The organism is Zhongshania aliphaticivorans (assembly GCF_001586255.1).
Taxonomy (GTDB): domain Bacteria; phylum Pseudomonadota; class Gammaproteobacteria; order Pseudomonadales; family Spongiibacteraceae; genus Spongiibacter; species Spongiibacter aliphaticivorans.
This window is the reverse complement of sequence record NZ_CP014544.1, coordinates 2625318-2682988: the sequence shown is the minus strand read 5'-3', so window position 1 is coordinate 2682988 and position 57671 is coordinate 2625318. Positions and strand designations below refer to the sequence as shown.

Genomic DNA, 57671 nt, shown 5'->3' with positions numbered 1-57671 from the left:
GTCGAGTAAAGGCACGCCAACTTGGCTGTCGACGGTGTCGGTAACCGGATCAAGACCGGTATCCACCGCATCAATAACTGGTGCAAGGGCTTCGCCAAGGGGCACAGTGACAGCCGCTAAGGGTGAGCCGCTGCTGTCACCGGGGGTGGGCTGCGGTGCTGGCGCACTGCTGCCACCGCCGAGTAAATCATTCACGAGGCCGTCGCCGTCGGTCGTATTGTCATCAGTGTTTGTTAATGCGTCTTCAACGCTGCCACCAGTAATATCGGCCAAGCTTCCATCGACAGGGTCAGTAGCCGGTTCAATTGCGGATAAAATTGGTGTAGTGACTGGCGCTACAGCGTCCAATATTGGGGCAATTAATTGGCCGTCTATCTGATCAGTCAGCGGGTCTAGGCTTTTGTCGAGATCCGTTATAGGTGTATCGAGAGCTTCTCCAAGTGGACGTGTGACGATAGGGAGGGGCGAGCTTTCACCTGCCTCGCGGCCACTATTTTGGGTTCGTCCATTACCCAGTAAATCGTTTATGGGCCCCTGGCCGTCTTCGTCGTTGTAATCTTGCGTCGTTAAGGCGTCCTCAAGGCTACCGCCGCTCAGGTCGGATACAATACCGTCTACCGGATGGGTGATGGGGGTAAGTGCGTCAAGTAGTGGGTCAATAGCGGGAGCGGCCGCGCTTAATATAGGTTCTGCAGCTTGCTTGTCGATCACATTGGTAATGGGATCAAGGCTTTCGTCGACGGTGTCAATCAGTGGCGTTAGGCTGCGCCCGAGTGGGGCGCTGACGGATTCGATAGGCGATTTGTTTTTGGGCTTCTTGCCTTGAGCATTGCCAACGGGCTTGTCGTTGCCATTATTGCCCTCTGCAGGGTTGCCTGTACGTAGTGCTGTTGCAGAACTTTGGGTTTTGTCACGGTTTTTTCCGCCGCCAAGTAAGTCATTGGCGATGCCGTTACCATCGTCTGTATTTTGGTCGGAATTTGTTAGTGCATCAGAAAGACTCCCTCCGCTGATGTCGTGGAGAATCCCATCGACCGGGCTAACTATCGGCTCTAGGCCTTTTAGTACCGGTGTGGTGACGGGGGATGCGACATCAATTAGTGGCACTCCAATTTGTGCGTCGATGGGGTTGGTGAGAGGGTCTAGGGTAATATCTAAAGTGTTTATTGTCGGCATTAAAGACTGGCCAATTGGCGCAGTAACAGGCGATAAAATATTCCCGCTTCCGCCATCGGAAAGGTTGGGGATGGCAATAATAGATTGTGCGTAACTCAGTTGGCTGGTGAGCAATATCGCTGCGGTCAGTTTGTGTTTGCGGTGCTGGATCATGGAGACGATTTCCCAGAAAAAATTGAGTACATATTGCTTATGGCTAAAGCCTAACAAATCTACAAATATGCGATCCAGTAGCAACGTAACTTTCGCTCTTATTTGTGTATTTGTTCTTGGTGTGGGCTTTGTTTGTTGGAATTTATTGGTATATGTGCTAAAGGGGGGCTTTGGCGTTTCTTTGTATTAGGTCGGTGTAAGTGCCGCAGTTACGGTTAGTAAAATGCGGCCTTTTCTTCAAGGTTCGTAAACGATGAGCGAATAAGAAAAATGCCCAGGCTCAATGTAAGTCTGGGCATAATTACGTAGCTGCGGTTAAATTATCCGGACACGATAACGTGCCATCGATACGAATTTATTCGTCAATTACCGCGTCGACAAAGTAATGATCAACGCCGTTCACCTTTTCTTTAACCAAGCCGTGGCAATCGGTTTCGAAGCCGGGGAAACGGGAGTTAAAGTCACGTACAAATTGCAGGTAGCGCACAATAATATTATTGAAACGCTCGCCTGGAATAAGTAGTGGAATACCTGGTGGGTAGGGGGTTACCAACATAGCAGTAATTCGGCCTTCCAGCTCGTCGATGGGGACGCGCTCAACCTTGCGGTGAGACATTCTAGCCCAGGCATCCGCGGGGATCATTGCTGCTTCCATTTCGGAGAGATACATCTCGGTGGTAATGCGCGCCAGATCGTACTCTTTGTAAACGTTGTGAATATCGCTACACAGATCGCGCAGGCCGACTTTCTCGTATTTCGGGAATTTGGCGGCGAACTGGGGCATTACCCGCCATAGCGGCAGGTTCTGATCGTAGTCGTCTTTAAACTGCTGTAATTCTGTCACCATCGAGTTCCAGCGGCCCTTGGTGATACCGATAGTGAACATGATGAAGAAGGAGTACATGCCGGTTTTTTCGATGATAATGCCATGTTCTGCGAGGTATTTGCTCACAATAGACGCGGGGATACCGATCTCATCGAAGTTGCCATCGACATCAAGGCCTGGGGTAATGATAGTTGCCTTAATTGGGTCGAGCATATTAAAGCCAGACTCAATATCGCCAAAGCCATGCCAGCGGTCGTCGGAGTGAATAACCCAGTCGTCGCGGTCGCCGATGCCTTCTTCGGCTAATACCTCTGGTCCCCAAACACGGAACCACCAATCGTCGCCGTAATCGGCATCGACCTTGCGCATAGCGCGACGGAAGTCGAGGGCTTCCATAATCGATTCATCAACTAACGCTGTGCCGCCAGGCGCTTCCATCATGGCTGCAGCCACGTCGCACGAGGCGATAATCGCGTACTGCGGGCTGGTGGATGAGTGCATTAAATAGGATTCATTGAAACGGTGGGTATCGAGTTTCCGTTGGGTGCCGTCTTGCACCAGAATCTGCGAAGCTTGGGACAGGCCCGCCAAGAGCTTATGGGTAGACTGGGTGGCAAAGACTAGGGTGTCATCGGAGCGCGGGCGACCGGCGCCGATGGCGTGCATATTGTGGTAGAAGCTGTGAAAGGCGGCGTGGGGCAGCCAAGCTTCATCAAAATGCAGAGTGTCGATAGTGGAGTCTAGAATGTCTTTGATTTCTTCAACGTTATACACAATACCGTCGTAGGTACTCTGGGTAATGGTTAGAATACGCGGTTTTTTGTCTTCGGCATGGCGGGCAAAGGGATGATCTTCGATCTTTTTGCGGATTGCCGCCGGGTCGAATTCGCTCTTTGGAATTGGGCCAATAATGCCGTAATGGTTGCGGGTTGGCATTAAAAACACGGGAATCGCGCCGGTCATAATAATGCTGTGCAAAATCGACTTATGGCAGTTGCGGTCAACCACCACGATGTCGCCGGGGGCGACGGTGGAGTGCCACACTACTTTGTTGGAGGTCGAGGTGCCGTTGGTCACAAAGAATAGGTGGTCGCAGCCAAAAATGCGTGCGGCATTGTTCTCACTGGCGCTAACTGGGCCAGTGTGATCGAGCAGCTGGCCGAGCTCTTCTACTGCGTTACACACGTCGGCGCGGAGTAGGTTCTCGCCAAAGAACTGGTGGAACATTTGGCCAACGGGGCTTTTTAAGAACGCGACTCCGCCGGAGTGACCTGGGCAGTGCCAAGAATAAGAACTGTCGCTGGCATAGTTCATCAACGCATGGAAAAACGGCGGCGCGAGGGCTGACAGGTATTTGTTGGCTTCACGAATGATATGGCGGGCCACAAAGTCTGGGGTGTCTTCAAACATGTGAATGAAGCCGTGCAGTTCGCGCAGGATTTCATTGGGAATATGGCGCGAAGTGCGGGTTTCACCATAGAGAAACACCGGTATGTCGGTGTTGCGCTGACGCACAGCGGTCATGAATTGGCCAATAGACTCCAAGGCTTGGCTCACCGTCTCGTCGCTGCCGTCGCCAAACTCTTCATCGTCGATTGACAAAATAAAGCAGGAGGCACGGCTCGCCTGTTGTGCAAAGGCGGTGAGATCGCCGTAGCTGGTCAGGCCAATCACTTCCATGCCTTCTTTGCTTATGGCGTCGGCGAGGTCGCGGATGCCAGAGCCAGAGATGTTTTCTGAGCGAAAGTCTTCGTCAATGATGACGACGGGGAAACGAAATTTCATTTATACGGCCATTGTTGGTGTTGGCTTTTCCCAGATAGCTCTGGGTCCTATCGCGCGGCGTTAACGGCATGTGCCTGCCGCGCGGCTTGGTAATATCGCTTTTAACGGTGGCAATGATATTACTTTATTGACTGCCTACCCTAACAATAATCCATGACGGCTGTCAGTCAAATCGAGCATATTTTGACGGATAAGACAGGTGGGCGCACGGAAAGTTTTTGGTAGGGGCTTAGAACGTTAAATTGGATCTTTACCCGCCATTGGCATGGCGGGTAAAGCCTCAGGCTATGCTGTCGAGCAAATACTGGGGCAGCGCAAACGCGCCGACGTGCAATTCTGGATTGTAGTAGCGGGTTTTAATGCCGCTAGCCTTAAACCGAGTTTGCAGAGTACTTAGCTCCTGGGTGCGAGCGCTAAGCTCATTGCTAGCCCACGCAAAGGTCATGATGCCGCCGACATAGGTCGGTACTGCAGCTGTATAAAAAGCCGTGTCGCTAAATAAGGGCGACAAGCGCTTATGGCTGGTACTGACTTCGTCGGGTTGCATAAACGCAACGCCGTTCTGCGCGGCAAAAATTCCGCCAGGCTTCAGGCAGCGCTTGATCCCTTCGTAAAACGGCGAAGTGAATAGAACCTCGCCGGGACCGATAGGATCGGTGCTGTCTGACAAAATTACATCAAACTGGCGATCGCACTGCTTAACGAAATCGATACCGTCGCCAATCACAATTTCGGCGCGGGGATTTTCATAGGCCCCGGCAGAGTGATTGGGCAGGTATTTAACGCACATATCGATGACCGCTTGGTCTATTTCGACCTGCACGGCATTCTCTACTTCTGGGTGTTTAAGCACTTCGCGAAGCAGACCGCCGTCGCCGCCGCCAATAATAAGCACGCTTTTGGCATTGCCGTGGGCAAATAGCGGGGTGTGCGCCAGCATTTCATGATAAATGAATTCATCGCGCTCGGTCGTTTGAATAATACCGTCTAGCGCCATGACCCGGCCAAAGCTGCCGGATTCAAATATGATTAAATGCTGATGGTCGGTCTTGCTTTCAAACAAGACCTCGCGAACGCTAAAACCTTGGTGGTAGTCGCCGTGGAGGGTTTCGTTAAACCACTCAGACATCGTCCATTCTCCCGCGCAGGTTTTCGCCCACCTCAATACGAGTGGGTGAAAAGGCCTTTCGCAGGATCTCTACAGCCAATTCTGGTTTCGCATCGCCGCACATGAATACGTCAAAAGCAGCGTAATCGCGCTCTGGCCAAGTGTGCACACTTATGTGTGACTCAGCTAATACCGCAACGCCAGAAACTCCGCCATTTGGGGTGAAATGATGCATATGAATATGCAGCAGTGTTGCACCACATTCATTGACGCAGTCAATAAAAGCTTTTTCCATGCGGGGGAGTTCATCGAGGTGGGATGCGCCCCACAAGTCGATAATTAAATGGGTTCCAGCGTACGCTACGCCGTCACGAATAATAAGGTGGTCGAGATTTTCGTCGGACTGTGTAATCGGATTACACGTGGCAGCGCCGGCCTCCAAAGAAGGCATATGATCTAGGCTTTTCATTTAGCATAAATCCTCCGCATAGGTGAAAGAGCGGGCGATTTAAACGTGTTTTCCCTTAAATAGCAATAAAAAATCCTGTAAAAATCCCCTGACTGGCCTTATACCAAAGTCATTGACGGGCTTGGGGTTTTATCACTTTGTGACGCTGGCCTGAGGGGGGTAAATCAAGGCATAGTAGCGATCTGTTTGTGGAAACATATTAAAGGAAGCTGTGCCATGAGTATTTTTGATCGCTACCGCAAACCCGCCGCTATCCCTACTGCAGAGCAAGCGCTGCCTGGTCGCAGTGCAAAAATGCAGGTAGCGGCGAAACACACCGTATTAAAGACCTCGCTGCAAGGACCATTTCCCGAGGCTTATCAGCAGATCGTGTTTGGCCTTGGGTGCTTTTGGGGCGCAGAGCGCAAGTTTTGGCAGCAAACTGGGGTGTTTACCACCGCGGTTGGCTACTGCGGTGGGCACACGCCCAACCCGACCTACGAGGAAGTGTGTTCGGGGATGACGGGCCACAATGAGGTGGTGTTAGTGGTGTTTGATCCTGAACGCATTAGTGTGCAAAAGCTGCTGGCGGTGTTTTGGGAGAGTCACAACCCCACCGAAGGCATGCGCCAAGGCAATGATATTGGCACTCAATATCGCTCGGGAATTTACTGCTCAAATGAGGCTCAGCTGGCCTTGGCAAATGCCTCTGCCGAGCAATACCAACAAGCCTTAAGCAATGCGGGCTTGCCAGAAATTAGCACTGAAATAGTCATGGCTGGTGAGTTTTACTATGCCGAAGACTATCACCAGCAGTATTTAGACAAGAACCCAGGCGGCTATTGCGGCTTGGGTGGTACTGGGGTTAGTTGCCCGCTTTAGTAGTGGGAGACGCTGGATGGGAGACGAAAAACGCAAAAACACCGGTGCTTTGGTTTTTAGCGTCTCCCGTCTCCCGTCTCCCGTCTAGTATTCAGCCTTTAATTACCCCGCCATTTCGTCTGATACAGATCATGGCGGCGGTCGCGCAAGTTCTGCACCGTACCGCTATTGCGCGCGACTCTTAATGCCTCTGGGCGTAAATCGGCAATGGCCACGGTTTCCACGTTGGGGGTGGTGTCGGCGGCAATGCCGTCACGGGCAAAGTGGAAGTCGCAGGGTGTGAGAATACAGCTCTGGGCGTATTGAATGTCCATGTTGGCGACATTAGGCAGGTTGCCCACATTGCCGGACATCACCACGTAGACCTGATTCTCGACTGCGCGTGCCTGACAGCAGTAACGCACGCGCAAATAGCTCTGGCGCTCGTCGGTGCAGAAGGGCACGAAGAGGATTTCTGCACCCTGGTCGACCAAGTGGCGAGACAGTTCGGGAAACTCTGAGTCGTAGCAAATTAACACACCGATTGGTCCGCAGTCGGTGTCAATCACTTGTAACTCATTGCCCCCTTCAATATTCCACCAATACACTTCGTTGGGGGTGGGGTGGATTTTGGCTTGTTCGTCTACGCGGCCGTCGCGATGAAATACGTAAGAGATATTTTCGACCCGGCCATTGGCCACCCGCGTGGGGTGAGAGCCGCCAATAATATTAATATTGTAACGAACCGCTAAATCTTGCATCGCTTCAACATAGCGAGGGGTGTATTTGGTCAATGCCTCTATAGATTGAATGGGCGTTAATTCCTGGTCTTCAATCGACAGTAATTGCAGGGTGATTAATTCGGGGAAGACCACGAAATCCCCTTTGTAGTCGGCAACCACGTCGACAAAATATTCAATAAACGACATGAATTCAGTGAAGGACTGCACGCGACGCTGCATATACTGCACGGTGCCGACTCGCACGGTGTCGGGTTGGCGGCCGCCGTGACGCTTGGTGTGGGCGGCTGCAGCGGCGGTTTCGACCTTGGGGTTGTGCCAGACCAAATGTACGCCATAGCCCAGTGAGTCTTTGTCGGCATTGAGGTAATTTGGTACGAGATCGAGTACTTCGAAATCGTTATGCAGCTGAAATGACAGTACTGGGTCTCGGGTTTTTTGGCTGACAACCGCTTCCAGATAGTTTTCTGCGCTGCCGTATTTTTTAATGCGTCGAGATAAGCTGGGCAGGCGGCCGACAAAGACAATGCCTTTTAGGCCCAAAGATTCGCAGAGCTTTTTACGGGCGTTATAGAGGCGTTGGCCAATGCGATAGCCGCGCACGCTGCTGTCTACGCAGACTTCCATGCCGTACATCCATTCGCCTTCGGGATCATGGCGGGTGCCGTAGCCATTTGCGGTGATTGCGGCCCAACTATGGGGTTTTAAACAGACGTCCCCACTAATTCGAAACGTGGCGCAGTAGCCGACGATGTCGTCTTCTAGGGTGACAACAAATTTACCTTCGCCAAAATTATTGAGCTGGCCGCGTAATTCAGCCCGCGTGTAGGGATCGATTCCGGTGCCGTCGTAAACCCGCTTAGACAGTGCGGCAATGGCGGGGATATCCTTAATCATTGCATTTCGGACCCGCAGGACTTTGCCTGTGGAGGCAATTTTTTTACCACCCGTGGTGTTTCTGGCCATTATATAAACTCTTGAATTGGGCTAGGGGAATTAGGCTTTGTTTTTACTGCTGGCGCTGCGTCGAACTGGGCCGGACTTTACGCCTTCCGCTTTGTTTGAGGTAGTGTTTGCGGCAGCGGTTTTTTCGGTATTTTTATCACTGTTTGTTTCACTGCTAGGTTTGTCGGCGGTGGTTTTGTCTGCTGATTTACGATTAGTGGCTAAACCACTCAATGATTTAAGCACCCGTGCCGACAGGTCTAGGGTTTTCATGCCTTCGGTAAAGGCGGTTTTAGCCATTTGCTGAACCATCTCGGTGTCGCCTTCGCCAATGCGTTTGTACACCGCATCCCATAATGGCTGGGCGTCCGGAAGGCCGACCAAGCGGCGCATTTCCTCTGGGCTTATTTCAACTTCGAGATGTATTTTCATATTCTGCTACCCCGCATTGTAAGCATTGAGTATGCCATCCGCAGTTGCCGGGTCAATCATTAGCGGCAAAAGCGGCGGCAATATTTAGTTATTAAGTTGGCTTAGCACATATTGCAGAATACCGCCGTGGCGGAAATAGCCCAGTTCTTCTTGGGTATCAATGCGAAGTCGGCCGAGTACCTCGTGGCGGCTGCCGTCGCTGCGAGACAGCACAATACGCACTGTTTGTTTCGGGCTAAGTTGTTCTTCACAGGGAATGATGTCGACTTGCTCGTCGCCTTTGAGGTCGAGCATTTCTCTGGGAATTTCCTTGTCGAATTCCACCGGCATAACGCCCATGCCAACGAGATTAGAGCGATGAATACGCTCAAAACTCTCGGCAATCACGGCTTTAACGCCAAGTAATAAGGTGCCCTTGGCGGCCCAGTCGCGACTTGAGCCGGTGCCGTATTGCTTGCCAGCGATAATGACGAGGGGCTTTTCGATCTCGAGGTATTTCACGGCAGCATTGAATATTGGCAGCACAGTTTGTCCGTCAGGTGCGAGTGTATAGCCACCTTCGCGGTCGACAAGTTTGTTGTTGAGGCGCGTGTTGGCAAAGGTGCCTCGGCTCATCACTTCGTGGTTGCCGCGCCGAGAGCCGTAGGAGTTAAAATCGCTGGGCGCAATACCAATGCTTTGCAAATAGTGGCCCGCGGGGCTGTCAGTGGCAATTTTGCCTGCCGGTGAAATGTGGTCTGTGGTAATGGAGTCGCCGAAAACACCAAGAATGCGGGCGCTCCGCAAAACGGGGAATTCCTCGCCAGCAAGCTGCGGCTTGTCAAAAAAGCTGGGGCAGCGAATATAGCTTGAATCAACTTGCCAAGGATAAGTATCGCTCTTGTCAACCTCGATGGCTTGCCACTCCGCAGTGCCAAGATAGACGTCTTGATAGGCATCGCGATACATCGCGCCGCTGACAATTTTGCGTATTTCGTGAATTTCAGCGGTGCTTGGCCACAGGTCTTTGAGAAATACCTCTACGCCTTTACTGTCGGTTGCGATGGCCTCTTCCTGCAAGTTGCGCAGGGTCGTGCCCGCGAGGGCATAGGCAACCACGAGTGGCGGCGAGGCTAGCCAGCTCGCTTTGACCTGGGGGTGAATACGGCCGTCAAAGTTGCGGTTGCCAGACAATAGGGCGGAAACCACCATGTTCTTGCTGTCGATGGCTTTGGCGATGGGCTCGCGCAGCGGCCCAGAGTTGCCAATGCAGGTCGTACAGCCGTAGCCAACCAAATCAAAGCCTAGGGAATTGAGGTCGTCTTGTAAGCCGCTGTCGGCTAAATATTTACTGACGACTTTAGAGCCGGGGGCAAGGGAGGTTTTGACCCAGGGTTTTACTCGTAAACCGCGCTCGCGGGCTTTGCGGGCGACTAAGCCTGCCGCAATCATGACGTCGGGGTTTGAGGTGTTGGTGCAGCTGGTAATGGCGGCAATAACTACGTCGCCGTGGTGGAGCTTGAGTTTCATGTCCTCAATGTCGGCGGTTTCATTTAAATCACGCTCGCTGTCGGCTAAATAGTCGCGCATGGCATTGCCAAGATCGCTGACGGCGACTCGATCTTGGGGGCGGCTAGGCCCGGCTAGGCTTGGTTCAACGGTGTCTAAGTTCAGCGTTACGCTGTGGCTGAATACTGGGTAGTCGCCTGGGTTTCGCCACAGTCCTTGGGCTTTGCAATACTGCTCGGTAAGCGCGATGGTCTGCTCGGGCCTGCCCGTTAGCTTTAAGTAGGCAAGGGTGGCCTCGTCCACGGGGAAGTAGCCGCAGGTGGCGCCGTATTCTGGCGCCATATTGGCGATAGTGGCGCGATCAGCCACGCTGAGCTCGGCGAGACCGTCGCCAAAGAACTCAACGAATTTACCGACAACACCCTCGCGGCGCAGAATCTCTACCACGCTGAGCACTAGGTCGGTCGCGGTAACCCCTTCGCGGAGTTTGCCGCTGAGTTCAAAGCCGACAACGTCGGGGAGCATCATGGAATAAGGCTGTCCCAGCAGTGCAGCCTCGGCTTCAATACCGCCCACGCCCCAGCCAAGTACGCCTAAGCCATTGACCATGGGGGTGTGGCTGTCGGTGCCAAGGACGGTGTCGGGATAGGCCATTGTGCCGTCTTCGCTAACCCAGACCACTTGGGCTAAATATTCCAAGTTCACCTGGTGGCAGATGCCTGTGCCCGGCGGTACCACGTTGAAATTACGAAATGCCGATTGGCCCCACTTAAGGAAGCGATAGCGTTCTTCGTTACGCTCCATTTCTTTCGCTACGTTTTCGCCAAAGGCCTGTGGGGAGCCGTATTGGTCTACCGTTACCGAGTGGTCGATCACGAGGTGCACCGGAATTTGCGGATTGATGGCCGAGACATCGCCGCCGCGCTTGGCAACGGCGTCTCGCATAGCCGCCAAATCAACAATGGCAGGTACCCCTGTAAAGTCCTGCATTAATACGCGGGCCGGTGAAAAATTGAGGTCATCGCCACCGCTGGCGTTATCGAGCCAGCGCGAGAAGGCAACGATAATGTCGGCATTAATGGTTTTGCCGTCGAAATGGCGGAGTTGATTTTCAAGTAAAATCTTCAGAGATTTGGGTAGTTGGGCCAAGCGTTCGTCGCCCAATTTTTGCAAATCGTAATATTGGTAGCTCTGCTCGCCGCAAATCAGATCCGAGAGCAGGTGTTTTGTGGACTGCATGGGTGAACTCCTATGAGCTTAGTGGTATGTGCATCGCTTACCCTAGCACAGACAGCTGAAAAAGCAGGTTTCTCCCCTCGACAAAACGCAAAAAATGGGTGGAATGCGGTCTGTGGCGGTAACTGTTCAGGGTAAGGTCAGGTTTTCGGTAGTGCGGGAATATTACTTGATGTGTTATGGCGCCATTTTTCTAGTGAATTATTGATCTTGCTGTGCTGTAATCGGTTTCGATCTCGGGGTGTCGGCCCCGCTTAAGACCGGCACCTCGCTACCCAATAAATATAAATTAAGGGGGCGAATTGAAAGTTACTAATGTTAGCGACGCCGAGTATTTTCACAAGGTTGTCGATTGCCAGTATGCCTGCCCAGCCCACACGCCGGTGCCAGAATATATTCGTTTAATTGCCGCGCAGCGTTATACCGACGCTTATATGATTAACTGGGAATCCAATGTATTTCCTGGTGTCCTGGGTCGCACCTGTGATCGGCCCTGCGAGCCTGCGTGCCGACGGGGGCGGGTTGAAGATGAACCCGTTGCCATTTGCCGTTTGAAGCGAGTGGCAGCAGACAATAAGGGTGACATCAGTGCGTTAATGCCGATCATTCCCAAGAAAAAAAATGGTAAACGCATTGCCTTAATTGGCGCTGGGCCAGCCGCGCTCACTGTGGCTAGGGACCTAATGCCGCTCGGTTATAGTATCGATTTATATGACGATCAGCGCGCTGGCGGCGGCTTTATGCGCAGCCAAATTCCCGCGTTTCGCCTCCCGGAAGAAGTGCTCAACGAAGAGGTCGATCGCATCCTCGATATGGGGGTGCTCACCCATTTCAATCATTATGTCGACAGCTTAAAAGCGCTACTAGATAAAGACTATGACGCGGTGTTTGTCGGCAGCGGTGCCCCCCGTGGCCGCGATCTCGATATCCCCGGTCGGCAAGAAGCCGCGGCCAATATCCACATTGGTATTGATTGGTTGTCGAGTGTTGCCTTTGAACATATTGATACGATCGGCAAGCGCGTAATCGTTTTGGGCGGTGGTAATACTGCGATGGATTGCTGTCGCACAGCCCGACGCGTGGGCGGTGACGAGGTTAAGGTGGTGGTGCGTAGCCCCTTTGCTGAAATGAAGGCCTCGCCTTGGGAGAAAGAAGACGCCCAGCACGAAGGCATACCGATTTTAGATAACCATGTTCCTAAGGAGTTTATTCTCGAAGAGGGCCGCTTAGTGGCCATGGCTTTCGATAAAGTGAAAGCGGTTTACGACGCCAACGGTAAGCGAAGTTTGGTGTCGACCGGTGAAAAGCCGGTGGTTTTGCCCTGTGATGATGTGCTCATTGCTATCGGTCAGGAAAACTCCTTCCCGTGGATAGAGCGCAATATTGATATTGAATTTGGTAAATGGGATATGCCGGTGGTTGATGAAACCACCTTCCAGTCTAGCAATCCCAAAGTTTTTTTTGGTGGCGATGCCGCCTTTGGCCCGCAGAATGTCATTACCGCCGTGGCCCACGGCCACCAAGCCGCCATCTCAATAGACCTGTTTTGTCAGGGCGAATCGGTCGCCAAGCGGCCGCCACCGGGTGTCACCCTAGTCAGTCAGAAAATGGGTATTCACGAGTGGAGTTACGACAGTGAGGTGGCGACGGATGTTCGCTACCACGTGCCGCAAGCCGAGCTAGAAAAATCCCTCAGTAATCGCAAGCTTGAAGTAGAGTTGGGCTTTGACGCCGCCACGGCCTTTCACGAGGCCCAGCGCTGCCTAAACTGTGACGCGCAAACGGTGTTCACCGAAAAACTCTGTATTGAATGTGATGCCTGTGTCGACATTTGCCCCACCGACTGCCTGAGTATTGTGGTCAACGATGTCGACGAGGCCGAGCTGCGTCAAAAACTGAAAATGCCAGCTAAAAATACTGAGCAAGACATTTATGTGTCCGCCGATTTAGCCACTGGCCGCGCCATGATTAAGGACGAAGATATGTGTTTGCACTGCGGGCTGTGTGCCGAACGCTGCCCAACGGCGGCCTGGGATATGCAGAAATTCTATTACACAGTGAGCAAAGCAGGGCAGGGCGTCTGAGATGAAACGAATCGAAGCAGTAAACGACTTTGTCATTAAATTCGCTAATGTAAACGGCACCGGCTCTGCCAGTGCCAATAATATGTTTGCCAAGGCGGTATTCCGCATGGGCTTGCCGGTAAGCCCCAAGAATATCTTTCCCTCAAATATTCAGGGGCTACCCACATGGTATGAGGTGCGGGTTAGCGAAAAGGGCTACCTCGGCCGCCGTGGCGGTATCGACATGATGGTGGGTATGAATGCCCAGAGCATGGCCAAAGATATTCAAGAAGTGGAGAGCGGGGGCTATTTCTTTTATGACTCCAGCAAGCCCCTCGATTTGCGGATGATGCGCAACGACATTCATTTTATTGGTGTACCCCTCAAAGACTTGTGTCAGCGGGAATTTAGCGATGCTCGCCAGCAACAACTCTTTCGCAATGTGATTTATGTCGGCGCTCTAGCTGCGCTGTTAGATATTGAATTTGATGTGCTTACTGATCTAGTGTCAGATCAGTTTCGCGGCAAAGAAAAGCTGATTACCCCTAATGTGCGGGCTTTGGAGCTAGGTTACCACTACGCCAGCGAGCATTATTCTTGTCCACTCGGTATTCGCCTAGAACGCCGTGATGCCGTCGGTGACCAAATTCTCATTGATGGCAATACGGCGGCCGGACTTGGCGCAATATACGGCGGCGCTACGGTGGCGGCGTGGTACCCCATTACGCCATCGACCTCGGTGGTCGATGGCTTTGATAAATACTGTAAACGCCTGCGGATTGACCCCGGCAGCGGCAATAAAAATTACGCTATTGTGCAGGCAGAGGATGAGCTGGCGGCGATTGGCATGGTGATTGGCGCTAGCTGGAATGGCGCACGGGCCTTTACCGCTACCAGCGGCCCCGGTATTTCCCTAATGAGCGAGTTCTTGGGCTTGGCCTATTTTGCCGAGATTCCCACTGTGCTAATCGATGTTCAGCGCGCAGGGCCATCAACAGGCATGCCAACCCGCACCCAGCAATCGGATATTTTGGCCTGCGCCTACGCCTCTCACGGCGATACCAAGCATGTATTATTATTTCCTGCCACACCCCGCGAATGCTTTGAAATGACGGCAGAGGCTTTTGATCTGGCCGAGTCATTGCAGACGCCGGTCATCATGCTCACCGATTTGGATTTGGGCATGAACGACACCATGTCGCCGCCACTGATTTGGGACGATAAGCGTGAGTACCAGCGCGGCAAGGTGTTTACCGAAGCGCAATTAGAAGCGATGAGTGAGCGCTTTGGTCGTTATCTTGATATCGACGACGACGGCATTCCCTATCGAACTTATCCTGGAACACACCCTAGTAAAGGCGCGTTTTTTACCCGGGGAACGTCTCGTGATGAATATGCGGTGTATACCGAAGACGGTGACGCCTACGAGAAAAATATGCAGCGCCTACTCAAAAAATGGGATACCGCCAAGCAGCGTGTGCCCGCGCCAGAATTAATTAAAGCGGGGCAGGGCAGCAGCATTGGGGTTATTCATTTTGGCACTAGCCGTGATGCGACCCTTGAAGCGATTGATAGCCTAAAGGCAGAAGGTGTCGCGATTGACACCCTGCGCCTGCGAGGCTTTCCTTTTAGCAAAACCGTCGATGCCTTTATTGAAGAGCATGCCACGGTGTTCTTAGTTGAGCAAAATCGTGACGCCCAAATGCGCACCTTACTGGTGAACGAATGCCTGATTTCACCGCGACAGCTTATTCCGATTTTAAATTACAACGGTACCCCCATTACCGCGAAGCAAATTCGCGGCGAAATATTGACGGCTGTACGCAGTGACAATGTGCGGCCCTTGCGCAAACAGCGCGCAGCAAAGGAGTCTGTGTAATGACTTATATTCGTCCCGCCTTTCGTCACCCGGATTTACCGCGCAATGCACTGGGCTTTACCCGTAAAGATTACGAAGGTGCTATCTCTACCCTGTGTGCTGGTTGTGGTCACGACTCGATTAGCGCGGCTATTGTGCAAGCTTGCTTTGAATTGGCACTGCCGCCACATAAAGTCGCTAAATTGTCAGGTATTGGCTGCTCCTCGAAGACACCGACTTATTTTTTGGGCAATTCCCACGGCTTTAATTCGGTACATGGCCGTATGCCCTCGGTGGCAACCGGTGCTAATTTAGCAAATAGAGAGTTAATTTATATTGGCGTATCTGGCGACGGCGACACGGCATCTATTGGCATGGGTCAATTTACCCACGTGGTGCGCCGCAATTTAAATATGATGTACGTGGTAGAAAATAACGGTTGTTATGGTCTAACCAAGGGTCAAGATTCTGCCACTGCCGACATTGGCTCCGCCAGTAAAAAGGGCGAGCCAAATCACTTTGAACCCATCGATTTGGCAAGTGTGGCGTTGCAGCTAGGCGCGACTTTTGTCGCACGGAGTTTTTCTGGTGATCGCGCGCAATTGGTACCCCTTGTTAAGGCGGCAATTAGTCATCGGGGCTTTGCTTTTATCGACGTGATTTCTCCCTGTGTCACCTTTAATAACAACCCTAAATCCACGAAGGGCTACGAGCATGTGCGCGAGCACTTAGCCGCGACGGGTACGGTTGATTTTGTGCCCTTTAAAGAAGAGATTTCAGCAGACTACGAGCAAGGCCAATCTAAAGAAGTGACTTTGCACGACGGCTCAGTGGTGCACTTGCATAAAGCTGACCCTGAGTTAGATATTACCAGCCGTCGCTCAGCGTTGCGCTTGATTAAAGATTACAAAGCAAAAGATCAAATCCTCACCGGCTTATTGTATATGGATGAAGACTCTCAAGACTTACACGAGATTCTCGGTACTAGCAAAACTCCGTTGCGGGATTTGGGCGCGGCGGAGCTGTGCCCTGGTCGCAAAGTCTTGGATAAATTGAATGAGAGTTGGCGCTAAAAAAGTGCCATTTTTACTCAGTTTTACTAGCGAGTAAGCAAGCGGCGAATTCGTCCCATTTTTGCAGATTCTTCGTCACGGCGGTCTAGTAAGGGCGGTATCATTTCATTAATCGCACCGGCGACCTGTTCTCTGAGGCTAACCGTGGTTTTTTGTGCGAGCCGCTTGCCCTTGTATTTGCTTAGGTCGAGGGGCGGGGCAAACTGGATATAGCATTTTTGGGGTTTCGGGATCAATGTGCCGAATACGCCTACAGGCACGGGCCCGAATAAGTCGCTCCGCGTATTCTCAGTAATAATCCCCAGTCGCTTTAATGCGCGACCAATCAGCGTGTTGGGAAGATCCTGGCCTTCAATTAAATGACCGTAAAACTCTTCCGGGCCGACAATGGCCGTGGGCACTATGGTGTAGCCGTGCTTGGCGGCGAGCTTGATAAAGCCGTAACGCTCTTTCCAGAGGAGTTTGTATTTATCTTCAGCTGACTTGGTTGCTTCGTGGGCGCCGCCGGGAAACACCAGTAAATCGCTGCCGCTTTCCATTAGCGCCGTACATACATCTGGGTGGCCAATTACAATGCCGTTATTAAGTAGTAAATTCTCGTTGAACGAGTTCCACAAGAATTTATCGCTGAGTGGCCGTAAAAAACGCTTTTGCTCGGTTAGCATCGGCAGGCCAATAATTGGGCCGTCTACCGCGTACATGGCGTGATTGGCAATAAATAGACATGGTTGTTTGGGGATGTTGTCCGTGGCGATAAGTGTGGGCTCGAACATCCGCTTAATGACTTTGTCTACAAGCCTAACCATGCGTGACGCTGGGGGCTTAACTTGTAAAGCCTTTTCAATATAGCGAACAAGATCATCGCCGCTGTAGGGTACGGCGGTTTTATCGGTAAAGGCCATGGGGTGATCCTGCTGCATATTAACGGACGCGCATTTTAGCAGAGCGGGGAAATGAATAGAAATTTAGTGGGGCAAGCTACAACGGCTGGCTTTGAATAGAAGAGGGCTTGTTTAGGCTCCGACATTGTCAACTAAGACAAATTCGCAGTAGCGCTTTAACGAGCTTAGTGACTTTTTGATGTCGACAACGTCGGGGGTGACCAGCCACTGGTAAATAAGGCCGTAAATGCGGCTATCCCGTCGCCAATGTACTGGCTGTGGAAGATGCATTAGAGGTCTTAGATGTTCCGTTCCATATTATGGAATACCTCGCTGGCGAGGTGATAACCGACTCCACACCGGACGCCTTAGCCATACCTGCCCAGCGTCAATTCATGGCGGAAACCTTAGTCGATACGCTTGTTGCGCTGCACAAAGTAGATTGGCGCGCCCGAGGTTTAGAGGGGTTTGGTAAACCCGACGGCTTTAATGCTCGGCATTTTAAGCGAATCAAGTCGTTGATCCCCGATGATGCAAATCTGTCTCCCGCATTCGCTGAGTTGTCCCAGTGGCTTGCGGCTAATATTCCAATGGAGTCCGATGCTTGCATTGTGCACAACGATTTCCGTATTGGTAATGTGATGTGGAAGGCGACGGCGCCGACTCAGCTCCTCGCCGTATTAGACTGGGAGTTGGCAACCCTTGGCGATCCGCTATTCGACCTTGCCTATTTTATTAACTGCTATCCCCGCCATGACGTAGCCCGCACCCCAACCCAAGACTTGGCCGCCGCAGTATTGGAAGACGGTTACTTAGAGCCCGCTGATTTAATCGCGCGCTATGTGGCGGGCAGTGGCCGTGATGTATCGAATTTAAAATGGTATCAAGTATTCGTCGATTGGAAACTGGCAATATTGTACGAATACTCTCGGCGTCTCGGTGGCGATGACTATTATCAGCAAACCGGATTAGTGGAAAGATTTTTGAATGCGGAACTTAGTAGCGTTGCCTCTTAAATCCTTTGTTAGGAATTGTATGGATAAATAAATGATAGTGTCGTTTTTATGAGGCGTTTAAAGCGGTATTGTATTGGTGCCAAATTATTCTAATGCAAACGATACTTGAAATAGAAGGAATGTAGAAATGACAAGCGATGACAAAATTCCAGCTGGCTTTCACTTGGTTGAAGCAGCCCCAGGCTTTGATGTGCACATGGGCAATATTTATATAAAAGAAGCTGGTGAAAAGAAGGTGCTGGGGTTCCGGGTCCAAGATTACCATCTCAATAAGGCCGGCACCTGCCACGGCGGCGTACTTACTTATCTTGCCGATATGCAGCTCGTTGCGGTGCAAGATCAAATAAGCAGCAATAACTTCCATTTTCCGACTAAAAATTTGGATATTGATTTTATTGCGCCAGTGCCTCGCGGCGCTTGGCTAGAAATTGAGGCAGATTTAGTCAGGGAAACCAAGGGTACCTTGTATTCCCACGCCGTAATGAAAGTAGATGATCGCATCGTGGTTCGCACCACGGCCTGCTACCACATTGCGCAATAGTAAAAACCGTAGATAACTATTAATAAAGATAATATGTGGAGTTGTGATGATTCATGAAAGCGCTAATATAAGATCTGACGGCTATATTAATAGTCGCTACCGCTATTACGCCTTAGCGCTGCTAACAACGTCCTATATGTTTAACTTTGTCGATAGGCAAATACTGTCGATTTTGCAAGAGCCGACTTAGGCTGATCAGATACCCAGCTCGGTTTGTTGACGGGCTTTGCCTTTGCGGTTTTTTATATTGTGGTGGGCCTGCCTATTGCGCGCTGTGCAGATAGAAGCAACCGCAGAAACATCGTTACGTATTCCGTTGGCCTGTGGAGCATGATGACCGCCGCCCGCGGGCTGGCGCAAAATTACTGGCAATTGATGCTGGCGAGAATTGGTGTAGGTGTGGGCGAGGCAGGTAGAAGTCCGCCAAGCCATTCAATGATCTCAGATATCTTCCCCATGAAAGAGCTGGCAACCGCCATCGCGACCTACAATAGCGGCATGCTGGTCGGCTTCTTAATGGGCGGTTGGATTCAGGAATATTTCGGCTGGCGCATCGCCTTAATGGCTGTAGTTATTCCCGGCATTTTTTTTGCCTCGGTCATTAAATTTACGCTGAAAGAGCCCCAGCCCCAGCGGCAGCTGGTTAATTTGGCATGACGACTTTGTCTAAAAGTTGTCAGCCTATCGACGAGTCTGCATGTTATAAGAACAGACGCCCTATAAGTGTTGATACCGCGGTCTCTGTTTTCAAAATACGCGGGCCAAGGCTAAAGCTCTGCATACCGGCTGCGATAAGTTTTTCACACTCGTAGGGAATAAAGCCGCCTTCGGGGCCAATGGCGAGTAGGCAGTTCTGTTTAACGGCCTGCGGCGGGCCTTGCTCCGCATAGGGGTGGGCGAGTAAGCCTAATTTATCACTAAGCAGGCTTGGCAGTTCGTCTTCGACAAAGGGCTTGAAGCGGGTTGCTCGGCGCAAACTTGGCAACACCGTATCACCCGCCTGTTCTAACCCTTCCAGCATCGCACTGTGCAGAGTTTCGTCGCTAACGAGGGGGCTCTGCCAATAGCTTTTTTCCACGCGATAGCTGTTTAACAGAATGATTTCGGCTACGCCTAATTCGGTGGCGGCGCGGATGATTCGCCTGGCCATCTTGGGGCGGGGTAAAGCGAGAAGCAGTGTTAGCGGCAGTTTTGCCGGTGGCGGGGTGTGCAGTTCAAATTCAAGGCTAAGCCCATTGTCACTCAACGCAGTGATGGTGGCGTTGCCAGTGAGGCCGTTTAGTAAACCGATTTTGAGGCTGTCGCCAATTGCGGCGCGCAGCACAGTGCGAATATGTGCTGCGCGGGCATCGTTTAGCGTTACGTGATTGGGATCGGCGCCTAAGTCCTCAGGCTGCAGTAGCAGCAGATTCATTAAGCGGGTTCAGCCCACAGATCGTAGTCGTCGGAGTCGATGATGTTTACCACCAAGGCGTCGCCGGGTTTGACGTCGGTGAAGCCGTCTAGGTAAACCTTGCCGTCGATCTCGGGGGCGTCGGCCACGCTGCGGCCAATAGCGCCTTCTTCATCGACGGTGTCGATAAGAATTTCCTGCTGAGTGCCAATTTTGGCGCGTAGGCGCTCGGCGGAAATCTCTTGGGCGACCACCATAAAGCGCTGCCAGCGGTCTTTTTTAACATCGTCGGGAACGTGGTCTTCTAAGTCGTTGGCGGTGGCGCCTTCAACTGGCGAGTATTCAAAGCAGCCCACGCGGTCGAGTTGGGCTTCTTTTAACCAATCCAGCAAAATTTGGAAGTCTTCCTCGGTCTCGCCGGGGAAGCCGACAATAAAGGTTGAGCGAATTACTAGATCAGGACAGATTTCCCGCCATTTTTTAATGCGATCGAGAGTCTTTTCCTGATGCGCGGGGCGTTTCATGGCCTTTAGCACTTTGGGGCTGGCGTGCTGAAAGGGAATGTCCAGATAGGGCAGAATTTTGCCCTCGGCCATTAGCGGAATGACATTATCGACATGGGGGTAGGGGTAAACATAGTGCAAGCGTACCCACACGCCCATTTCGCCCAGTGCCTCGCACAGCTCTAGCATGCGGGTTTTAATCGGCTGACCATTCCAGAAATCGAGTTTGTACTTGGTGTCTAGGCCGTAAGCGCTGGTGTCTTGGGAAACCACCAGAATCTCGCGCACACCGGCATCAACCAGGCGCTTGGCTTCTTCGAGCACGCTGCCAATAGGGCGGCTAACCAGATCGCCGCGCATCGACGGAATAATGCAGAAGCTGCAACGATGGTTACAGCCTTCGGAGATTTTTAAATAGGCGTAGTGGCGAGGTGTGAGTTTAATGCCCTGGGGCGGTACTAAATCGACAAAGGGGTCGTGGTTTTGCACTGGCGGTGCCCATTCGTGTACCGCGCCAACCACTTCTTCGTAAGCGGCAGGGCCGCTAACCGCCAAGACATTGGGGTGTACGGCGCGAATTTTGGCGTCGTCGCCCATGCAACCGGTGACAATTACCTTGCCGTTTGCCTTCAGGGCTTCACCAATGGCGTCGAGTGATTCTTGTTTAGCGCTGTCGATAAAACCACAGGTATTGACCACCACCACGTCGGCATCGTCATAGCTGGGCACAATATCGTAGCCCTCCATGCGCAGTTGGGTGAGAATACGCTCGGAGTCCACTAGCGCTTTGGGGCAGCCTAAACTCACGAAACCGACTTTGGGATTGGTCATAGAAACCTCTGAAATGCTTTAAGCGGCGCATTTTACCGGATTGGGGGGCTGGCGCCTATGCTTAGTTGGGATTCGCATTACTCGGGAGACGCTGGACGGGAGACGGTAAACGCTAAGACAGACAGGTGGCCTAGTTTTGGGTTTTTGCGTACGACAGAGGTCCGACGCCCCACATCAGACACTGGCCCGCCCTATTCCAGCGTCTCCCGTCCAGCGTCTCCCGAGAAAGCAGGGAACTCATAAATAGCACCACAGTCAATCTTACACAGCACGGAGCACCCACATGACACCAGCCATTAACCTCGCCAAAAAGCATAAAATTGCCCACACCGTGCACGAGTATAGTCATGACCCGGCCAGTCATTCCTATGGTCTTGAGGCGGTTGAGAAACTGGGCTTGAATCCGGCGCAGGTGTTTAAAACCTTGGTTGTGACTCAAGAGCCTAAAGGTTTGGCGGTTGCGGTGGTGCCGGTGGCGGGGCAGTTAAACTTAAAGGCCATGGCTAAAGCCTTAAAGGTGAAGAAGGTCGCGATGGCGGCGCCGACGGATGTTGAGCGCTCCAGCGGCTATGTGCTGGGTGGGGTGAGCCCGCTGGGGCAAAAACGGCAATTGCCGACGGTAGTCGACGAGTCAGCGGCGGGGTTGACGACGATTTTTGTGAGTGCCGGACGGCGGGGGCTGGAGATCGAATTAGCAACACAGGATCTATTGGGTTTGACCAGCGGTCTGTTGGCGCCTATAGCGCAGTTAGATTAATCTGTAATAGCAAGGAGTTGGTTGTGAATAGCAATAATGAAAATAGTAAAAGTGCAGTGATTTTGGGGCTGGCATTGGTATTGGGCTTGTCTGCCTTTGGCTTATTAATGGGTAAGGCAGCCGTCGATTACCGCCAATTTGAGCGGAGTGTGGCGGTAAAGGGCTTGTCTGAGCGGGAATACCCAGCCGACGTGGTGATTTGGCCAATTCTGTTCACCGAAGCCAATAACGATCTTCCCAAACTTTATACCTTACTAGACCAGCGCATTGCGACGATTCAAGATTTTTTGCTGGAGAAAGGCTTTAAACCTGAGGAAATTACCGTGTCGACCCCGGCAATCACTGATAAGTCAGCCCAGCAATACGGCGGCAATGTTAATGCGGAGTTCCGTTATACCGCCGAGCAGACGGTAACGGTTTATTCTAGCGATATTGAGCGAGTGCGCGCGGTGAGCAAGCAGCTATCAGCACTGGGTAAGCAGGGTATTGCCTTTACCGGCAATCATTATCAAGCGCAAACCGAGTATTTATTTACCCGTTTAAACGAGATTAAGCCCGCGATGATTGAAGAGGCGACCCGTGAAGCGCGGGTAGTGGCTGAGAAATTTGCCGCCGATTCTGATAGTGTTTTGGGTAAGATTAAACGCGCCTCACAGGGGCAGTTCACCATTGAAGATCGCGACAAAAATAATCCGCATGTTAAAAAAGTGCGGGTAGTCTCTACGGTGGAGTATTATTTGTCTGACTGAGTATGTAGCTATAAAAGTGAAGAGGTGATGGAATGCAGGGCTTGTGTGTTTTAGGAAAACCGGCTTTGAGCTTAACGAAAATTGCATTCATGGGAATGCTTTTATTCGTTGGCGGCGCATCGCTAATGGTGCGCGCCGATGCCTTGGCACAGGAGGGTGCATTAACACCAGAATCGAGTGCAGAGAAGCAGTCTTTTAGTGACGATGCGTGGCGGCGTGCCTATGCAGAGCAGCACGATGTCATGCTTGTTCGCTTAAACGGTCTAAGTCCTGCGGGCTTTAAAGCAGGATTAACCTCTAGCGCTGGCCAGAAAAGATTTAATAGTGACCGCCCGGTGTTTGGGGTTTTACCGCCGTACACGAAAATTGCGAGTGAAAAGCCCGTAGAACTGTCGGATTTTGGCCAAGGTATGATTGAGCTGGAAATGGCTTTCCGCTTAAAGCAAACCGTGAACAATGAAATTGCTGATATTGCGAATTTAAAAGCACTGATTGCCGACGTTGCGCCTGCATTTGAATTGCCGGATCTGGGGCTATTGCGCAGTCCCGCCGAGGGGGCTTTAGGTATTGTGCGCGCAAATGCGGCAGCACACAGTTTTGTCGTTGGCGAGGCAAAAGCGCTACAGAGCTTGGCGTCCACTAAGAGCTTTGATATCGACACCTTCGCCGTTAAGCTGAGTTGCAATAATGACGTGATATTGTCTGCGGTCAGTGGCGATATACTGGGCGGTCAGTGGCAGAATTTACTGGCTTTAATTAACGACCGAGTGGCGCAGGGCTGGGTTATTTATCCAGATCAGTGGCTATTGACCGGTGCTATTGGTCAAATGTTGCCGCTGCAGGCGGGGCGCTGCGAAGGTGAAATTACCGGCTTAGGTAGCTTGGCAATCAACGTTCTGCCTTAAATAAGCTATCGCCCTCGCTTTGGATAAAGGTTGTTTATAGCGGCGCTTAGGCCTCCAAGGTGCTTGAGCCACAATAATGCCTAACCGGCAGACCGTTATTGCGCAATGCGCTCAGCAACTCTCGGCTATCGTCTTTATTTAAAAAGTCACCAATACTCACGCACTCGCCGCAATGGCTAATACTGATTTGCAAAGGATCCCATGGGTGGGGGAGAACGGTGACTAAGACAAAGCTGGTCTGTCTTGGCCACTGCCAATGATGCTCGCAGCGGTGATGGCCAACGTCAATGCACAGGTTTTGCGGGTCAAGACTGACAATTTCCCGGACTTGCAGCTTGCGGAACACCGCAGCCAGTACCAGCCACAATAGCAGCATTTCTAGCCCGATAAACGGTAGTACCAACCAAGCGCCACTGGCGGCAAAGCATATGCCAAGTGCAGCATTAAACAGCATGACGGTCTGAATGATACGCCGGTTTTCCGACCAGTCTGCCGAGCAATTGGGGCGTAGGATAATCTCTGAACCCTGCTCTTTATTGCGGATATCAATCATAGCGAAGTCTCCCTTGCTATCTTGAGTTTAGCAGCAGATTTGGGAAAAACCGCAAATCGTAGAATCCGGCGTCGTTACGGAATGCGAATTAGGCTTTGCGGTATACCATTAAGGCATTATGGGTAGGATCGCCACTTTGATAAAGTCGACGGCCATCCCCCAAAAAGCCAGCATTACTCAGCCACTTGTCCAAGAAATTTAAACTGTAAAAATGGCGCAATTCAGCGGCGTTGTAGGCCCAGCTTTCATTGGTGCCCATATTGAATACATCGTGAGCGAGGCCAACCACCGCCCGCATTTTGGTGTTGCGGGCGTCGTGGTCGCGAATCACTAAATAGGCGCCGGATTTCATTGCATCGCGAATCGAACTTAAAAATTCCTCCCGCAGTGGAATTGGGCAATGATGTAGGCCGATAAACACGGTGACTAAATCTAGGGAGTCATTGGCGATGTGTTTGCCAATATCTGGGCGGTAATCTGCCAAGGGAATATAAGGGCCGGCTTGCCATATTTGATTGCGATCAACCATGTCGCTCAAGGAATAGCTCGGCGCTTTTTCGGCAAGAAAATAGCGTTCGCCAACAATATTGAAGTCTTCTTCGAGTGCGTCAATATAGCGGCCGGTTGAACCAATCTCTAAATAGCCTTCGTAGCGACGACTGTTATCCAATAATTGCAGCGTTTGTGCGGCCATTGTTATTTTTTGTTTGTTTAAAGCCGGTAGCGCAAATGTTAATTCGCCAAGAAACGGCTTAATATCTGTCAACTTGTTTTGCAGCTGGCAATACACATTTTCGTCGGAGTTATAAACTTCGGCGGCGGCCTGAATTAATTGATGAAGCTGCTGTTCTGGGTATAGATGGAAGACATTGACCAGGAAGGCAAAAAATTCTTCGCGAAGTTGGGGGTTGCGGTAAATATAAGCAAAGTTGCCAGCGCCAACATCATTATTGGACGGTGCGGGGGCCGCTGGCGAAATGCTGATGACCGGCGCTTGACCCAATGCGGGGGTAGCGACAACCGTGCCGAGCAAACCCAAAAATTGGATAAATTGGCGTCGCGATACGGGTTTTATTGTTGTTTTTTTCATTACGCTCAACTCATTTACAAATTTGGAGTTTAGGCCTTGTACAAGCTAAAAGGATCCAGGTTCAATCGCGTTAATCCAGTACAATTACTTTGGCGGGTATTCCGCGTTCTGGCAAGTATTCTTATCCTGTTGATCGTCGTTTTGGCTGTAAGCACTGCGGTGACGGTATTACGCAGCGGTGACGATAATTTTGTGCCGCCGGTATTACCGCTTACCGTTAACGACGTTAGTAAATTAAATGCAGTGCGGGTAGGGCAGGTGATTCGCCCCGAGTCAATTGCGGATGTGCAGGCCGCGCTGGCGTCAACAACGGGCCGTGTTTCCATTGGTGGTGGTCGCTTTAGCCAAGGCGGTCAAACCGCATATCCAGACAGTGTTCACCTAGATATGCGCAGCTTTAATAAGGTGCTGAATATAGACACTGCCGCTAAAACAGTTACTGTTCAGCCGGGTATCCGTTGGCGGGACCTGCAAGCCGCGATTGATCCGCATAATTTGGCCATTAAAATCATGCAAACCTACGCCAATTTCACGGTGGGTGGCTCGCTAAGTGTCAATGTTCACGGCCGCTATATTGGTGAGGGGCCGCTGGTGGGTTCAGTGTTGGGATTAAAATTACTGCTCGCCGATGGCAGCGTAATAGATGCTTCGCCGGATACCAATGCAGATATTTTTTACGGCGCCATAGGCGGGTACGGCGGTTTAGGCGTGATTGTCGAGGCGACGCTACAGCTCGAAGACAATATTGCTGTAGAGCGTCGCGTGCGAGTAATGGCTACCGAAGACTATGCCCAGTACTTTCGCGACAATGTGCGCGACAACAGCGATGTGGTTTTTCACAACGCCGATATTTACCCTCCGCACTACAATCGTCTGCGCGACGTGAGCTGGCTTGCGACGGATAAATCGCCTACGGTTGCCGAGCGATTAATCCCCGAAGATAAAGACTATTACTGGCAGGTTAAAGCGGCGGAGTTTGTTGCTAGCTCCAACTTTGGGAAATGGACACGCGAACACATCATTGACCCAGTTTGGTATTACCCCGAGCGGGTTGAGTGGCGAAATTACGAGGCCAGTTACGACGTCGCTGAATTGGAGCCCAAAGATCGTTCGGAATACAGTTATGGCCTGCGCGAATATTTTGTACCGGTAGAGCGTTTTGAGGAATTTCACGTACAGATGCGGGATATTTTTCAGCGCAATAAAGCCAATATTATCAACGTCAGCGTTCGTCATGCCAAGGCTGATCCCAATACCATACTCAACTGGGCTAAAACCGAGGTTTTTGCGTTTGTTGTGTATTACCGCCAAGGCACTGACGCCGCCGCAAAGGAAGCGGTGAGTGTGTGGAGCAGCGAGATGATCGACGCGGCGATTAGTTTGGGCGGCGCCTATTATTTGCCGTATCAGCTGCAGGCTAGCCCGGAACAATTTCTGGCTGCCTACCCCAAGGCGCCAGACTATTTTGCACTCAAGCGTCGCTTAGACCCAAACAACCGCTTTGTGAATTTACTTTGGGCAAAATATTACCCTAAAAACCGGGATTTACTGGCGCAAAGTAAAATAGATTTAGGTAATTATTATCGCAACGAAGAACAAACTTTTCTGACGATCCCAGAATGGTATTTAGTATTCCAGCCCAAAGAATATGCCGATTATTTAGCGCAGGGCCGCGACCCTAGCAATTTCCCTTTTTACGAAAGCATTGAGGAGTATTGGGTACTTTACGATAGGGCCATTGCCATTAGTCGGCAGAATTACCCAGCGAATACGGAATACCGCACCATGTTGCGGGTTATTGGTATTAGCACAACATTAGAATATTTAGCCAAGGGCGCGTATGAGGGCAGCATCGGCCGCTTCACCCGCTGGACCGCGAGTGGTGAAGACACCCAGGAAGATAAGCTTATCCAGCAGGCCCACCGCGCATACAGTGAACTTATTTATGACGAGCCGTGGTATGAGTTTGATTTTGCAGGCTGGCGGGATCGGCTCTGGGCGGAAACCAGTTGGTGGGGCGATCATCCCCTGCGTAAATGGGAGCGCAAGTTATTCTTTAGTGCTGAGTTTGGTTTGAAATCACTGTACGCCAAAGCCATTAAATACGCCGCCCAATCCACTTATGGCGAAACAGATAAACGGATTTACCTTACGGCTCAACGTGTGATCAGCAATAGTATTCGATTGCCGAAAGAACCTGATGGCGTCGAGATGCTTGCCGGGGGTGGCGACGACTTTTTAATGTCTGTACCCCGCTGGGGTGGTTTTACCAAAACAATGCCACGCTTTGCGAGCGATGAGTGGGCAATCAGAGATATTTCTGGCAACCACCAAATTGTCGTGTCACTGCTCAGCTCAGCGGGTGCCGATGTGTCGGGCCTGGCGGGTAGCGAGTTATTCAGGTCAGTATTGGTGTCTGATGACGAGCGCGAGCGGATTTTTGTACTCGTTGGCGTCGCAGATTTAACACGCTTGCTTGAAGCCCTTGCCAGCAAGGCAATCGAACAGCAAATTGAGCTGGAGCATATCTTCGACTATTAATATGCTTGGCAGTTAAAGCCGGACGAAAGCCCAGTTTTAACTGCCGCCAATCAAAATCAATTTTCCGGTTTTGGGGTCGCGGTAAACCTGCCCCAGCGCCTCGAAGCCGTCACCGTTTTGAATTTGTTGTTGAACAGTCGTTGGTACACTTGGCAGTTCTTTGCCCAGTGAAATATCCTGTTTCTGGGGCTCAGCCTTAAAATGCTGTTGCAGGTCGGGGCTGAGTGACACCAGTGCGGCGATAAGCCCGCAGGCAAATACCAAAATAATATCGACCAGGTTGGCCATGGGGCCGAGGGGGTCGTCGTTATTGTCGAGAAATTCGCTGTCGCGCCATTTATCCATGTTGGCTGGCTCCCGTTACTGTATTCGACGTGGGCGCGCTTTGTATATCGGCAAGTTGATGAAGGGCTTGGTCGTACCAGCGGCGGCGCAGGCGGGCGAGAACAAAGCCGATCATACCCGCGAGCAGGCCAATCACGGTAGTATCGAAGGCCACGGTCATGGCGGTGGTGAGAATGCGCAACTCGCCTTCGCCAAGCGCCGCTAAACCTGGCCCGAGCGGAATTAAGGTGCCCATCAAACCCAGCATTGGGGCGAGGCGGGTAATAAAGTCAGCGCGCTCGATGCGGCGTTTACCGGCGAGTACCAAGGCATCGCGGTTGCCAAGGTCGCGGAGCTTTTTAATGCCACCCCAGCGCTCGCCAATGCTAATGCCCACTTCGTAAATCGCCAGTGCGACAAAAAATAATAATGCCCAAATCACCGGCTCTAAGAGTAGCGAAGTGATCTGGTGCATAAGCCCTTGAGATAATCCTGAAACCATAGTGAACTCCAATTAGAATTTAAGCTGACGACCGCGCCACAGGCCGCTGACGAGCAGTAATATTGCCGCTGCAAATAGCCATGGCAGATAGGGACTAATGGCGCTGGCTGATGTTTGTTGTTCAGCTGACGCTGCTTTTGACTGCTGCTTAGACGCGGTCGCCTGCTGGCTAATTTGCGCAGTAGTATTCGCGTCTAGCTGCACTTCCTGAATATGGCTTGGCGAGCTGCTTGCTTGCGCTTCCGGTGTCAGTCGGCTTTTTGCCAACACCGCCTCTAGTTGCTGCGCGCGCTCGGGGCTGAGCTGCTTTTTCACCAGCGCATACATGGGGTGATTGGCGTGGGTGTGGCCACTGCCAGGGTTGCCGTGGTCAATAATATTGTCGCTAAATTGCGCGGCCAATTGTTTAACGGTGGCGGCGTCGGCTTGCCAAAAGCCTTTGTCGATGGCGACCAGCATCACCGCCAGAATATTGCTCTGCACATAGCGGTTATTGTCTTGAGATAAAAACTCCGCCAGCCCGAGCTGCATGGCATCGTCTACATAAATGGCTTTTACTTCTTCCCACACGCGGTCATTGATAATGTCGGGGCTAGTCACCTGCCAGCCCCAGAGGTATTCAATAAATTCGCTGCCCATGGTGCGGGCGCCGGAATAGCCCTCGGCCATAAGGGGCTTAATCCACTGGGGATTAAAAAAGCGACCGCGCAATTCCGACAGTAGGGCCTCGGGTAGGGCGTCGATATGCAGATTGCGGTTGTCGGCATGGTTGATCACCGCGCTGGCCGGTATTTTTCCACTCACGGTTTCGACCGCCAAATTAAAACCGCCGAGGTAGTCGAAGGCGTCGTTATTGTCGATTAAACCGTAAAGGTGGCTGGCGCGGCCCAAATAGGTTTGCGACACCCCCGTGAGCTGGCGACGAAACAGGGTTTGCGCAGATTCGCCCTGCAAACCCACTCCGTAGGCGTGGCCCATGCGCTTAACAAAAACCTCGGCCAATTCACTGCGGTCCTGCCAAGAGCCGCTGCGTTCAACCATGCGGTTAACCCCTGCGCCGTAGGCACCTGGCGCAATACCAAATACCCGCACACTGGTTTGACGGCCTAGGTCGGCGGCCGAGATTGCGGGGCTGGCAGCGAGTAATTCCCGCGCCTCGTTCACCCAGTTATTGGCAACTTGGTTTTTGTCCAGCGGTTCGCTGCCGCTTTCGTGAGGCTCGTCTAGGGACGCTAGCGCAGCGTTTAGGGCCAAACTCAATGCGGGGTAGTCGCGACGAATTAAGTCGCTGCTGGCATCCAGTGCGAGTAATCCGGCCTTGTCAAGCAGCAATAAATGCTGGCCGTAGAGATCGCGGAACAAGCCCGAGGTGGTAAAGACCACATCGAAACGGCGGGGCTGCTCGGGGCCAAGGGGCAGGCGTTCTAATCCTTTAATAATGCCGCGACTATTCCAAATGGGGCGCACGCCGAGCAGCTTCATGCCAAAGGCAATCATCGCGCCCTCGTCGCGCACGGCGTCGGAGGCCCATAAAATAATACCCTGCTTATTATTGGCGATATCGGTATTGGCAAGGGCGACCCCAGACTCGCCAGCCAGTACTTTGGCGGCCAGTGCCGTGCCTACCTCAACCCCAACGCGGGTGGGTAAGAGGCTGCCGTCCAGTGCATAAAAATTGCGGCCGGTGGGCAGGGCCTCTGGGGTGCGAATGGGGTCATTGCCTTTACCTGGCGCCACAAACTGGCCGTTAAGGCCGTTGAGCAGGGCGCGCATTTCGGCGGCGGGTGAGGCGCTGAGTTTACTCAGCCAGTCGCTGCGTTTGCTGCTGTCGGCGGTTTCGCCCTGCAACATTGAATTGAGCATGGTGTCGATGGCCTTGGGCTGCCAGTCGCGGCCAAACACATGCAGGCCCAAGGGCATAAATTGCTCTTGGAGCTTGGTGAGATAGTGACCAATTTCGTGGAGTAAGAAATCGTCGTCAATCTCATCAAAGCCAACGCCGCGCACTTGCAGCTCTTCGTCCATGCTGGCGATAAGTTCGTCGCGTAAATTAAACTCATCTACCTTGCGGCGCAGGGTTTCTATGGCGCGGGCTTTGGTGCTGCCATCGCTAGCCGCTTCGGCGCTTTCAATTAATTGCCGCAGTTCTAGCAGCTTGTCGTATAGCTCGGTGGCAGCAAGCGGCGGCGTAAGGTGATCGACCATTACCGCTAAGCCCCGGCGCTTAGCCTGAATGCCTTCGCCAACGCCGTCGACAATATAGGGGTAAATGCCGGGTAAATCCCCCGCCGCAATACTGGGGTAGTCACTGGCCGAAAGCCCCACGCTGCGTTTGGGCAAAAATTCATAGGTAGAGTGACGACCAAGGTGGACTAGGGCGTCGGCTTTAAACACGTCCTGCAAATAATGGTAAAAAGCCAAATACTGGTGGGGCGGCGGAAAGGACATATTGGCGTGCAGCAGTTCTTCGTTTAACTCCCAACCGCGCGGTGGCTGGGGGCCAAGAAAAACATTGCCAAACTGCACGCCGGGAATCAGCACCTTGTTATTCCAGACCATTACCTTGCCGGGCGCTTTGCCCCAGCCGCGAATACCTTCAACCCCCATGTCGATTAAGGCGCGGTTGAGTTCTTGGCTGGCTTGCCAGTCTAGGCTTTGGCCGCTGGCCGCCTGTGCTAATAAATTCTGATATTCGCCGCCCAGCTGGGCGAGTAAATCTAAGGCGCGGCTGCGGCCAGTGTGGCGCACACCATCTAAGGCGTGGTGTAAATCTGTTAGGGTGTTTTCCATGCGGGCGCGAATTAGCGCTAACTGATCTTGGCGTTCGGTAACTGAGCTGAGTTCGGCCAGTGCGGCCAACTGGGTCTGTAAGCTTTGCTGTAATTCGCCGAGTGGGCCGTTGACCATTTCTGCGCGCACCGCTGGGGGCAGGCTGTTAAACCACTGCTGGTAGGCTTGGCTGGAGACGGAATTAATTTGCCCAGCCATGGCTTCTAGCGCTGCGGCGTCTTCTGGTAAATTCACGCCTTTGGCTTGGAGTACGTCGAGTAGCGCGTCGGCATCGGCGGGCAGTTCGCCGGTGTTATAGCCAGCGGCGCGCAGGGCGCGGAGTATTTCGAGCAGGCTCTCTGGCACGTTTAAATTGTCGGCGCCAATATTGTGACGGCCCGGCGGGTGGTTGTAATACACCACGGCGACGCGTTTGTCGGAATTGGGTTTTTCTTGCAGGTTTAGCCAGCGGGCTAGCCGACGTGTTTGGCGCAGGATTTCATCGGCAAGGGGTTCGCTGCGGTAAACACTGGCGCCGGTGAGCGGGTCGATTTTGGCGGTGGCGGCCAGCGCTAGTACTTGGGGTTGGGACACGCCTTGCAGCTCGGGCATGGCCACGCGGTAGTGTACTGAGTCGCGGGGAATACCCTCGGCAGAGAGCTGCCACTGGGCGCTAGACCACTCGCTGATGCGAATGCCTTTTAATATTGGCAACTTGAGTTCTTCTAAAATCGCGGTTACCGCTTCGCGACCCTCGCCGCCGCCAATCACAAAATCTTGCAGGGCGATAATGGCCGCAGGGCTATTTTTAAGCGGGCCACGCATGGCGGTTTGAATGGTTTCTAAAGCCGCGACACTGGCCTCGCCCCAAGCCGCCAACACCGAAATACACTGCCATGTTTGCGCTGCGCAAAGCTGCTGGTGCAAGGCCCAGTCGCCGCTTAAGTCGGCGGTGTCGTGGTCGATAATCCACACGGTGCGCTGCGCGGGCTTGAGTTGGGTATTTAACTCGGCGGCACTGAGCCAGGCGGCGTCAGCGCCGTGGTGCAGGGCAAAGCGCAGGGGCGCGACCTCTTCTAGGCGGGGATATTCTGCGCTGCTGTTGGTCAGCAATTGTAAAAGGCTGGCGGCATTATTTACCGAGCGGTTTAGCCAATAGGCGCGGGCTTGTAACCAGTCGGCGTAGCGGGGCGCTTGCTTTTGGCTGTCTGCCAGCGTAGCGGCGGTTTGCACGCCGACTTTGTCGCCAAGAATATCCTCTGGCAGACCCTGACTAAATATCTCACCGTGACGATCGCGTTGCAGGGGCATTAGGGCGCGGTCGCTGTGCAAAACCGTGCGCAGCTGTTGGGCGGGGTAATTCATGGCCAATAAACGCGGCACGTCTTCGCCAAATATCGCCACTAATAAAAGCCGGTCGCTGTGGCTGATCAGGGCTTGCAGCTCCTCGTCGCTCAACTTGCTTATTTGCTGCACGGTGCGAATTTGAATCGTTAAATCTTGGCGCTGCTCTAACAGCTGGTGAGCGCCTGCTATCAGGGTCGGTGCCGAGCGGTCTGAAACAATTGCGGTGATATTCATCGCCATAGCACTGGCGGCGTTAAGCAGCAGTAGTAAGGCAAATAGATTTCGGACTAGATTTTGAATACGGCCAAACATAGTATTTCCCCGCCGTAGCTCGCCCGCATACGGCTATTGAACAAGGTGGGAATAAAACGCGGGCAGGGGGCTTGGCAGACTATGGTTTGAGCTTTGGCTATGCGCCAAAAAGCGAATCTGGTGTGACACCCCGCCACGTTCTATTCTTGGGTTTCGGGCCGGTCTCCGGACTCACAGAGTGCGTATGAATTACGCAGTGCTATTTATAGCAACTATTCGCCTTCCCACGGTTTACGCAGTGGCTGTCAGCGCCTCACTGGCCTGACGGAATAGTGTTCTCTGTTTACCGTTGCGGGGGCAGTACAGGCTTTGCTGGTCAAATTAGTTGAACCCAGCGCACCTGTTTCCCGTTTAAGCTGCGCGCAGTGATTATGCGACGCAAGCACCTGAAACATCGGCGCCAAGGATACGCGCTGGGGGTGGGGAGTCAAGGCTTCGCCTGCATTGTTGGCTGATTACGCCAAGTGGAGTTTGTTGGTTCACCCCTAAATTGGCCAAGCATGTGAAACCGATATTGGCCAAAAATTTGGATTATGCCCTGAGTTTTCATTTTAGTCGGGCGTTTTACGCATAGCATGTCTAGATGTTTAGCGATAAGGCGGCTGGAAGGTCGATTTAGCGGACGTTCTATGTGCGTTTCGTATCTGCTTAGTCAATTTTCAGTTCCAGAGTTATGCCTATTGTCGGTTTAAATTTAATACGATTTAGGTATTTTTTCCACCTGAATAGAAAAAATTACAAACCATCTTTATTGACCAAGTTTATAATTTTACATATATTGGTTTTATGAATACCCAAAAGATATCAAAAATAAACCGATTGCTCAGTCGTCAGCCTGCAGGTACGGCTTTGGCGGTCGCGTGGCTAACGCAGGAGGGCTACAGTCCAGAGCTACTAAAGCAGTACAAAAAAAGTGGCTGGTTTGATTCTATCGGGACTGGCGCGTTAGCTCGCCATGGCAACGAGGTGGATTACTTGGGTGGCGTTTACGCGCTTCAAACTCAATTAGGCTTGTCGGTACATCCGGCGGCTAAAACGGCCTTAGCGCTTCAGGGTAAGTCGCACTATCTTTCGCTTTCCGCTAAGTCCGTACAGCTCTTTGCGGCTGCAGGCGATGCGCCGCCACTGTGGTTTAAAAAAAGGGATTGGGGCGTCAAGGTAAGCACCCAGCTGACATCTTTTTTACCAGCGGCGCTGGGGTTGGTTGATATCAATCATAAAAACTTCAGCGTTAAAGTATCGAGCCCTGCTAGGGCAATAATGGAATGCCTTTACTTGGCTCCAAACACGCAACCGCTATTGGAAGTCTATGAGCTGATGGACGGATTGAATAATTTACGACCGACTTCGGTTCAGCAGTTGTTGGAAGCCTGCACTTCCATCAAAGTGAAACGCCTATTCCTTTATTTAGCAGAAAAGGCAGGTCATCAGTGGCTAAATTATTTGGATCTTGATCGTATCGACCTTGGCAGTGGCAAGCGTGCGATCGTAAAAGGCGGCAGCTATGTTTCGAAATACCAGATAACGGTACCGAAAGAGCTAGAGGTGGCCGAGTGAATGAATTATATAAACCTCAGGTTAGGCTTCTTCTTGACGTCTTACCCGAAGTGGCAAAAGAAGCTTGTTTTGCCATGCATGGCGGCACCGCGATTAATCTATTTGTGCGGGATATGCCAAGGTTGTCGGTGGATATTGATCTAACGTATATCGAGATTACAGACAGATCTGAATCATTGGCGGCGATAAATGACGCTTTATTAAATATTAAAGCGCGCATAGAGGCATTGCGCCGGACAATAAGAGTTGAGCACAAACCAAATATTTGTAAGCTCCAGCTCGATGCAGATGGTGTTCTGATTAAAATTGAGGTGAATACCGTAGGGCGTGGTTTGTTGGGCGAGTCTAGTCTGCGGCCGCTGTGTGACTTCGCTCAGAGCGAGTTTGATGTGTTTTGTGTGGTGCCCATTGTCCCGCTTGCGCAGCTTTATGGTGGCAAGCTGTGCGCCGCACTGGATCGTCAGCATCCTAGGGATTTATTCGATGTGAAATTATTGTTCGATAACGAGGGGCTCACAGATGATATTCGTCAGGGCCTCCTGTTTAGTTTGGTGGCGAGTAATCAGCCGACGTACGAATTGCTTGATCCTAACTTATTAGACCAACGTGCGGCATATCAAAATCAGTTTGAGGGGATGAGTGCAGTGCCCTTTAGTTACGAGGCTTTTGAGCTAACTCGTACGAGGCTGATTAGTACCATTCGCGCTGACCTTACCGCCGGTGAAAAAGCGTTTTTGTTGGCTTTTAATCGTTTGGAGCCAGATTGGTCAGAGTACCCTTGGGGTGATTTCCCAGCTTTGCGCTGGAAGCTTCAGAATCTCTCTACGTTGAAAGAGCGTAACGGCGATAAATATGATTATCAGCTTCAGCGATTGGAGCGCATATTGCTGGCTAAATAAAAAGCGGCCTTAAACAATAAATGTCGTAGGGTGTAGTGCACGTTAGTGGTCAAGCTCGTATTCAGCAGCATTGCGCTCACTAATTCCGATGCAATTCACTTAAGCAATTGATTTTTATTTAGAAGTGATTATGATCAGAGCCAAGGGATTCCACATCAAATGCAGGATGCACGCAAATGAAAAAATCATTTCAGACTTACTATCGCCCTGATTCAAATAGAATTATCCTGCTTAATCACCTCAAGGCTTAGGCTCGCTATGTACACGAGTTATAAAGCGCAACGCAGTTGAATTCACTGTTAGCGTTTAATCCAGCTTCGCACCAAAAGGGAGTATCTGTGGAAAGTATTTTAGATAAACTTTCATCCTACAATTTGTTTAATTATTTGCTACCGGGCGTCATTTTATGCGTTGTTTCAGATAGGTATTTCGATATACCTCTCTTACAGGACTCAATTATTACCGGACTATTTTTTTATTACTTTGTCGGCTTGATCACAAGCAGGTTTGGATCAATCGTCTTGGAGCCAATTTTAAAGAAATTAAAAATAGTAAAATTCGCTGCCTATTCGGATTTTTTAAAAGCTGTAAAAAATGACCAAAAAGTTGAAGTTTTGTCGGAAGCGAACAATATGTACCGCTCCCTTATTTCGGCTCTAGTAATTTTGTGTTTATTAGTTGCAGGCGAAAAAATAATTCATGAATATGAAAGCTTATCTTCATATTATAAGTACGCGTTGCTGCCTGCGCTGCTAATCCTCTTTGTGTTTTCGTACAGAAAGCAGTCAGAATATATTGTAAAAAGGATCAATTCTAATAACGAAAGCTCAGATTAAGAAGGCTATAGATGACAGTCAAAAGTAAAAAAACTCGATTTCGGGCTTATCAGTTGGGAAATGCTGGCTCTTCTTTTTCTTATTTTAACGGGGGTTTCTTTACCCTCATTGAAGCTCGCTATAACGAAACCAATGAAGAAAGTATTAAGCAAGAGTTGAAGTTATGCGATGTGACAAAGATTAATAATCTACACATTACCTCTTGGGATAGAGATCATTGTTCGCCATCTCAGCTTGAGAAAATTCTTGCAGAATTCAAGCCGAACAAGATCGAATATCCGGGATATATTCCTCACTCAGAGGCAGGAAAAGAGAGCCTGAAAATCATAAAAGCTTATGAATTGCGAGGGAAAGGCAGCAACAAGATTATTAGTGTAACGCCAGAATATATTGATAGCTTAGATAAGGCGGAAAATTATGGGTATAAAGATACATTACATCACCCCAAGGTAATAGACGATGAAAGTTCCAACAACAACTCAACGGTAAAGCATTTTAGGTCAGGATCTTTCAATGTTTTAAGTTTGGGTGATGTTGAATGCAACAATATTGCATCAGGGCTTCGTCGTCAGAGAACCATTAATCAAGAGACAGATATTATGATTCTTGCGCATCATGGCGCTAGTAACGGATTTACAACGTCAGCTTTCGTAAAAACTGTCCGGCCTACTATTGCAATTGCTAGTGCAGATTATGCAAATCAATTTAAACATCCGAAGCAAGAAATAAGAGATCTCTTGCACAAAAACGATGTCAAGTTATTTACAACCAAGAATGGAGATGTCGTGGTTTTCTCAACCGGCTCTCATGCAGGGCATTACAAGGTGGTAAATTTAAAAGCGGGCAGCGCTGAGGTTTCCAGTGAATATGATTTTATTGCTCGTAAAACAAGTTTTTTAAGAAATAACACTGATACTATCAGGGCAAGAATAAACAGGGGTAATCGTGGGCCTAGGCGCTAACAAGGCCAGTCACAGCGACGGCTTTTCCGTTGCGGCTTCGCCTCCACTACAAAGCCGCGCGTGCTGGCGGCGTTATGCACAGTGTGCAAATTATTAGAAGAGTTATACTGAAAGGCTACAACTCAGGTAGCCTTTCAGCAATTCGTCCTATTTTTTTGATGATTTACTTGGTTTTAAAGCCGGATTATTTCCCGGTGTGCTTTTGTTGTCACGTCGGCGTTGATCGGGCTTTCCAGTTGATTTTGCTATCGGTTTTGGACCTGGTTTAAGGGTAAGCGCTCAATAAACCACATCTAATAATCTTCCCACTACGGCTTTACTCTTCAATTTTTAACTGAGGAGCTATTCATGACCACCATCAACAAAGCCCAATTCTGGCAAGACCATGTCACCGCCTGGCAAGGCAGCGGACTATCCCAAGCCGCGTATTGCAAGCAGCATGAGATCAAATTTCATAACTTCGCGTATTGGCGCAATCGATTGAGCCCCGCAAAAGCGCCCTCAGCAAAATTATTAAAACTGGGCGGCATGCCAGCCTCATCTCGTATGATAATGAATTTACCGCTCGGCGTTCGATTGGAATTATCCGCCAGCGATTTGCCTGTCGTGTTGCCCGCCGTGCTGCAACTCCTTCGGGAATCGAACTGATGCTGCGGCCGACATCCAATATTGAGGTCTATTTGTACATGGCCCCGGTAGATATGCGCAAGTCCATCAATGGCTTGGCCGCGCTGGTTGAAAACGAGCTGGCGCTCTCGCCGATGATGGAAGTCTTGTTTGTGTTTTGCAATCGTGGCCGAGATAAAATCAAACTCCTGTATTGGGAGCGAAATGGTTTTGTGGTCTGGTATAAGCGCCTAGAAAAGCAGCGCTTTAAATGGCCTCGCCAGTGCGAGTCAGGCTATGAATTACGCGATGGCCGCGACTTAAACCTCTTGCTCGATGGCTTGGATATTTGGCGCAATAAACCGCATGAAACCTTGTATTTTGACTCGGTTAGCTAACGGTCTTTTGGTATAATACGCGTCATGACGACGCGACCATCAACCCCTTCTTCTGACGATATCCACAGCCTCAAAGCTTTGCTTTTGGAGAAGGATAAACGCATCTCGTTACTCGAAGCACAAGTGCGTTTACTCAGGCATAAACGCTTTGCGGCCAGCAGCGAGAAGTCGGATGGGCAGGCCGAGCTGTTTAATGAAGCCGAAGCCGCTGAGCCTGTTCCCGAAGACGACCTTGACGAAAACACGGATGACGCCGAAACCGAAACAATCCAGTATGAGCGTCGCAAATCCCGTGGTCGTAAATCGTTACCCGCTGACTTGCCGCACGTTCGTATCGAACATGATCTGGCTGATGCCGACAAAGTCTGTGAATGCGGTTGTGCGTTAACGCATATTGGCGAAGACACCAGCGAGCAGCTGGATATCATTCCTGCAACCGTCCACGTCTTAGTACACGCCCGCCTGAAATACGCCTGCAAAGCGTGTGAATCGACGGTACGTACCGCCGCATTACCGGCGCAGCCCATTCCAAAAAGCAATGCGAGTGCAGGCCTACTGGCGTATATCGCTACCGCGAAATACCATGATGCGCTGCCACTGCACCGCCAAGAAGCCATCTTCAAACGGATGGAGATTGATATCCCCCGCAACACCCTCGCCAATTGGATGATGCGCAGCGGTGAATTGATCGCGCCACTTATCGCCCAGCTTGATAGCGAACTTCGCAGCGGCAAAATCATCCAGTGCGACGAAACGCCGCTTCAGGTGCTAAACGAACCGGACAGGCCCGCAAGTAGCCAATCGTATATGTGGGTCAGGCGCAGTGGCGCCCCCGATCACTCCATCGTGTTATATGATTATGCGCCGAGCCGCGCTGGCAGCGTGGCGGAAAAATTACTAAAGGACTTTAGTGGTTACCTGCAAACCGATGACTATGCGGGCTACCATGCCGTTGGACGCAAAGACGACATTAGCCATGTGGGGTGCTGGGCACACGCACGCCGTAAATTCGTTGATGCTCAAAAGGCAGGGACATCTAAAGACAAAAAGACTACCCGCATCGGCAAAGCCGATGTGGCGATCAGTTATATTGCCAAGCTGTACGCCATCGAAAAGCAGGCGAAAGACGCGAGCAGCGAAACTCGCCGCCAGCTACGCCAAGAGAAAAGTGTTCCGATCTTCAGCGCCCTTAGGGAGTGGCTGGACAAAACACTACACAGCACCTTGCCCAAAGGCCTACTCGGTACGGCGCTGGGTTATCTCAATAAGAACTGGGAAAAGCTCGTAGCCTACACAGAAGACGGCGACGTCAACATCGACAATAACCTTGCGGAGAACGCCATCCGCCCCTTCGTTATTGGCCGCAAAAATTGGCTGTTCAGCGCGACGCCCAGAGGTGCCCACGCCAGCGCCGCTATTTATAGCTTGATCGAAACCGCGAAAGCGAATGGCCTTGAACCTTACGCGTATTTGCGTGAGGTGTTTGCAAGACTGCCAAGCATATCCAGTGATGACGAATTGCAGGCATTGCTACCCTGGAATGTGTCCCTCGTATAGGGCGTGGTTAATTGAGCGCTTACGTTTAAGGCTCATAATATAAATCTCTAAAAGTTAATTGAAAGTTGTGCGGCAAATAACTTCAGAATTCTTGCGCTAGAGTGTCGTGAAACATACACTAGCCACCTAAATCTCTCTGGTCGGAGGTTTTATAGCCCCCAAAGGCTTGCCTTTGGGGGTTTTTCAATTTTGGCGTTAGAATTTCAAAATTAAACCACTGGTTAAGAGTACAGTTGTGTATAGTTTTAATCAAGCACAATATATTGTGCTTTTTCTGTGTATAAGCTGTTGATAATGTGTGTATATCGCTATATGTAGTGTTTTCATAACAAGACCATCCAAAATTGTTCCACTTCGTTCCGCTGGACCTCCTTACGTTGCGCTCCAGTCGGCCTTTTATGGCGGCGCTGAGGTTTTAGGGAAACCCTTAATTCGTGCCGAAGAAAAAAATAAAGCGATATGAGCGCCGAAATCGAAAAAGTTAAATAAAATGGATGTTGATGTTGTCGGGATTGCTAACAGTCGACTAGAAGTGCCTCCGTTAGCATCCATTTATGAGGGCAGGGGAAATGGCCGGAAGCGCAAAATTTCAAAAATCATCAATTTCAGGGGGTTCCTACGGCCTCGTTAGCGCAAATCGTTACCGGCGGTTTTCTTGAACTTCTTTGGCGAGCCAAGCCTTGATGAGAGATTGATACGGCATGTCCCTTTTATTGGCCTCAACCTTGATGCTATCCAGTAAGCCTTCGGGTAGCCGCAAAGAAATGGTTTTCGTTGAGGGCTTCAGGTTTGGAAGGATCGCTCGCTTAGCTTTGCTCAAATCCAAGTATTCGCTTGAGTCATGGTTTTCCCAAAACTCGCGTTCTTTCTGCTCTGATTTAAAGTCCGGTATTTTCTTAAGCTTTGTCATAAATCATTTTCTCCTTCCGGTGCATATCCCGGGCGGAAATTACACGTATACGCGTGTCGGTTTCCCTGAGGGTAAAGGTGATGTGCAGCTTTCTGCCATCATTGGTTTTACCGTAGGCGTGGTATCTAGTTTCCTTTCGGCTATGCTTGTCGTCAAGCAACAGCAGAAGTGGATCGTTAAAGAACACCTGCTCGGCTTCGGCCTGACTAACGCCATGTTTTTCCTCGCTTTTTCTGGAGTTTCCAGCATCCCAGTCAAAGCCGGTTATTTTGTTTAAGTTGAGCATTTTTGTATATTTTCATAATATACAAAATTCGTCAAGGCGCTAACAAGATCAGGCAGCACGACGTAAATACCTCGGCCCCTGTTTTTACGCGCCTGCTGGCGGCGCTGGGGCTGTAGAAAAACCTAGCAACCTCCATCCACTTCGGCTTTCGAAGTCCGGTTTTTATCCGGTACCTGCCAGTTTTTGCGCTTGAAAACTTCCATGCCATAAAGTGTCCTGCCTGATTTCTACCATAAGCACGGCAAAACGCTCATTGTAGGCTTTAATCGATAAATTCGGCGCTGTGCTGAATATCCAGTATTTCGCCAGTGTAGGGGTGCGTAAAGCGCAGGCGCGAGGCGTGCAGTAACAGCCGATCTGCGGCGGCCTTGGCGGCAGGGTGGGCGTAAAACTCGCAGCCTAATATGGGGTGGCCAATGCTGGCGGTGTGTACCCGCAATTGGTGGGAGCGGCCGGTAATTGGCGTTAGCAGTATTTGGCTGTGGCCGTCGTCGGTAACGCCTTGGCGCAGGTAATGGGTTTGGGCTTTTTTGCCGTAATCAAAATTCAGTTCTTGGCGGGGGCGATTGGGCCAGTCGCAGGCCAGCGGTAAGTCGATAAAACCCTCAATACTGGCAAGCTCGCCGTAGACTACGGCTTGGTATTCTTTTTCGATTTTCCGGTCTTGGAATAAGCGGCTCAGGGCGCGGTGGCTGTCTTTATGTAGCGCAATAATCATTAGGCCCGAGGTGGACATATCTAGGCGGTGAACAATCGTGGCGTCGGGGTAGACCTCGGCAACACGGCTAATTAAGCAGTCTTTGTTGTCGGGGTGGCGGCCAGGCACCGATAGCAGGCCAGCGGGCTTGTTGATAATGAGCAGGTCATCGTCGCAATGCAAATAGCCGATAGGCTCGTCGCAGTAGGGCACAATAAAATCGGCATTGGGGTTTTCTGGGCTGGCGCTCATTAGACTGGCTGGTTGCAAAGAATTGGCGGCCAGTATACCGGAAAACGCTGGCTATTTTCCGGCGCGTAAATAGCCAGAGATCAAGGCAAAAAAGGATTCGCTCAAGGCGTTCTCGTAATACCAGCCCAGCTGGGTGGTGCAGTACTCGCAGTGGGCGTACTGCCATTCAAAGCCCTGAAACCAGCAATAGTGGTCGGTGGCTTTACCGGCAATAATCAAGCCTGGCGCTGCCTGAAAGCAGCTTAGCTCAAATACCACGCCGTCGGGATTTACAAAATGATGTTGGTGTTCGCCTTGTACCTGTACCCGATAATTCTCGGCGGTGACCGGCCGCTGGCAGTCCTGACAGTAAATCAGCTGCTGTTGGTCTGCCTCGTAAACCTGCAGCAGAACATCGTGAACTAATTGCTTTATTGGTAGGCCACTCATAGCACACTCCGCTAAAATATCGCCATCACACACACCTCTAACATAGAAGGAAATGCGCTTTGCGGCAAGCATCTTCGGCGACGGATTGCGAGATCCTCGCGCTACGATTACAGGAATACATCCCCAATGCGCTGCTGGCGAGCACCGCTTTGCCCGAGGTGCCAGAGATGAAGTTGTGGCTGCTCAGTGCCGATTACCCCCAGCAAGACCTGAGCCCCGAGCAAACCCAGCGCATTATGAATTACCCAGCCTATTGGGTGTTTTGCTGGGCCAGCGGCCAAGTGCTGGCGCGTTATATATTTGATAATCCCCACCTTGTGCAGGGCAAGCGCATATTGGATTTTGGCAGTGGCTCGGGAGTGGCGGGTATCGCCGCCAAATTGGCGGGCGCGGCCTCGGTGATTGCCTGCGACCTCGACCCCGATGCTATTTTGGCCAGTCGCGCCAACGCCAATTTGAATGGCGTGGAGCTAGAATACAGCGATGATTTCTTTGCCAGCAGTGAACAATACGATCTGATCTTGGTGGCCGATGTTTTATACGATAAAAGCAATTTTCCGCTATTACCGGCATTTCTAGCGCGGGCGCCCCAAGTGCTTATTGCCGACTCGCGGGTCCGGAATTTTCAGTTTGAGGGTTACGGCTGGTTGGCGTATCAGCGCGCCACCACCGTGCCGGATTTGGCGGAATCTGACGAGTTTTCTAAAGTGAATCTGTATCTTGGTGGGCGTTAGCCAATATTTTGCGAACCGATTTTTTAGGTAGCAGGGCGATAAAATTATTCCGCGCTACTCCTTGGGCGGCTTCTTTGTTTAGCGCGTCTAAAAACGGTACATATTCGTTTAGGTTCGCGGCGATTTTGTCGTAGCTACCCAAGCCGTCGGAGCCAATCATAAAGCGCTTGGGGTATTTATTGATTAAGGCCACCCAGCCGTCGGCCGCCTCTTGGTTTTTGTCGAGCAAATAGGGGGTTAGCACTGCCCATGACAGATCGATATATAAATTGTCGTGGGCGGCAAGTAGCTTGCTCAGCGCGGGTAATAAGAAATCGAGCTTGTCTTGGTAGCGGTGTAATGTGGCGCTGGTGCCTGCGTGGGCCCAGATAAAATTCACATCGGGGTGGGCGGCCAAGGCGTCTTCAATTTCGCCAACATACAGTGGATTGCGCTCGCGCTTCGAGGTAATGTTGCTGTGCAGCAACACCGGCAGCATAAACTCCGCCGCCACACGATAAACTCGATACATGGCCTCGTTATTGGCGCGGGGCGTATCGTCTTGGGTTAGGGCGGTTAAATCATCGTGACGGGTTAATACCTCGCCAATACCCTGCCAAACATCGGGGTAGGTCTCTAGCATTTGGCGCAGGTGCTTATCGGCGTTTTTGTCGGTGGGATTAAAACCACATAAAAACGGATGCAGGCGCTCGCGATCTTGTTTAGGAAGTTTGCGGTAGGCCTCGGCAACATAGCTGTCGGTGGCGCTAAACCAATACATACCCGCGTCATCACCAGCGTAGTAGCGGGGCCGCTTAGGCTCGTCTTCATGCCATTTTTTCATCAGCGGAATACCGCTAATCATCGCGTGGTCAATCTTGCCCTTGTCCATGGCGGTAATCAGTTTAGAGAGTGGCTCACCCTCTTGGAAAAAATCAACAATATGTAGATGGGCGTCGCTGTAACGGTGTTTAGATGTGTTGGTACTCTGCGCTTTACTGTCGGTTTCAGCGCTGGCCACTGGACTATAGACTGCCAGAGATACCGAGCCTGCTAAGGCTAAACTCGTGGCGAGCAGATGTTTATGTAACTGATGCATTCCATTCCCTTGCGCGATAGGACCTGCATTCAGACAGGTTTGGGGCGGAGGGGTTCAGTTGGTGAGATGAGCGGGCTTTTTTGCAGATGTGTTGGATTCTGAATCAAGTGCAGAATGACGGCTATTGGGAATACGGGTGCGGTGGGGCAAGCGATAGCGCTAATGGGCAAATAATCCTAATAAACCCAGAGACGGACGGGCTTATCGCCGATATTATTCATTTCCTCTTAAAGGTTTCGATCAAGGCGCGCGGCATGTTTGAGCTACCCAAAAACATTTACTTAATGGCGATTGTTAGCTCCCTGTGTATGGCGACCTCGTCGTTAATGGTGTTGGTTAGTGGTTTGCTGGGTAGCAGTTTGGCGCCGAGCGCCTCACTGGCAACTTTGCCGATGGCGAGCTTTATTATTGCTACGGCGGTGTCTACGGTTCCAGCGGCAATAATTATGCGTAAAGTTGGCCGCAAAAGCGGCTTTCTGCTCAGTATCTTTATCGCCTTTTGCGGGGCGCTTTGTGCGCTGCTAGCAACGGTGCAGGCGAATTTTTTATTGTTTATTTTTGCCACCCTCTGCTTTGGCTTTAATCTAGCGTTTACCCAGCAGGGCCGCTTTATCATTATTGAAAATGCGCAGAATCCAAAACAACAGGCAGACGGCCTGACCTTAGCGCTATTGGCGAGTTTGCTGGGCGGTTTTGTTGGCCCGCAATTTGGCGCCTTGGGGCGCGACCTTATCGCCTCGCCGCAGGGCTATGCAGGGTCGTTTTTGTTGCTGGCAATCCTGCTGGTAATTGCCTTCGTTATTATGTGTATTTATGAAGAGCGGGGCGTGGCTGAGGCCGAAAAGGTGTCGGCTGAGCGCTCACTGCTGAGTATTATTAAGCAACCTAGCTTTATTTTGGCGGCGGGCACTGCTGCCACAGGCTATGCGGTTATGACGCTGGTGATGACCGCAACGCCGCTCAGCATGGTTGAAATGAGCGGCCACAGTTTTAATCACGCAACGATTGTTATTCAGTCGCATATTGTTGCGATGTTTTTGCCTTCACTGCTTACCGGGAAATTACTTAAAAAGGGGCTGCGATTGAGTCTAATAGTTGCTGGTTTGAGCTGCTATTTGGCGGTGATTGCGGTGGCCTTTAGTGGGCAGGAGGTAATGCATTACTGGTGGGCGCTGGTGCTGCTTGGGCTGGGCTGGAACCTGTTGTTTATGACCGCCACCGCTTTACTCCCTGAGACCTACGAAGGGGATGAACGCTTTAAAGCGCAAGCCGTGAATGAATTTAGCGTGATTAGCGCGCAGGCGCTTGCAGCGTTTTCTGCTGGCTGGATTCTGTTCAATTATCAGTGGGAAGGGGTGTTAAAAACGGCGCTCAGTATTTCGGTTGCTGGGGCTGGCTTTCTTGGGCTATATCACAAGGAAGCGATCTCTTGTTGCCGCGAGTTTATAAATTTTCGTAGCTGAGCCTTGGGTCTAGTGCCTTAGTGGCTGCTGTTTTAGACTTTTGAGTCCGCTTTTTAATCTGTTCAATACGTTGCTGCATATCGGGGTGGCTGGCGAATATTGCCTGCCAACTGGCTTGTTGGTGCTTGGCTAAAATCTTTTCAAAGAAGACTTCGGCGTCAGCCAAGTGGCCGTAGTGCTGCTCTAAGGTGTCGAGGGCCGCGCGGTCGGCGGCGGTTTCCATTTTTCGGCTAAAGCCGAGCACGGTCATGATGCCCGCTTGTTGCACGGTGCCTTGCAGCGCGACGGCATTTTGGCCGGTCACGATGCTTAAGAATAACTGCACTAATAGGCCGCCACTAATAGATTGGGCGGGGTGGCGAAATTTGATGTGGGCAATTTCATGAGCGAGCACCATGGCCAGGGCATTTTCTGAAGGCACTTCGCGCAGCAAACCGGTGGTGACAAAAATATGGCCGCCCAAGGTGGCAAAGGCGTTGGGTACATCGGGCTCATCGAGTAGGTGGAAATGCAGTTCTATGTCGGGTGCTAGCGCTGAATTCTCGGCGAGCTGATGGCCGAGTTCTTGGAGCGCAAGCTCGGCGTCGATCATCGTCTGTTCAGTGCTGTTATTGTCGCTGGTGAGTTCGCTAAACTTATTGACTAAGGCTTGTTCGTAGCGAAAGGGAATGTGTGGTGCCAATTGATGTGAAAATATCAGCAGCAGGGCAGCAATGGCGCAAATGACGAGCAGTATTCCGCCTAGCAGAATAGTGAATTCCTTTAAGGGGTTATCGCTCGAGGTGTTAATACCCTCGGGAATTTTGGGATTTTGCTTGGCAAAGGACATCTCAGCCTAAGCCCGTTTTGGCGGGTTGGGGGATTAATGCGGTGCCATAGGCGAGTACTTCAACCGAGGCGATGCCTTTATTGCCATTGCCGGATATGCGGCTGGTTTCGATCTTTGTGTTGATAATGGCCTCGGCACCAGCGGCATGTGCTTGCTCCTGCATACGTAGTAAAGCCTCGCGGCGGGCGCGGTCGAGCAGGGTCTCGTAGCTGCGTATACGGCCGCCAACAATGCCCCGTAGGCCAGCGGAGACGACTTTGAAATAATCGACTGAGATCACCACATTGCCACTGACTAAGCCCGAGTGGTGGTTCATAAACTCAACCGGCGGGAAGCGGTCTGTCGATACAATTACGCCGCGTAGGGCGTCTTCTCGGGCGAAGATGCTTTTATAGTGTTTTGCTTCGGCGCGGCGACCGAAGATAAAGCCAAGGCCAAGCAAAAGGGCGAAAACACCAATTTGAAAGAGGGCTTCCATTATTTGTCCTCAAGAAAAACCGCAGTGCCGTAGGCCAAAATTTCGGAGGCGCCTGCGGTAATTGAGGAGGTGGAGTAGCGCACATTGATAACCGCGTTGCCGCCAATGGCCTTGGCTTGTTCGGTCATGCGCTCGGTGGCCTCGGTGCGGGCCTCAGACAATAGCTCGGTATAGCCGCCCAACTCGCCACCAAAAATATTTTTTAGTCCGGCCATAAAGTCTTTGCCCGCATGTTTAGCTCTCACCGTGCTACCCATAACGAGACCAAGGTGCTGAGTGACTTTTTTGCCGGGAATGATTTCGATATTGCTGATTAAAAAATTACTCATTGCGGTTTCCTTGAGTGAATAGACAGATTCTGGATTAGCGCTTGGTTGGTAGAGCGCTTGTCGCGGGTTTAAATAAGCAGGTAGCGCGCTGGGATCATAACGCACTTTGGGGTTGGCTTGGCGGTGGCGACGGGCAATGATGGCTGCGCTGGCAATGCCGCATATAACGAGTAGGCCGAGGGCGAGGTGGCAGAGATGAATGATATTTTGGTAGTAAGCACGGCTTGCCGCTAATTCTGCGAAGTAATTGGCGATGGCTGGGGAGTGGATGGTGTTAATAAGCTCGCCGTGTTGGTTTAGCTGGTAAACCGCGCCGCTGCGCAGGTCGCTAACCAGTAGGTGGCCCTGGTATACCAATAAATCGAAAGGCTCTGCTGCCGGACTAAGCGGGATTTTACTGAGTATTTTGCCGTCTTCATTGGCGCGGTAGAGCGCGGTGTTACGCATGCCATCGCCTGCCAAAATTAACCACCACTGGGTGTCGAAATAAACGGTATCGAGTAACCACCGGCGGTTGTCCTCGGTATCGCGCTCAAATTTAAGCTGATGCTTGGTGTCGCTGAAGTGACTGGCTTTATTTAAAAAGTGCAGGCTGCGGTGATTGGTGTCGACAAGGTAAAGCCCGTCTTTATAAGGGCGGATGCGCTTGGGGAAGAGTATGCCTTGTTCGATGCTGCCGAGCGCCTGGCCCGTGTCGCTGAACGCGCGAACTTTGTGGGTGGTGCCTTCGGTTAAATACACGTTGTCGTTAGTGGTGTCGATATAGACGCGGTAGCGCCACGGCGCCTGAATGCTGCGGAAGTTTTGGCAGCGTTTGGATTTGAGGTCGCAGCGCAGTAATGGCGCAGGGCTGCTGCTGGTGTCGCTCAGTCTGCGGCGTAAGGCTTCAGCGTCGGCATTTGGGCTGCTAGCCAAGCTTAAATAGCTGTCTGGGCCGTAGTCGGCCGAACCGAGTCTGAGTAGTACGTCGTTGTTGGCGAAATAGGCGATATTCCCCATGATGTCGGCAGTGCCTGGCGTGTTCATAAATGGGGTAAAGTCAAAAACCTCTTCATGAGCGCCGTGATCGGCCATGCTAACTAAGAGGCGGTCTGCTTGTAAGCTGAGTTGGCCTCGGGCGTCTTCCTGAAGAAAATAGACACCGACTTTGGCAAGCGCGTGTTCGCCGCCAGCCCAATAGCGCACGGCAATGGGCGCGACGAAGAGGAGAATAATCAGCAGTGTCGTTACCGGTTTGATTTCCTTGTCCATTTATAAATCCAGCATTCCTTTGGCTAAGAGCTTAGGGGAGACGCGACGGGCTGGCAATATTGTTTGAGCCTTAAATATTGTGTTGGTGAAGAAAGTCGTGAAAGGCCTTGGTTAGTGGGTTTAGGTGCTTGCCCTTTGGGTAAACTGTGCACCAGGAGCGTCGAATCGGGAAGCCGGTAATGGCAATAGTACTTAGTTGCTTTGCTGCAATCTCGTGAGCAACCATGGCTTGCGGCAGCACAGCAAAATGGTCAGGGCTGGCCAGGGCCATTTTTATGGCCTGATGACTGCCCATCTGTCGACGACGTTGAATAATGCAGCCGTGTTGGCGGCAAAAGTTTTCTAAAATTTGCCGAGTGCCTGAGCCCGGCTCGCGAATTAGCGCTGGGTATTCCAGTAATTCAATTAAGCTGACAGCCGTGTTGTTTGTGAGCGGGTGATGGGGGTGGGTGACAACCACCAGTTGGTGTTCGGCAAATGGGGTGTAGATCAGGGCGCGGCCCTCGGGTACCTGGGTCATTATCGCAAGGTCGTCGAGATTGTCGTCAAGGCGCTCCAGCAAGCGCTGGTGATTAACGACGTGCAGGCTGATGTTAACGTCTGGGTGCAGTGCGCAGAATTCGTTGATATATGCCGGCAACAAATATTCGGCGCTGGATTCAATGGCGACATTAAGGCTGCCCTGTAAACGGCCATGAAGCTCAGTTAATTCTATTTCCAGGTGTACCAAGCGCTGTTTTAGGTCTCTGGCTGCGCGGAGCATAAGATCACCGGCACTCGTTAAAAACAGTTGCTTGCCTAAATAATCGAACAGGGCTTGGCCGACCACTTCTTCTAAGCTGCGGATCTGAGAGCTGACGGCAGGTTGTGTCAGCGCCAGTTGCAGTGCGGCCTTGGAATAGCTGCGGTGCTGGCATACGGCCAAGAATACGTCTAATTGACGCAGGGTGAGGCGGTTTAAATAACTGACGTCCATTTAAATTCCCGAGTGCTAATATCTAGGTATAAGCTATTACTTATACTGACGAATACAAATATTAATTTTTTATTCTAACGCTTTTTCGGTACGGTGGCTGCATACAAATCTAGGTGTATTGCTTTGCAGTGTTTATTTGGGCGCTTGCAAGACAAGCTTAGGGGGGAATTCTTCCCCGATAGGGAGTTCAGCTATGTTGAAAAAAATCCTGATCGCCAATCGCGGTGAAATCGCGGTGCGTATTGTCCGGGCCTGCGCTGAAATGGGCATACGGTCAGCAGCGATCTACACCGAGCCAGACCGTTTTGCCTTGCACGTAAAGCGTGCAGATGAGGCCTACAATATTGGCGCCGACCCCTTAGAAGGCTATTTGAACCCAAGGAAATTAGTCGCGCTTGCCGTAGAGACGGGCTGTGATGGCTTGCATCCTGGGTACGGCTTCCTGTCAGAAAATGCGGAATTGGCCGATGTCTGTGCCGAGCGCGGTATTACCTTTATTGGTCCTAGCGCTGAAGTCATTAGGCGTATGGGCGATAAAACCGAGGCGCGGCGGGCCATGACAGCGGCTGGCGTACCGGTCACGCCGGGCACTGATGGTAACTTGGCCGACGTAGAAGAAGCGGTGAGTTTTGCTAAAACCATTGGCTATCCCATAATGCTCAAGGCCACCTCGGGTGGCGGTGGTCGCGGGATACGCCGCTGCGACAGCGAGACAGATTTACGCCGTCAATACGATCGCGTGGTGTCTGAGGCAACCAAGGCTTTTGGTCGCGCCGATGTGTTTATGGAAAAGTGCATAGTTAATCCCCGTCACATTGAAGCCCAAATTCTGGCCGACAGCCACGGCAATGTCATTCACCTGTTTGAGCGGGATTGTTCGATTCAGCGCCGTAATCAAAAGCTGATTGAAATCGCGCCGTCGCCACAGTTAACCCCAGAGCAGCGCGCGTATATCGGCGATATGTCGGTGCGCGCCGCCGAAGCGGTGGGCTATGAAAATGCCGGCACGGTGGAGTTTTTGCTGGCCGACAATCAAATCTATTTCATGGAAATGAATACCCGGGTACAGGTAGAACACACCATTACCGAGCAAATTACCGGCGTAGATGTGGTGCGCGAGCAGATTCGAATCGCCTCGGGCTTGCCTTTGGCCTACCGCCAGCAAGACATTTCTTATCGCGGTTACGCCCTGCAATTCCGTATTAACGCAGAAGACCCTAAGAACGACTTTTTGCCCAGCTTTGGCAAAATTAGCCGTTATTACGCGCCGGGTGGACCCGGGGTGCGGGTTGATACCGCTATTTATACGGGCTACACCATTCCGCCTTATTTCGACTCCATGTGTCTAAAATTGATTGTGTGGGGCCTGACCTGGGAAGAAGTCTTAAATCGCGGTTCTCGGGCACTGAACGATATGCGTCTGCAGGGCGTAAAAACCACCGCGACCTATTACCAACAAATTTTAAAGCACCCGGATTTTCGTGCCGGTAATTTCGATACCAGTTTTGTTGAAAGCCATCCCGAGCTGACCCAGTACTCGGACAAAACCCGCCCAGAAGATATTGCCCTCGCCGTGGCCGCGGCAATTGCCGCCCACGCTGGCCTATAACGCAAAGGATATTGATCATGAGCCAAGTTAAACCTGTTCTAATCACCGATGTTGCCCTGCGCGATGGCCACCAGTCACTGATTGCCACGCGGCTGCGTACCGAAGACATGCTGCCGGTTTGCGCTGAGCTAGATGCGATCGGCTTTTGGTCACTGGAAGTGTGGGGCGGTGCAACCTTTGACGCCTGCGTGCGCTTCTTGAAAGAAGATCCCTGGGAGCGCTTGCGTAAGCTGCGCGAGGCGCTGCCCAATACCAAATTGCAAATGCTAGTGCGGGGTCAGAATCTGCTGGGTTACCGCCACTACGCCGACGATGTGGTTGAGGCCTTTATTCAAAAATCCGCTGACAACGGCATGGATATTTTCCGGCTGTTTGACGCCATGAACGATGTACGTAACCTTGAAACGGCGGTGGCTGCCGTTAAAAAATCGGGTAAGCACGCCCAGGGCACCATTTGCTACACCACCAGTCCCGTTCACACTACTGCCAAATTTGTGCAGCAAGCGAGAGATATGGTCAATATGGGGGTGGACTCCATTGCGATAAAAGACATGGCTGGCTTGCTTACGCCTACGGCCACATCAGAGTTGATTGCGGCGCTTAAACTCGAAGTGAAAGTACCGCTCGCCTTACACTCGCATATGACCTCGGGTTTGGCGGGCTTGTGCCAGCTCAAGGCTGTCGAAGCGGGCATCGATATTATCGACACCGCAATGTCGGCCTTTGCTAATGGCACCAGCCACCCGGCGACCGAAACCATGGTGGCGGCCCTTAAAGGCACACCGCGCGATAGCGGATTAGATTTGCCCGCCCTGCAAAATATTGCGAGCCAGCTGTGGGAGGTTCGCAAAAAATACCACCAGTTTGAAAGCGAATTCACCCGCGAAGACGTTAGCGTGCAGATCAACCAAGTGCCTGGCGGCATGATGTCGAACTTGGCGAACCAGCTAAAAGAGCAGGGCGCCTTACACCGCATTGGCGATGTGTTTGGAGAAATCCCCGCGGTGCGTAAAGACCTCGGCTACCCGCCACTGGTAACGCCAACCTCGCAAATTGTTGGCACCCAAGCGGTAATGAATATTCTTGCCGACAAACGTTATACCACCATCACCAATGAGGTTAAGCGCTATTTGCAGGGCCACTACGGCGCCGCACCAGCGCCGGTAGACAAAAATTTGCGGGCCTTGGCAATTGGCAACGAAGATGTGATTGATGTGCGTCCGGCAGATCTTTTGCCGCCAGAGCTGAGCAAGTTGCGCGCTGAAGTTGGCGCCTTAGCCAAATCTGAAGAAGACGTGCTGACCTTTGCCATGTTCCCTGATTTGGGACGCGCATTCCTCACTGAACGTGAAGCGGGCACCCTCACACCTGAGGTCTTAGAGCCGATTGGTAGCGGAGGTTCGCGTCCGGTATCTGACGGCGGCGCACCAACCGAGTTTGTGATTGATGTTCACGGTGAAAGCTATCAGGTGGCCATTACCGGTGTGGGTGTTAAAGGTACAGGTAAACGCCATATCTACATGACCTTAGATGGCATGCCCGAAGAAGTAGTGTTCGAGGCCTTGAATGAATACAAGGCTGAGGGCGGCGGTGGTCGTGGCGCGGCCAGCAAGCCTGGCCACGTGAGCACCAATATGCCAGGCAATATTGTGGAAGTACTGGTTGCGGTTGGTGACGTGGTTAAACTGGGGCAGGCGGTATTGGTTACCGAGGCCATGAAAATGGAAGCTGAGGTACAGGCCCCTATTGCCGGTAAGGTTGTTGATATCTTTGTTAAGAAGGGCGACCGCGTGACGCCGGGCGAGGTGCTTATTGAGATAGAAGCCGTTTAGCCCTTTTTGGGGTATTGGTTTGCGTCGATTCACAGATTGCTTAACTACTCGCGGAAGAATTGTACTTAGGCTGTAATTTTGCTTTCATATCGCCTGTGGCGCTTTTGGCGCCCCGAATAAAAATTGCTGCTGAACATGGCGGTGAACGTTGCTAAGGATCGGCAGTGAAAATAGACAATATGGAGTGTCGCTATGGATTTCTCGAAAATTTTAATTACCTCGGTGCTGTGTTGGTCAGCGATGAGCATTACCGGGTGTGGCGGTAGTAGCAGCAAGAGTGCTCAACCCGCGCAGCCGATAACGAGTGCTGCGGTGGCGAGTGAGAAGGCGAATATCGCTTTGTACGGTGATATAGCTCAGGATAAAACCAAGGAAGTCGGCGATAGCAAGCCCGCATTGCTGTTAGATGACGACGATGTGAATTATGCGGGTTTCGGGATGGCCTTTGCCGAACCAGAGGTCGCCGAGCCCTCTGTGGCGAGGGCCCAATCTGATACCTCGGCTATTCAAAATGACGTAGATGAGAAGGTCGCAACGATTACTGATGCGCTGGTAGCTGACGGCGCGAGCGTAAACCAACTGGTAAATCGAAGTGTTGCTGGGATGCAATCAGCCGTCGCGATTGTGGTATTAGACGTCCAATATATTTCAGGTGGTCGTAGTAGTGCAGATTTACGAAATTTACTGCTTGCCGAGCTAGGCTCGGACGCAGAAGTCACTGCACTTCCTGTCGGCTCCGGCAGTGGTCGAGAATTCCGTGTCTCCCTCGCATTTTGGAAAGTAGAGCAAAACTTGCTTACTTGGCTTGGGGTATTCGCTAGTGATTTTGCTGAGCAAGTAAAAGCGGCCTACGGTGATGTGAATAATGGCGCGGCGGTCACGTCGGTTCGCGCTGCAAGCACTTTTATTAAAAATAGCCAAACCTTTGCTCAAGCTGAAGACGCAAATAATGCCGCTGATATTTTATGGGTGATAGATAATTCTGGTTCTATGAGCGAGGAACAGGAAAATCTTGGCAATGGCATAGATCAGTTTTTCGATAGCCTGAATGCTGCGGCTCTTGATTTTCGTTTGGCCGTCACGACTACAGATGGCAGTAGTTGTGAGGAGTTATTGACTTTACCAGATGACGCCTCTGCTAACTTTATTTCGCCAACCACGCCAAATGGCAAAGATCAGTGGGGTGATGATTCAGATGGTATCGCTCGTCCTGGTACATCTGGTAGCCCGACTGAAACAGGTTTTTACTGTGCCGATAAAGTTGATTTGACCGGCTTTGATCGCGAGGCTGCGCCGAATATTGTGGTATTTGTCTCTGATGAGCCGGAAAATGAGACTGTTTTTGAGCGTTTTCCGTCAGGTGCCGATGCAAGTTACAGCGTGCGGGATTTCAACACCTATAAACAAGCTTTTGTTGATAGCGGCGCAACCTACTTTTCGATTAGCGGTCCCTCTACCGTAGTGCGGTCAACATTCAGCGATCCGTCGCCAGCAAGCACGCCCAATTCATCGTGTTCCGGCGATGGTGGAACTGCCAGTGGCGGTGCGCATTTTAGCGAAATTGCAGCAATTACTGGCGGTAGCTCTGCCTCAATCTGCGCGCCGTCGACCGCTTGGAGCGTGATGTACGAGCAGATTATTCAAACTGCGACTGGTTTAGCAAGTAGCTTCAAACTAGATTTTCCTCCTCAGCCAGGTTCAATTATTGTGAAGGTCAATGGCGTTGCTGTTAGCAGAGACACCGCTCATATTAACGGCTTCGACGTACTCTATGGCAGTGATGACGCATCCATTGTGTTTTATGGCGAGGCCATACCTGCTGCTGGCGATGAAATAGTGATTACTTACGACCATCTATAGTGGTGCAGTAAATATTGAATGGGGATAAATCAGCTAGATATGTAAGGTAATTTTTTAGTAAATTTAGCTTTTGGTTGTCTCAAATTGACCCGTATTCAGTACTGAATACGGGTTTTTTTATTGCTTATAGGTGGCCTTTCGAGAGGTGCGGGGTTTTCTTAGTTGCGGTAAATAGTCTGAATTAAGTGGTAACCAAACTGGGTTTTAACGGGGCCGTGTACTTCTAAAACGGCTTCTTTAAAAACTACGTCGTCAAAGGGTTTTACCATTTGACCGGGGCGAAATTCGCCGAGGTCGCCACCCTGTTTACCAGACGGGCAATCGGAATGCTTTTTCGCCAATTCACCAAAATCGCCACCCTTAGCAATTTTAGCTTTAATGTCTTTTGCTTCTTGTTCGGTTTTAACCAGTATGTGGCGTGCTGAAGCAACGGTCATTAAATGATCTCCTTAATATGTTTGATGAATTATAGCAGCAACCAATAGCCTAGTTATTGGAGAGAGGTTGATATTGCCGGTAAGGTTGTTGATATCTTTGTTAAGAAGGGCGACCGCGTAACACCGGGCGAGGTGCTTATTGAGATAGCCGCAGAATAAGCACCGCAATTCCTTAACACAGCTAAAATAGTTTAAGCCCCCGTATATTTGCGCCTTTTGGTAAAAGATACGGGGGCTTTTACTATTCAAAAACGTAGTTTTTACGCTTCCTTATCTAGCTTCCAAGTGCAGGCAGAGGCATGGCTGTAGGTTTCTTTTGAAACAGCCTCGTCTTGTGCCGAGGCTAGTTGCAGGCGAGTATTCTCTGCGGAGCGGAACACACCTACCGTGAAACAGACGCCACCCAATACTAGCAGGTGGCCTAGCCATACATAATGAAAATAGAATATAGACAGGAAACTCAGAGAAAACACCATGCTCCACATCCACGCGAGAACCTGCATAGTGTAGTGCTGTGACGCGAGATCGAGATGGCGAAGGGGATTCTTACTGCTATCCATCACCAGTTCGTAGCTTTCAACAATGAAATTTTTCATACCAGCAGCCTCAGGTTTTTTAAGATACATGAAAGCTTACGAAAATCGTTAGGTTTTAGATCAGTGAACCGGTGCTGAATCTTGGCTTACGGAAATGATTTTGAATTATATACAGGGTGGGGCGTCTACGTTTGTTTACCCCGTTGGCACACAGCCTTCGGGGCATTTTAATTACTACTGGCTCAATACGGCTTAGTTGCGGTAAATAGTCTGAATTAAGTGGTAACCAAACTGGGTTTTAACGGGGCCGTGTACTTCTAAAATGGCTTCTTTAAAAACTACGTCGTCAAAGGGTTTTACCATTTGACCGGGGCGAAATTCGCCAAGGTCGCCACCCTGTTTGCCAGACGGGCAATCGGAATGCTTTTTCGCTAATTCACCAAAATCGCCGCCCTTAGCAATTTTAGCTTTAATATCTTTCGCTTCTTGTTCGGTTTTAACCAGTATGTGGCGTGCTGAAGCAACGGTCATTAAACGATCTCCTTAATATGTTTGATGAATTATAGCAGCAACCAAGAGCCTAGTTGTTGGAGAGAGGTTGATATTGTTGTTTAAATTTTGGTTGTTTTAAGCCGGCGGGCGCCAAAGTTTTGTCGTAAGGATTTGTATCTATATTAAGCGTTTGATTTTTAAGTATAATTTTCATTGGCATGGGGCTTGCTATAACCCGTTTAGCAGCTATGTTTTCTCTGTATGCAGATTGTGGATCATAATGTATGAAATCAAAGATTATTTTAATTGTGGGTGTGCTCGTTTTGCTGCTGGCAGCGGTCGGCGGAACGTGGTGGTTTATGAAGAGCACTGCGCCGCCGATGCCCGCAGCTGACGGTGAAGCTGCGGTAGTTGCTGCTCCAGCGCTGAAAGCGCCGGAGTATTACAGCCTATCGCCGTCCTTTGTTGTGAATTTGCAGAATGAGCGCAGCATGCGCTTTCTGATGATTGAAATTGAATTAATGTCGCGTCGAGATGATACTTTTAGTCGGGTAGAGCAATATGAACCGCGAATTCGTAATGATTTGCTTTTGTTTCTTAGCAAGTTAGATCGCGAGGCAATTGCCACCGTAGAGCAGCGTCAGAAAATTCAAGAAGAAGCGATGGCGGTGATTAACGACGTTTTAACGACCGAGTCTGGTAAAGGCGGCGTCGACGCTGTGTATTTTACCAAGTTCGTCGTGCAATGAGGTTGCCAATGTGAGTGACGTACTCGATCCGGAAGAACTCGAGGCGCTTATGGCTGGGGAGGAAGACAATGGCCCAGGTAAGGGCAAGTATAATCTCGCTCGTCAAGATTACGCCGTGCAACGCCTTATTCCGGCGTTGTCGCTGATTCAGTCGCAGTTTGCCAATGCGACCAAAGATCGAATGCAGGAGTTTGTCGCGGCGGTGAGTTCGGTTCAGACCGATAAAATCACCGTGATGAAGTTTGACGAAATGGTGAACACCTTATCTGCGCCTTGCAGTTTATCTGTGGTGCAGGGCCTGCCAATGAGTGCCAGCTTGTTTTTGGCTTTTGAATCTGAGTTGGTATTTCAGTTGGTTGATCGCTACTTTGGTGGTTCTGGCGCAAGTCAGCAGGGTGACCGCGAAACCTTGTCGGTATCTGA

The 57671-nt window shown here is 51.1% G+C and carries 53 protein-coding genes and 1 riboswitch (2 of these 54 cut by a window edge); of the genes, 26 read left to right on the top strand and 27 right to left on the bottom strand.

Annotated features, from left to right (window positions below; all coding sequences use genetic code 11):
- The 4 genes from AZF00_RS11920 to speD all read right to left on the bottom strand — a co-directional run.
- On the bottom strand, positions 1-1329 hold the 5' end (the start) of the coding sequence (locus AZF00_RS11920; protein WP_156474861.1) for an OmpA family protein. 3444 nt of this gene lie to the left of the window's left edge; the window shows 1329 of its 4773 coding nt (coding positions 1-1329); it begins with the start codon at positions 1327-1329; its stop codon lies beyond the left edge, outside the window.
- A gap of 355 nt (positions 1330-1684) precedes the next feature.
- The gene (locus AZF00_RS11915) at positions 1685-3940 is read right to left on the bottom strand and encodes an Orn/Lys/Arg family decarboxylase (protein WP_008249088.1); all 2256 of its coding nucleotides are present in this window, start codon (positions 3938-3940) and stop codon (positions 1685-1687) included.
- Between the two features lie 280 nt (positions 3941-4220).
- Complete coding sequence (gene speE, locus AZF00_RS11910; RefSeq protein WP_008249089.1) at positions 4221-5069, bottom strand: polyamine aminopropyltransferase; 849 nt, start codon at positions 5067-5069, stop codon at positions 4221-4223.
- Positions 5062-5517, bottom strand: a complete 456-nt coding sequence (gene speD, locus AZF00_RS11905) for an adenosylmethionine decarboxylase (protein ID WP_008249090.1) — start codon at positions 5515-5517, stop codon at positions 5062-5064. The genes speE and speD overlap by 8 nt, the downstream gene beginning before the upstream one ends.
- A gap of 216 nt (positions 5518-5733) precedes the next feature.
- Here speD and msrA point away from each other — a divergent pair, with 216 nt between their 5' ends.
- Entirely contained in the window at positions 5734-6378 is a 645-nt protein-coding gene (gene msrA / locus AZF00_RS11900) for a peptide-methionine (S)-S-oxide reductase MsrA (RefSeq protein ID WP_008249091.1), read from the top strand.
- 98 nt (positions 6379-6476) lie between these two features.
- Here msrA and AZF00_RS11895 read toward each other — a convergent pair whose 3' ends face one another.
- From AZF00_RS11895 to acnA, 3 genes are all read right to left on the bottom strand, one after another.
- A complete protein-coding gene (locus tag AZF00_RS11895) occupies positions 6477-8063 on the bottom strand; it encodes a carbon-nitrogen hydrolase family protein (RefSeq protein WP_008249092.1) in 1587 nt (528 codons plus the stop codon).
- A gap of 30 nt (positions 8064-8093) precedes the next feature.
- On the bottom strand, positions 8094-8474 hold the full coding sequence (locus tag AZF00_RS11890; RefSeq protein WP_008249093.1) for a DUF6489 family protein: 381 nt from the start codon (positions 8472-8474) through the stop codon (positions 8094-8096).
- An 84-nt stretch (positions 8475-8558) separates the two neighbouring features.
- On the bottom strand, positions 8559-11201 hold the full coding sequence (acnA, locus tag AZF00_RS11885) for an aconitate hydratase AcnA (protein WP_008249094.1): 2643 nt from the start codon (positions 11199-11201) through the stop codon (positions 8559-8561).
- A gap of 299 nt (positions 11202-11500) precedes the next feature.
- Between acnA and AZF00_RS11880 the strand changes: the two genes are divergently transcribed.
- The 3 genes from AZF00_RS11880 to AZF00_RS11870 are packed head-to-tail and all read left to right on the top strand — an operon-like array spanning position 11501 to position 16192.
- Positions 11501-13282 (top strand): FAD-dependent oxidoreductase, encoded by a 1782-nt coding sequence (locus tag AZF00_RS11880; RefSeq protein ID WP_008249095.1) that lies wholly within the window; start codon positions 11501-11503, stop codon positions 13280-13282.
- A gap of 1 nt (position 13283) precedes the next feature.
- Positions 13284-15140 carry a 2-oxoacid:acceptor oxidoreductase subunit alpha gene (locus AZF00_RS11875; protein WP_008249097.1) on the top strand — a complete coding sequence of 619 codons (1857 nt, stop codon included), beginning with the start codon at positions 13284-13286 and terminating at the stop codon, positions 15138-15140.
- The gene (locus AZF00_RS11870) at positions 15140-16192 is read left to right on the top strand and encodes a 2-oxoacid:ferredoxin oxidoreductase subunit beta (RefSeq protein ID WP_008249098.1); all 1053 of its coding nucleotides are present in this window, start codon (positions 15140-15142) and stop codon (positions 16190-16192) included. The genes AZF00_RS11875 and AZF00_RS11870 overlap by 1 nt, the downstream gene beginning before the upstream one ends.
- A 26-nt stretch (positions 16193-16218) precedes the next feature.
- Here the strand turns inward: AZF00_RS11870 and AZF00_RS11865 are convergent, their stop codons facing one another.
- The gene (locus tag AZF00_RS11865) at positions 16219-17094 is read right to left on the bottom strand and encodes a lysophospholipid acyltransferase family protein (protein ID WP_008249099.1); all 876 of its coding nucleotides are present in this window, start codon (positions 17092-17094) and stop codon (positions 16219-16221) included.
- A 257-nt stretch (positions 17095-17351) separates the two neighbouring features.
- Between AZF00_RS11865 and AZF00_RS11860 the strand changes: the two genes are divergently transcribed.
- From AZF00_RS11860 to AZF00_RS19745, 4 genes are all read left to right on the top strand, one after another.
- Positions 17352-18089: a phosphotransferase family protein gene (locus AZF00_RS11860; RefSeq protein ID WP_050985181.1), complete on the top strand. Its 738-nt coding sequence runs from the start codon at positions 17352-17354 to the stop codon at positions 18087-18089.
- Positions 18090-18216: 127 nt separating this feature from the next.
- Positions 18217-18630, top strand: coding sequence for a PaaI family thioesterase (locus tag AZF00_RS11855; protein ID WP_008249101.1), 414 nt, complete (start codon positions 18217-18219; stop codon positions 18628-18630).
- Positions 18631-18676: 46 nt separating this feature from the next.
- Entirely contained in the window at positions 18677-18820 is a 144-nt protein-coding gene (locus tag AZF00_RS19750; RefSeq protein ID WP_008249102.1) for a hypothetical protein, read from the top strand.
- A 59-nt stretch (positions 18821-18879) separates the two neighbouring features.
- Entirely contained in the window at positions 18880-19287 is a 408-nt protein-coding gene (locus AZF00_RS19745) for an MFS transporter (protein ID WP_335338882.1), read from the top strand.
- Positions 19288-19330: 43 nt separating this feature from the next.
- On the opposite strand, the gene AZF00_RS11845 is transcribed toward AZF00_RS19745, so the two are convergent.
- Positions 19331-20044 carry a 16S rRNA (uracil(1498)-N(3))-methyltransferase gene (locus tag AZF00_RS11845; protein ID WP_008249105.1) on the bottom strand — a complete coding sequence of 238 codons (714 nt, stop codon included), beginning with the start codon at positions 20042-20044 and terminating at the stop codon, positions 19331-19333.
- The gene (gene rimO, locus AZF00_RS11840; RefSeq protein ID WP_008249107.1) at positions 20044-21357 is read right to left on the bottom strand and encodes a 30S ribosomal protein S12 methylthiotransferase RimO; all 1314 of its coding nucleotides are present in this window, start codon (positions 21355-21357) and stop codon (positions 20044-20046) included. Before rimO ends, AZF00_RS11845 begins: the two co-directional genes overlap by 1 nt.
- Positions 21358-21640: 283 nt before the next feature.
- On the opposite strand from rimO, the gene ybaK reads away from it, so the two are divergent.
- The 3 genes from ybaK to AZF00_RS11825 all read left to right on the top strand — a co-directional run bounded on the left by ybaK (position 21641) and on the right by AZF00_RS11825 (position 23768).
- Complete coding sequence (ybaK, locus tag AZF00_RS11835) at positions 21641-22114, top strand: Cys-tRNA(Pro) deacylase (protein ID WP_008249109.1); 474 nt, start codon at positions 21641-21643, stop codon at positions 22112-22114.
- Between the two features lie 23 nt (positions 22115-22137).
- Positions 22138-22863 (top strand): SIMPL domain-containing protein, encoded by a 726-nt coding sequence (locus AZF00_RS11830; protein ID WP_008249112.1) that lies wholly within the window; start codon positions 22138-22140, stop codon positions 22861-22863.
- Positions 22864-22928: 65 nt separating this feature from the next.
- Complete coding sequence (locus AZF00_RS11825; RefSeq protein ID WP_143829372.1) at positions 22929-23768, top strand: 2-keto-4-pentenoate hydratase; 840 nt, start codon at positions 22929-22931, stop codon at positions 23766-23768.
- 46 nt (positions 23769-23814) lie between these two features.
- On the opposite strand, the gene AZF00_RS11820 is transcribed toward AZF00_RS11825, so the two are convergent.
- On the bottom strand, positions 23815-24321 hold the full coding sequence (locus AZF00_RS11820; protein ID WP_008249116.1) for a DUF2244 domain-containing protein: 507 nt from the start codon (positions 24319-24321) through the stop codon (positions 23815-23817).
- A gap of 88 nt (positions 24322-24409) precedes the next feature.
- Positions 24410-25411, bottom strand: coding sequence for a class I SAM-dependent methyltransferase (locus tag AZF00_RS11815; RefSeq protein ID WP_008249117.1), 1002 nt, complete (start codon positions 25409-25411; stop codon positions 24410-24412).
- 36 nt (positions 25412-25447) lie between these two features.
- Here AZF00_RS11815 and AZF00_RS19175 point away from each other — a divergent pair, with 36 nt between their 5' ends.
- Positions 25448-27952 (top strand): FAD-binding oxidoreductase, encoded by a 2505-nt coding sequence (locus tag AZF00_RS19175; protein ID WP_231856155.1) that lies wholly within the window; start codon positions 25448-25450, stop codon positions 27950-27952.
- Between the two features lie 36 nt (positions 27953-27988).
- Here the strand turns inward: AZF00_RS19175 and AZF00_RS11805 are convergent, their stop codons facing one another.
- The 3 genes from AZF00_RS11805 to AZF00_RS11795 are packed head-to-tail and all read right to left on the bottom strand — an operon-like array spanning position 27989 to position 33206.
- The gene (locus tag AZF00_RS11805) at positions 27989-28297 is read right to left on the bottom strand and encodes a DUF2149 domain-containing protein (RefSeq protein ID WP_008249119.1); all 309 of its coding nucleotides are present in this window, start codon (positions 28295-28297) and stop codon (positions 27989-27991) included.
- Positions 28290-28778, bottom strand: coding sequence for a MotA/TolQ/ExbB proton channel family protein (locus AZF00_RS11800; RefSeq protein WP_050985182.1), 489 nt, complete (start codon positions 28776-28778; stop codon positions 28290-28292). Before AZF00_RS11800 ends, AZF00_RS11805 begins: the two co-directional genes overlap by 8 nt.
- 12 nt (positions 28779-28790) lie before the next feature.
- Positions 28791-33206 (bottom strand): cobaltochelatase subunit CobN, encoded by a 4416-nt coding sequence (locus tag AZF00_RS11795; RefSeq protein ID WP_008249123.1) that lies wholly within the window; start codon positions 33204-33206, stop codon positions 28791-28793.
- 139 nt (positions 33207-33345) lie between these two features.
- Positions 33346-33611, bottom strand: a riboswitch (cobalamin riboswitch).
- 381 nt (positions 33612-33992) lie between these two features.
- Between AZF00_RS11795 and AZF00_RS11790 the strand changes: the two genes are divergently transcribed.
- The 7 genes from AZF00_RS11790 to tnpC all read left to right on the top strand — a co-directional run bounded on the left by AZF00_RS11790 (position 33993) and on the right by tnpC (position 40021).
- Complete coding sequence (locus AZF00_RS11790) at positions 33993-34763, top strand: type IV toxin-antitoxin system AbiEi family antitoxin (RefSeq protein WP_008249125.1); 771 nt, start codon at positions 33993-33995, stop codon at positions 34761-34763.
- Positions 34760-35662 (top strand): nucleotidyl transferase AbiEii/AbiGii toxin family protein, encoded by a 903-nt coding sequence (locus AZF00_RS11785; RefSeq protein ID WP_008249128.1) that lies wholly within the window; start codon positions 34760-34762, stop codon positions 35660-35662. The genes AZF00_RS11790 and AZF00_RS11785 overlap by 4 nt, the downstream gene beginning before the upstream one ends.
- A gap of 338 nt (positions 35663-36000) precedes the next feature.
- Positions 36001-36498, top strand: coding sequence for a hypothetical protein (locus AZF00_RS11780; protein ID WP_008249129.1), 498 nt, complete (start codon positions 36001-36003; stop codon positions 36496-36498).
- Between the two features lie 11 nt (positions 36499-36509).
- Positions 36510-37460: a ComEC/Rec2 family competence protein gene (locus AZF00_RS11775; protein ID WP_008249137.1), complete on the top strand. Its 951-nt coding sequence runs from the start codon at positions 36510-36512 to the stop codon at positions 37458-37460.
- A gap of 348 nt (positions 37461-37808) precedes the next feature.
- The gene (gene tnpA, locus AZF00_RS11765; protein WP_008251071.1) at positions 37809-38108 is read left to right on the top strand and encodes an IS66 family insertion sequence element accessory protein TnpA; all 300 of its coding nucleotides are present in this window, start codon (positions 37809-37811) and stop codon (positions 38106-38108) included.
- The gene (tnpB, locus tag AZF00_RS11760; RefSeq protein WP_008251070.1) at positions 38108-38464 is read left to right on the top strand and encodes an IS66 family insertion sequence element accessory protein TnpB; all 357 of its coding nucleotides are present in this window, start codon (positions 38108-38110) and stop codon (positions 38462-38464) included. The genes tnpA and tnpB overlap by 1 nt, the downstream gene beginning before the upstream one ends.
- 24 nt (positions 38465-38488) lie before the next feature.
- On the top strand, positions 38489-40021 hold the full coding sequence (gene tnpC / locus AZF00_RS11755; protein ID WP_008251068.1) for an IS66 family transposase: 1533 nt from the start codon (positions 38489-38491) through the stop codon (positions 40019-40021).
- A gap of 640 nt (positions 40022-40661) precedes the next feature.
- On the opposite strand, the gene AZF00_RS11750 is transcribed toward tnpC, so the two are convergent.
- The 4 genes from AZF00_RS11750 to AZF00_RS11735 form a co-directional block, all read right to left on the bottom strand.
- On the bottom strand, positions 40662-40931 hold the full coding sequence (locus AZF00_RS11750) for a BrnA antitoxin family protein (RefSeq protein ID WP_008249143.1): 270 nt from the start codon (positions 40929-40931) through the stop codon (positions 40662-40664).
- Positions 40918-41217, bottom strand: a complete 300-nt coding sequence (locus AZF00_RS11745) for a BrnT family toxin (protein WP_008249145.1) — start codon at positions 41215-41217, stop codon at positions 40918-40920. Before AZF00_RS11745 ends, AZF00_RS11750 begins: the two co-directional genes overlap by 14 nt.
- A 262-nt stretch (positions 41218-41479) precedes the next feature.
- Positions 41480-42166, bottom strand: a complete 687-nt coding sequence (locus AZF00_RS11740; protein ID WP_008249147.1) for a pseudouridine synthase — start codon at positions 42164-42166, stop codon at positions 41480-41482.
- Between the two features lie 51 nt (positions 42167-42217).
- Positions 42218-42595 carry a cereblon family protein gene (locus AZF00_RS11735; RefSeq protein WP_008249149.1) on the bottom strand — a complete coding sequence of 126 codons (378 nt, stop codon included), beginning with the start codon at positions 42593-42595 and terminating at the stop codon, positions 42218-42220.
- A 59-nt stretch (positions 42596-42654) separates the two neighbouring features.
- Here AZF00_RS11735 and AZF00_RS19730 point away from each other — a divergent pair, with 59 nt between their 5' ends.
- Entirely contained in the window at positions 42655-43329 is a 675-nt protein-coding gene (locus tag AZF00_RS19730) for a class I SAM-dependent methyltransferase (protein ID WP_008249151.1), read from the top strand.
- Here the strand turns inward: AZF00_RS19730 and AZF00_RS11725 are convergent.
- Positions 43298-44407, bottom strand: coding sequence for an amidohydrolase family protein (locus AZF00_RS11725; RefSeq protein ID WP_008249153.1), 1110 nt, complete (start codon positions 44405-44407; stop codon positions 43298-43300). The genes AZF00_RS19730 and AZF00_RS11725 overlap by 32 nt on opposite strands.
- Before the next feature lie 254 nt (positions 44408-44661).
- Here AZF00_RS11725 and AZF00_RS11720 point away from each other — a divergent pair, with 254 nt between their 5' ends.
- Positions 44662-45870 carry an MFS transporter gene (locus tag AZF00_RS11720; RefSeq protein ID WP_040803407.1) on the top strand — a complete coding sequence of 403 codons (1209 nt, stop codon included), beginning with the start codon at positions 44662-44664 and terminating at the stop codon, positions 45868-45870.
- Here AZF00_RS11720 and AZF00_RS11715 read toward each other — a convergent pair.
- From AZF00_RS11715 to AZF00_RS11700, 4 genes are all read right to left on the bottom strand, one after another.
- Positions 45851-46699: a M48 family metallopeptidase gene (locus AZF00_RS11715; RefSeq protein ID WP_008249167.1), complete on the bottom strand. Its 849-nt coding sequence runs from the start codon at positions 46697-46699 to the stop codon at positions 45851-45853. The genes AZF00_RS11720 and AZF00_RS11715 overlap by 20 nt on opposite strands.
- Position 46700: 1 nt before the next feature.
- Positions 46701-47177: a YbjQ family protein gene (locus AZF00_RS11710; RefSeq protein ID WP_008249168.1), complete on the bottom strand. Its 477-nt coding sequence runs from the start codon at positions 47175-47177 to the stop codon at positions 46701-46703.
- Positions 47177-48757 carry a YbjQ family protein gene (locus AZF00_RS19625; RefSeq protein ID WP_008249169.1) on the bottom strand — a complete coding sequence of 527 codons (1581 nt, stop codon included), beginning with the start codon at positions 48755-48757 and terminating at the stop codon, positions 47177-47179. The genes AZF00_RS11710 and AZF00_RS19625 overlap by 1 nt, the downstream gene beginning before the upstream one ends.
- Positions 48758-48827: 70 nt before the next feature.
- On the bottom strand, positions 48828-49733 hold the full coding sequence (locus AZF00_RS11700) for a LysR family transcriptional regulator (RefSeq protein WP_008249170.1): 906 nt from the start codon (positions 49731-49733) through the stop codon (positions 48828-48830).
- A gap of 193 nt (positions 49734-49926) precedes the next feature.
- Here AZF00_RS11700 and AZF00_RS11695 point away from each other — a divergent pair, with 193 nt between their 5' ends.
- The 3 genes from AZF00_RS11695 (at position 49927) to AZF00_RS11685 (ending at position 55034) form a co-directional block, all read left to right on the top strand.
- Complete coding sequence (locus AZF00_RS11695) at positions 49927-51342, top strand: acetyl-CoA carboxylase biotin carboxylase subunit (RefSeq protein ID WP_008249171.1); 1416 nt, start codon at positions 49927-49929, stop codon at positions 51340-51342.
- A 17-nt stretch (positions 51343-51359) separates the two neighbouring features.
- Positions 51360-53174 (top strand): sodium-extruding oxaloacetate decarboxylase subunit alpha, encoded by a 1815-nt coding sequence (gene oadA / locus AZF00_RS11690; protein WP_008249172.1) that lies wholly within the window; start codon positions 51360-51362, stop codon positions 53172-53174.
- Positions 53175-53366: 192 nt separating this feature from the next.
- Positions 53367-55034: a vWA domain-containing protein gene (locus tag AZF00_RS11685; protein WP_008249173.1), complete on the top strand. Its 1668-nt coding sequence runs from the start codon at positions 53367-53369 to the stop codon at positions 55032-55034.
- A 158-nt stretch (positions 55035-55192) separates the two neighbouring features.
- On the opposite strand, the gene AZF00_RS11680 is transcribed toward AZF00_RS11685, so the two are convergent.
- The 3 genes from AZF00_RS11680 to AZF00_RS11670 form a co-directional block, all read right to left on the bottom strand.
- Positions 55193-55471, bottom strand: a complete 279-nt coding sequence (locus tag AZF00_RS11680) for a peptidylprolyl isomerase (protein ID WP_008249174.1) — start codon at positions 55469-55471, stop codon at positions 55193-55195.
- A gap of 260 nt (positions 55472-55731) precedes the next feature.
- The gene (locus tag AZF00_RS11675) at positions 55732-56067 is read right to left on the bottom strand and encodes a hypothetical protein (RefSeq protein WP_008249175.1); all 336 of its coding nucleotides are present in this window, start codon (positions 56065-56067) and stop codon (positions 55732-55734) included.
- A 192-nt stretch (positions 56068-56259) separates the two neighbouring features.
- Entirely contained in the window at positions 56260-56538 is a 279-nt protein-coding gene (locus AZF00_RS11670) for a peptidylprolyl isomerase (protein ID WP_008249176.1), read from the bottom strand.
- Between the two features lie 245 nt (positions 56539-56783).
- Here AZF00_RS11670 and AZF00_RS11665 point away from each other — a divergent pair, with 245 nt between their 5' ends.
- Both AZF00_RS11665 and AZF00_RS11660 read left to right on the top strand, forming a co-directional pair.
- The gene (locus tag AZF00_RS11665) at positions 56784-57248 is read left to right on the top strand and encodes a flagellar basal body-associated FliL family protein (RefSeq protein WP_008249177.1); all 465 of its coding nucleotides are present in this window, start codon (positions 56784-56786) and stop codon (positions 57246-57248) included.
- 10 nt (positions 57249-57258) lie between these two features.
- Positions 57259-57671, top strand: partial view of a flagellar motor switch protein FliM gene (locus AZF00_RS11660; RefSeq protein ID WP_008249178.1) — the beginning only. The gene runs 535 nt beyond the window's last position; 413 of the gene's 948 nt are visible here — the first part of the coding sequence; its start codon is at positions 57259-57261; its stop codon lies off the right edge, out of view.

Bases quoted from the DNA above. Each gene is read 5' to 3' on its own strand.
- rimO (WP_008249107.1), bottom strand. From the start codon at position 21,357: ATGACCAATCCCAAAGTCGGTTTCGTGAGTTTAGGCTGCCCCAAAGCG.
- AZF00_RS11680 (WP_008249174.1), bottom strand. From the start codon at position 55,471: ATGACCGTTGCTTCAGCACGCCACATACTGGTTAAAACCGAACAAGAA.
- AZF00_RS11675 (WP_008249175.1), bottom strand. From the start codon at position 56,067: ATGAAAAATTTCATTGTTGAAAGCTACGAACTGGTGATGGATAGCAGT.
- AZF00_RS11750 (WP_008249143.1), bottom strand. From the start codon at position 40,931: ATGACAAAGCTTAAGAAAATACCGGACTTTAAATCAGAGCAGAAAGAA.
- AZF00_RS11775 (WP_008249137.1), top strand. From the start codon at position 36,510: ATGACAGTCAAAAGTAAAAAAACTCGATTTCGGGCTTATCAGTTGGGA.
- AZF00_RS11895 (WP_008249092.1), bottom strand. From the start codon at position 8,063: ATGGCCAGAAACACCACGGGTGGTAAAAAAATTGCCTCCACAGGCAAA.
- speE (WP_008249089.1), bottom strand. From the start codon at position 5,069: ATGTCTGAGTGGTTTAACGAAACCCTCCACGGCGACTACCACCAAGGT.
- speD (WP_008249090.1), bottom strand. From the start codon at position 5,517: ATGAAAAGCCTAGATCATATGCCTTCTTTGGAGGCCGGCGCTGCCACG.
- tnpC (WP_008251068.1), top strand. From the start codon at position 38,489: ATGACGACGCGACCATCAACCCCTTCTTCTGACGATATCCACAGCCTC.
- msrA (WP_008249091.1), top strand. From the start codon at position 5,734: ATGAGTATTTTTGATCGCTACCGCAAACCCGCCGCTATCCCTACTGCA.
- AZF00_RS11845 (WP_008249105.1), bottom strand. From the start codon at position 20,044: ATGAATCTGCTGCTACTGCAGCCTGAGGACTTAGGCGCCGATCCCAAT.
- AZF00_RS11855 (WP_008249101.1), top strand. From the start codon at position 18,217: ATGACAAGCGATGACAAAATTCCAGCTGGCTTTCACTTGGTTGAAGCA.
- tnpA (WP_008251071.1), top strand. From the start codon at position 37,809: ATGACCACCATCAACAAAGCCCAATTCTGGCAAGACCATGTCACCGCC.
- AZF00_RS11665 (WP_008249177.1), top strand. From the start codon at position 56,784: ATGAAATCAAAGATTATTTTAATTGTGGGTGTGCTCGTTTTGCTGCTG.
- AZF00_RS11740 (WP_008249147.1), bottom strand. From the start codon at position 42,166: ATGAGCGCCAGCCCAGAAAACCCCAATGCCGATTTTATTGTGCCCTAC.
- AZF00_RS11685 (WP_008249173.1), top strand. From the start codon at position 53,367: ATGGATTTCTCGAAAATTTTAATTACCTCGGTGCTGTGTTGGTCAGCG.
- AZF00_RS11715 (WP_008249167.1), bottom strand. From the start codon at position 46,699: ATGTCCTTTGCCAAGCAAAATCCCAAAATTCCCGAGGGTATTAACACC.
- AZF00_RS11820 (WP_008249116.1), bottom strand. From the start codon at position 24,321: ATGATTGATATCCGCAATAAAGAGCAGGGTTCAGAGATTATCCTACGC.
- oadA (WP_008249172.1), top strand. From the start codon at position 51,360: ATGAGCCAAGTTAAACCTGTTCTAATCACCGATGTTGCCCTGCGCGAT.
- AZF00_RS11695 (WP_008249171.1), top strand. From the start codon at position 49,927: ATGTTGAAAAAAATCCTGATCGCCAATCGCGGTGAAATCGCGGTGCGT.
- AZF00_RS11870 (WP_008249098.1), top strand. From the start codon at position 15,140: ATGACTTATATTCGTCCCGCCTTTCGTCACCCGGATTTACCGCGCAAT.
- AZF00_RS11735 (WP_008249149.1), bottom strand. From the start codon at position 42,595: ATGAGTGGCCTACCAATAAAGCAATTAGTTCACGATGTTCTGCTGCAG.
- AZF00_RS11745 (WP_008249145.1), bottom strand. From the start codon at position 41,217: ATGCTCAACTTAAACAAAATAACCGGCTTTGACTGGGATGCTGGAAAC.
- tnpB (WP_008251070.1), top strand. From the start codon at position 38,108: ATGCTGCGGCCGACATCCAATATTGAGGTCTATTTGTACATGGCCCCG.
- AZF00_RS11795 (WP_008249123.1), bottom strand. From the start codon at position 33,206: ATGTTTGGCCGTATTCAAAATCTAGTCCGAAATCTATTTGCCTTACTA.
- AZF00_RS11875 (WP_008249097.1), top strand. From the start codon at position 13,284: ATGAAACGAATCGAAGCAGTAAACGACTTTGTCATTAAATTCGCTAAT.
- AZF00_RS11720 (WP_040803407.1), top strand. From the start codon at position 44,662: ATGTTTGAGCTACCCAAAAACATTTACTTAATGGCGATTGTTAGCTCC.
- AZF00_RS11710 (WP_008249168.1), bottom strand. From the start codon at position 47,177: ATGGAAGCCCTCTTTCAAATTGGTGTTTTCGCCCTTTTGCTTGGCCTT.
- AZF00_RS11890 (WP_008249093.1), bottom strand. From the start codon at position 8,474: ATGAAAATACATCTCGAAGTTGAAATAAGCCCAGAGGAAATGCGCCGC.
- AZF00_RS11790 (WP_008249125.1), top strand. From the start codon at position 33,993: ATGAATACCCAAAAGATATCAAAAATAAACCGATTGCTCAGTCGTCAG.
- ybaK (WP_008249109.1), top strand. From the start codon at position 21,641: ATGACACCAGCCATTAACCTCGCCAAAAAGCATAAAATTGCCCACACC.
- AZF00_RS19625 (WP_008249169.1), bottom strand. From the start codon at position 48,757: ATGGACAAGGAAATCAAACCGGTAACGACACTGCTGATTATTCTCCTC.
- AZF00_RS11865 (WP_008249099.1), bottom strand. From the start codon at position 17,094: ATGGCCTTTACCGATAAAACCGCCGTACCCTACAGCGGCGATGATCTT.
- acnA (WP_008249094.1), bottom strand. From the start codon at position 11,201: ATGCAGTCCACAAAACACCTGCTCTCGGATCTGATTTGCGGCGAGCAG.
- AZF00_RS11700 (WP_008249170.1), bottom strand. From the start codon at position 49,733: ATGGACGTCAGTTATTTAAACCGCCTCACCCTGCGTCAATTAGACGTA.
- AZF00_RS19750 (WP_008249102.1), top strand. From the start codon at position 18,677: ATGATTCATGAAAGCGCTAATATAAGATCTGACGGCTATATTAATAGT.
- AZF00_RS11800 (WP_050985182.1), bottom strand. From the start codon at position 28,778: ATGGTTTCAGGATTATCTCAAGGGCTTATGCACCAGATCACTTCGCTA.
- AZF00_RS11805 (WP_008249119.1), bottom strand. From the start codon at position 28,297: ATGGATAAATGGCGCGACAGCGAATTTCTCGACAATAACGACGACCCC.
- AZF00_RS11670 (WP_008249176.1), bottom strand. From the start codon at position 56,538: ATGACCGTTGCTTCAGCACGCCACATACTGGTTAAAACCGAACAAGAA.
- AZF00_RS11815 (WP_008249117.1), bottom strand. From the start codon at position 25,411: ATGAAAAAAACAACAATAAAACCCGTATCGCGACGCCAATTTATCCAA.
- AZF00_RS11915 (WP_008249088.1), bottom strand. From the start codon at position 3,940: ATGAAATTTCGTTTCCCCGTCGTCATCATTGACGAAGACTTTCGCTCA.
- AZF00_RS11725 (WP_008249153.1), bottom strand. From the start codon at position 44,407: ATGCATCAGTTACATAAACATCTGCTCGCCACGAGTTTAGCCTTAGCA.